Raw genomic sequence first — 57,671 nt, 5'->3', positions numbered from 1 at the left:
ATCTCCAGCCATAAACCTGCGGCCAGGCACCATTTTTCTTTGGAGTCAATGGACATGTGGAAATGGGCTTCGGTTTCCTCTATGTTGGTCATCAGCCATGTAAGCCCTCGGAGGTCTTTGGGCAGGCGTTTCATTTTGGGTGCTGAGACGGTCACAAAGACGAGAGGAACTGAAAAGCTGCGGCTCATACGAAGCAGGAGTTCCAATGTTTCTTTAGGACAGTTGAGGTCAGCAATCATACATTCGGACTGCCTCATCTTTGTTTCACTTTTCATCACAAGGGGCGGAAGGATCGCCTCGAAGACCTCCATGTCCGCCAGCGCTGTGAGTAACTCACCGTGAGGGTTCATCAATGCTGTGTATGTACCTGTAGTGGCGTGTGGGAGATGAAGAACGCCGTCCAGGTTCATAAAGGAACCGGAGGCTTTTTCAATGATATCCCAGTCAGCATCCATGCCGGCTGCTGTAATAAGAGAAGGATGGAAGCCCAGTCTTCCCAGGTTTTCCGCGATGTTTCTCGCTACACCTCCTGCACTGGAACGGGAGTAGACTGGATTGGATGTGTACATTTGAAGCGGTTCGTGGGTGTGGAGTTTCCGGTCTACATTGGCTCCTCCGATGCAGAGCACCTGCCTGGATTTGTTTAATACATAAGCACGACCGAGAAGGACATTTTTCTGAACGAGACCGGAAATGATATTTGCTACGGTGGATCGGGATAGTTGAAGAGCTTCTGAGAGGGTTTGCTGGGATACATAAGGGTTTTTGACAATCTGCTGATACACTTGACGCTCACGTGAGGTCAACTTTTCCATGAATCATACTTCCCCCTTTATAAACAAAAGTTTGAATATGTAAACATTTGTTTAACTTATTATAAAAGCGCTTTCATTAAAAAGTCAATTAAAAATGGAAGGGAAAGGTGACAGGAAATGGATCACTTCGTTATAGTAAAAGAAATCGGTCAGAGGAGGAATTGGATGCTTGTGAAACAAATTCATCATGCAGCGATTATTTGTTCAAACTATGAAATATCGAAACATTTCTACGTACATATTCTCGGATTTCCTGTTATTGCTGAAAACTATCGAGAGGACAGGTTATCTTATAAACTCGACCTTCAAGCAGGTGAAAGCCGAATCGAATTGTTTTCTTTTCCCTCACCACCTGATAGACCGGATGCCCCGGAAGCCCGGGGCCTCAGGCATCTGGCTTTTGCTGTAGAGGATGTCGACCACTGCAGGCAAAAGCTGGAGGAAAAAGGGGTGCATGTAGAAGAGGTGAGGGTCGATCCTTATACCGGCAGAAGGTTCACCTTCTTTAAAGATCCTGATCAGCTGCCTCTGGAACTGTATGAAACAGGAGAAGAAAGGACGGGGAAATAAACGCTTTGGAACCTTCTGTGGTGTTTTCGTTTATCGGCATTTCCCTTTTGTTGACCCTGAGTCCGGGGCCGGACATTCTTTTTGTACTTGCTCAAAGTATTGTCCAGCATGCGAAGGCGGGAATAGTTACTGCTCTCGGTCTGTGCACAGGTTTAATGGTTCATGTTTCCGCCGCTGTATTTGGAGTATCAGCTGTCATTTATCAATCAGCTGCCGCCTTTGAAATCGTGAAGTATGCAGGCGCCGCTTACCTGCTTTTCCTGGCTTTTCAATCTTTCACGGCTGGAGAATCAGCGGATGGACCGTCACAAGGGGAGGCGGAAAAATATCATAAACTTTACATGAAAGGGATTTTTATGAATCTGCTCAACCCGAAGGTTTCGTTATTCTTCCTTGCTCTGCTTCCCCCCTTCGTCGATCCCTCCCGCGGGAGTGTTTCTTTACAAATGCTTTTACTCGGATCGATCTTTATCATTCAGGCTTTTCTCGTCTTTTTCCTGGTCTCGGTGTTATCAGAAAAAATTCAACAGAACGTGCTTCACCGGATGTCGACCGGAAAGTTTCAAAAAGCACAGGGCCTCATCTTCAGTTTCATTGCCATGCAGATTGTTATCAGTGGAAAATAATCCCCCTCCTTAAGGAGGGGGATTTTTGGCTGTGGAAAAAGCCTGTGTTAACCAGTTCGGGTTGTCCATTTGTCGTGTAAAGGGTCACTTTCCGCTTATCGGTGGATGAATGCCGCGGGCACGCCCTCAGCTAACTTGGTCAGGAAGGCCGCCTGTCCAAGTGGATCTTCGGCCCGTGCTGTTCCCGCAGGCATCACCACCGAACGCTCCCCGTGCCCACGTTGGAATATATAGGAGAGATTCTGCACTAAGCAGGTTTGTAGATTCAAAAGAACGCCATGGGCTGCGCTGATGACGGCTGCCTGCCGGAATATAACAAAGACTGTCCTCCATCCAGCAAGGGGCTTTCGCTCCTGGCGGTAAGAAAAAAAGCTTGTAAAGAAACAGGGGTTTCTCTACAAGTTGAAATCCCCCTCTTTAAGGAGGGGGATTTCTATTTATGAGGATATCTGCTTGATTGGTGCGCCTGATTCAGCGGCGGCCTTCCTGATGTGAGCGGCGATCGTATCCCATGCCTCTGTGGCTGCTTCTGTGGGACCAAGATGCGTGAACAGGTGGTAACAGTCTTCAAATAGGCGGTGATGGACAGGGACACCTGCTTTTTTCAGCTTTTTCGCGTACCTCTCCGCTTCAGGATTGAAGGCATCATATTCCGCTGTGATCATGACAGTTTCGGCTGCACCGCTGACATTCTCTGCGTAAACAGGCGATGCGTAGGGATGGACGTCCTGTCCTTGTTCCGGGACATAGCAGAGGTTCAGAAAATGGGCGAACTGAGGGTATTTGGAACGCCATTTATCTGGTTCTGGTTTTTCAGAAAACGGGGTAGCAAAATCAAGCATGGCACACGATAAAACCTGGAGGAGGGGCTGAGGCTCCTCTTGATCCTTCAAGTATAAACACAAAGCAGCAGCGATGTTGGCACCTGAGCTCTGCCCTCCGACCATCCACTTGTCAGGGTCGATGTTCAGACCTTCGGGATTGCTTTTCACCCAGGCCAATACTTCATAGAGCTGGATGATTGGAGCAGGGAAGGGATGTTCCGGCGCTTTGCCGTATTCTACATTGATGACCACACAACCTGTCCTGTTGGCCAGGTACCGGCAGTACGGGTCATCCATTTCTTTGTTATACATAATGAAGGCCCCGCCGTGGAGGTTTATATAAACCGGTGGTTTATTATAGGTAGAGTGAAGCGGTTCGTAATAGGTGACCGCTACTGGAGCAATCGAAGTGTCGACTAAAACATCGACCCGCTTCTTTACTTTCTGTTTTTGAATGGTAGACGTGCGTGCTGCTTTATTAGGAAGCATACGCAGGAGACGAGCAATCCACTGGATAAACATAAAAGACCTCTCTTTTTTTAGGGTAGTGTTCCCTTAGATATCCTACATTAATCAAACCGGCTGAGGTGAATACACCTTTGGAAAAAGGGGAAAACGAAGCCCGAGAAGCACCAGCTGATAAGGATTTGATTATTATGTATATGGAAAAGGAGAAAAGAAGGTGAATCGATGGTCTTCAATGCAGTTATATGGCTGTTCATCCATTTAGCTGTCAGCGGCATCACAGCTATGGCACCTGCTTCCTTTATCCGGTTCCTGCATCCATTATTAAGGACGAAGAGCTGGGAAGGTCGTGGGCGTATTTACCGGTCTTTCGGAATTCATAGATGGAAAACAATGCTTCCGGAAGCGAGGAAATGGGTGAACAAAGGTAGAGGAAAGACAGCGGCATCGATTAGAAACGTGTATGCATATAGTGAGCTGGAAGAGCAGCTTACCAGATCGGAACTCTCACACTGGATGCAGATTTTCCCTGCGCCCTTGTTTTTTCTATTTAATCCAGCATGGGCGGGGTGGATCATGATTATGTATGCATTGTTGTTTAATCTGCCCTTCATCATGATTCAGCGCTACAACCGGGCAAGAGTCAGCCGTCTTTCGGACAGGTTGCTCCATGCATTTCCGCAAAAGTAGAAAAGAGTCAGAGTGGAGCACTCTGACCGGCGTTTCATTTTAGTATTTAACATAAGCAGCTCCAACAATAATAAGGAGAATAAACAAAACAACAATCAGCGCAAAGCCTGCTCCGTATCCGTAGCTCATGATCTCACCCCCTGTTCATAACTAGTTTATGCGGGGGATTTTGTTTGGGAAAGGCATCCATCATGCATTACGGTGAATTCCACGTTTTGCGGGGCGGATGATTTTTTTGCTTCAGACACATCCAAAACTTGTTTTTATCCGTATTCTATATAAAACGTGAAGGATTTGATAAAAACAGATATACTAGTATCATTATGGATTTAAAGGAGATTTCTGAATGGCCCAACCGACAGACTTGGATTTGTATGAACGAATCAGGCAGAAAGATAAAGAAGCCCTTGAAGTTCTTTACGACCGATATGAAAAATTGCTGTACTCCTTTGCCTTTCGAATGATGAAGGATTCGCAGGCAGCAGAGGAAGTCATGCAGGATGTATTTATGAAGTTGTGGAGAGGGAAAGGGGCCGGTCAGTATGTCAGCGGGCGGGGAAAGTTCTCCAGCTGGCTTTTGACGATTACCAGGAATGCTTCCATTGATTTAATAAGAAAGAAAAAAGTTCAGGAAGTAGAATGGGATCAGCGTGATTCTGTTCATGAAGACCTGCCGGGCGTTGAGCAGGAAATTGAAGATAAAGAGGAGCGGGATCAGCTTCGAAGAGCTGTTCATACGCTCCCGGACGAACAACAGAGAATGATTTGTCTCTTTTATTTTCAAGGGATGTCTCAAAGAGAGATTGCGGAAAAATGTGATATCCCCCTCGGTACCGTCAAAGGACGTGTCCGGCTGGCGCTGAAGAAATTGAGAGAGCACCTTGAGAAAGAAGGGGGGATCGTTTATGAACGATAAACCATGTGACCACATCCTGGATTATATAAATGATCAATTATCAGATATCGAGCGAAAACAGTTTGAAAAACACTTATCCGAATGCCCCCGGTGCCAGGAAGAACTGAAGGAATTGGAAGACTTGATGGGGGATCTGCCGTCGTATATGGAGCAGACGGAACCACCTTCAGGTATGAAGCAGAGGGTATTGGACGAAGTCTTCTCAAATGAGGAGGAAGACAACACACCTGTCCGTACGAAGAGACCTGTGAAGTGGAAAGCCTGGTCAGGTGTACTGGCTGCAGGACTGCTTCTTTCCATTGGTATGAACGTGTATACTGGACTGGAAGTATCCGATCTGGCCTCAGAAAATGAACAGTTGGAATCGAGCCTTACGGAAATCCAAACAGCTCTTTCCGAACTGGAGGACAGCGAATCCGGTACAGCTTCACCGCTGCAGCAGACAGAACTGGCTTCTGCTGAAGGGACCAATGCTGCTGGAACAGCTACGTTATTAAACCGGGAAACTAAACAGGAGCTTCTCGTACAAACGCAGAATCTGGAAAACCTGGAACCAGGCGAAGTGTATCAAGTATGGCTGATTGAAGGAGAGACACCCGAACCGGCTGGTGCTTTCACAACGAATGATACCGGCAGTGGTGGAGTAGCATTTACGATAAATGAAGAAAAATCGTGGGATGCTGTTGCCATTACGAAGGAACCACAGACGGGCAACCAAACGCCGCAGGGAGATATTATTCTTCAAGCCGGACTTTAATAGAAAAGAGCTTTCCGTGGATAAGCGGAAAGCTCTTTTTTGTTTTCGTTATGTTTCGCTGTCGACCAGTCTTCTGATTTCATTGAGGATCTGCTGTTGATCTTCAATCCGATTCACAAGTTCCCCTTCTCTTACAAGCCACTGCCCCCGCTCAAGCTCAAGCTCCTGAATCTGTTCCTGAAGAAGGGTGATCTCTCCTTGAAGAGTTTCCAATTCCTGACGCAGCTCTTCTAACTCCTTCTCCGAGCATGGGTCATCATAATACCAGTCATGAATGACCAGAGCAGTTTCAGGCTCAACTCTGTACGAATATTCCGGGTCGTTATTTCCGATGACCCATACGGAAAATCCGAGAAAATAGGAAAGGTCCTCCAGCGTTTCCTTGTAGGCAGTCCAGCCATTCGCTTGAACAGCCGGAGATTTAACAGGAGAAACAGCCTCGTTCCAAGGAAACTTCAGTCCATATTCAAGAGCTGGAATGTTAAATCCGCCAAAATAAATCTCTTTTCCGGTGACTTCATGGAATTGCTGGATTTCCTGCAGGACGTTCTGCTTCCTGTTGTAAACCTCTGTGGATGTCATGGAAGCTTTGATTTGTTCGACAGTTGGAACTGCCTGATTGTTCAGTTCAAACCAGGCATCAATAGATATGAAATCGACAAGCTTCCAATAAGAGCGGTTGATTTTTGCTGTAAAATCCTGCTGTGTCTGAGGACTCCAGGATGCAGTATACCACCAGTTCGTACGCAATACGACGATACCTTCAAACTGCCGCCTCGTTTCTGTGATCATCGCCTCCCAGTCGGATTCCATGGATTCAAAGTTGACGAGGTTGGAGGCAATATTCAATCCCCAGACTTGATAGGGGATGGCGATGGTGGTAATTAAAGGATTGAGCACCGTCGTCTGCCACAACATAAACCATCGTTTTTTATCTGCGGGGTTCCATTCGGTTTCCCCGTACTGTCCTCCTTGGATGAATGGGAACGGCTCCAGCATCACTTGAATCCCTTTACTGGTCAAAACCTCAATCAATTCGACCGCTTTTTGTTTTTGAGCTTCATTGATTGTCATGGTTAATGATGTACGGCTGGGAATGTCCACCCGGATCGGTACATTCACAGTGTTTAAGTTCAGGCGGAGGATATCATTCAAAATCAGCTCCGGATTAAAATTATCCAGCACCCACAAGTTTCCCGATTTAATTTTCCCAGGCTGCACAGGGTTGTTTATATTATCCATAGTTATCGTAACCTCCAGGTTATGATCTTGTCTTAGGAATAGTGTATGCGCGTGCCCCTGCTCCGGCAGGGTGACAGGCCAGATGAAATGAAATAAGTAGATAGAAAACATACCAGGTCCCCTGACATAGAGCGCTTGATAGACGTTATTTCTGGTGGGGGTGACTAGTTTCCAAAAAAAATCATAGAAATAGTGATCCACATATCATCTCCTCTCGTTAGCTGTATGAAACCAATTCAAAGAGGAGTGGATGAATCAATGACACACAGAGTAAATTGGAAGAAGACTTTTGCAGCGCTTCCGCTATCAGCAGCTCTATTAATACCTACAGCGAGCCCGGCCTTTGCCGACCATCATGGCGACCATGAACAAATGGACAAAGTAACGGTAACTACCCCGGCCGCCGATCTTCGTGCGACTCTGGATCATTATCTTTCTGAACATGCCTACCTGGCTGTCGTAACGATGCAGAAAGGATTGGAAGGCGGTGAAGACTTTGAACAGGCAGCCGCTGCCCTGCAGGCGAATACGAAGGACCTATCCGGTGCTGTCGGATCTGTCTACGGGGAAGAAGCTGGCAGCCAGTTTGAAGACCTATGGTCCGAACACATTGGTTATTTCGTTGACTACGTAAAAGCAACAGCGGAAGATGATGATGAGGGACGTCAGGCCGCCCTTGATAATCTTGACGACTACCGACAGGATTTCTCATCCTTTATGGAATCAGCAACAGGAGAGAGATTAGAAGCCTCTGCCTTGGCTGAAGGGCTTCAAATGCACGTAGATCAACTAGTTGGAGCTTTTGACAGCTACGAGGAAGGCGATTTTGACGAAGCTTACGAAAATCTCCGTATGAGCATCGAGCATATGTACGGTGTTGGTAAAGGATTATCAACAGCCATTACAGACCAGTTCCCGGAGAAGTTTGAAAATACAACGCCGGCCACACCAGCCGCTGATCTCCGTGCTGACTTGAACCATCTTCTCTCTGAACACGCAGCTCTTGCCGTTCTCGCTATGCAGAAAGGTGGCGACGGAGCGGAGGACTTTGAAGAAGCTGCCGAAGCTCTAAGTCATAACACAGAAGATTTATCAGCAGCTATTTCCTCTGTCTACGGGGAAGAAGCGGGTGCACAGTTTGAAGACATGTGGTCCGAGCACATCGGCTACTTTGTTGATTATGTAAAAGCAACAGGAAATGATGATGAGCAGGCGAAAGAAGAAGCATTGAAAGCTCTTGATGGGTACAGACAGGAATTCTCCAAATTCCTTGATACAGCAACAGAAGGTAAATTGATGGCTGAAAATACAGCAGAAGGTCTGCAGATGCACGTGCAGCAGTTGACTGGATCTTTTGATAACTATGTGAATGGTGACTACGAAATGGCCTATGAGCAGGTACGTGAAGCATACGGCCATATGTACGGCGTAGGAAAAGGATTATCCGGAGCCATTGTGGAGCAGAATCCTGACATGTTTGCCAGCGACATGCCATCTGAAATGCCGAAAACCGGCTTGGGCGGTACGAGTGATGATGGCGGGCTGAATGCTTGGATGATCGCTTTCGCTTCCATGGGTATGGCTGTTCTTGCTGCCTTCATCGGTTTCCGCCGTAAGCAGGATCAAGCGTAAAAAGAACAGATTCCAATGCGGGGTGTTCTCATCCCGACATTGTTTTCCATAAAGGTATTAAAAAAGAGTGGTGTCTTATCTGGACACCACTCTTTTTTATGGATGTATTTAGAATTTTTTGACAACCGAGTCGTTTTCTTTTCTTCTATATGAACTTTGTCTTATGATTTAAACCAGGTACCTTTCTCAGGAGCCAATGAATGATGGACACTCAGGAGGAGATGAAAGCATGAATGTAACAGAATGGTCCGTTCCATCGATACCATCCATGGAAGGGAAAATCGTAGTTGTGACAGGTGGGAATGGAGGCCTTGGTCTGGAAGCAGTCAAAGTCCTCGGTGAAAAGGGGGCCACAGTGATTATGGCTTCACGTTCTAAGAAACGTGGAGAACAAGCCGCCGATCTGCTAAAGAGACAACAGTCAGATATTCGAGTAGACGTAATGGAGCTGGATTTAGCAGATTTGGATTCTGTCGCTTCCTTTGCAGAACAATTCAAAGAGAAATATGACCGCCTTGATATCTTGATGAATAACGCCGGAGTGATGACAACGCCTTATGGTAAAACGAAGGATGGCTTCGAGCTTCAGTTCGGAACCAATCACCTGGGTCATTTTGCTTTAACGGCCCGCTTATTTGAACGGTTAGCCGCTACAGAAGGCTCCCGGGTTGTGACAATCAGCAGCAATGCCCACAAATCGGGCTCTGTCAACTTTGATAATCTTATGTTTGAACAGGGGAAAGGGTATACCCCTATGAAGTCGTACAGCCGCTCAAAGTTTGCTAATTTACTATTTGCCTTTGAACTGCAGCGCAGGATCGATCAGGCCGGACTATCCATCAAATCACTTGGTGCCCACCCCGGGGGAGCACAGACGGATCTCGCCCGTCATATTGAAGACCGTTTCTTATACAAAGCTCTGAGTGGTGTGTTGAAACGTGTCACCCAAAGTGCCTATGAAGGAGCACTTCCGGGGATACGCGCAGCCACTGATCCGGACCTTGAAGGCGGCCGTTATGTTGGACCTTCAGGATTTATGGAGATGAAAGGAGATCCTGTCCTCGTGAAGCCGAAAACTGAAACCCTTGATGTACTGGATGCGGAAGAACTTTGGGCAGAATCCGAGCGTCTTACCGGAGTTTCTTTCACGGTCACAAGCTGATAAAAAGGACACCTTCTCAAGGTGTCCTTTTTATAGTTACGTATGAACGGTTGTTTCTTTTACCTGCTTCACAAACTCTTTCATAATGTTCGGGAGATCCGGCCAGGCATGTCCGGATACGAGATTCCCATCAACGTAATCCATTTCATTCATATATTCGGCACCAATACTCTCCACCTCCGGCTGGCAGGCCGAATATGCGGTCATTTTCCTTCCGCGGGCCACATCAGGGACAGTCGTCAGGACAAGGCTGCCATGGCACATGACGGCAACCGGCTTATCGTTTTCAAAAAAGTGGCGGACCATACCGGGAACTTCTTCGTTCATGCGGATGTGTTCAGGCGCACGTCCTCCCGGGATGATCAGAGCATCATAATTTTCCGGTGCCACCTCAGCAAATGTGGTGCCGGCTTCAATTAAGTATCCCGGTTTTTCCGTATACGTTTCCCAATCCTCGAAATCGTGGATGACGGTGTTCAGTTTCTTTTGGTGAGGGGCGGCAATGTCCACGTCAAACCCTTCCTCCAGGCAGCGGAAGTAGGGGTAGTAAACCTCCAGGGCTTCAACAGCATCTCCGGTAATGATCAGCACTTTCTTTGCAGTCATTCCAAACCCTCCTTATTATCATTGAAATACACTACGTGCATTCCCTTATTTCACGAATGATAATCCATTTTCCAGAACAAGAAAAAAGACATCTCTGCAACGGGCAGAGGTGTCTTATAGAAGACGATTAATTTAGTAACCCTCCAAAAATAACAGGTACATAGAAATAGACGATGACAATAGAGAAGAGGATGCAGCTGATGTTCAGCCAGATTCCTGTTGAAGCCATCCGGCTCATTTTGATGTAACCGGTTGCAAAAACAATCGCATTCGGTGGAGCTGCTACAGGGAACATAAAAGCAAATGTTGCACCCATACAGGCGGCCACCATGAGGATGATCGGATCTGTGCCTAAGGCTGCAGCACCTGCAGCAACAATCGGATAAACCATCGTAGAGGTCGCTGTATTTGATGTGAACTCAGTCAACATAGTGATGACGGCGATGATTAATCCGACCATGAGAAAGAAGGGAATGCTGCTGTAATTGACGAGCTGGCTGCCGATCCATTTATCCAGACCGGAACTGACGATACCCGCAGCAAGAGCGAGACCTCCTCCGAAAAGCCAGAGGATTCCCCAGGGCAGTTTCAGGACTGTATCCCAATCGAGAATGCTTCCTTCTTTATTTTTGGCAGGAATTAAGAATAGCAGGACTGCTCCAAGCAGTGCGATAATCGTGTCATCAATACCGGGAATAAAGCGTTCAAGGACAAGACTCCGCGTAATCCAAGCCAGCGCTGTCAGGGAAAATACAGTCAGTACAATCTTCTCTTCGTAACTCATTTTTCCAAGTTCTTTTAATTCCTTCTTTATAATTTTTCTTCCGCCTGGAATGTTCTTGATTTTCATTGGATAGGCGACTTTAACAAGATAGAGCCAGACGAGAGGTACAAGAAGAACAACCATGGGAAGACCGAACATCATCCATCGGGCAAAGGAAATGTCAATGCCGTATAAATTATTCACCGTTGCAGCCAAAATCGTGTTGGCCGGAGCACCGATCAGTGTGCCGAATCCACCGATGGTTGCTGCATACGCGGTTCCGAGCATAATGGCGGTACCAAAAGGGAAGTTTCCGGGAGTTACATCTGTGTTGTTTTTCAAGGATTCGGCTACGTGTTTCGTAACAGCCAGGCTGATTGGAACCATCATCATTGTACTGGCTGTATTGGAAATCCACATCGATAAAAAACCGGTCGCTGTCATGAAACCAAGTATAATCATATTCGGACTGCTTCCTATAAAGGCAATGATAGCTAAAGCGATTCGTTTATGAAGGTTCCATTTTTCCATCGTTAAAGCAATCATAAAACTCCCAGCGAATAAAAAGATCAGAGGATCGCCATAAGAGGAGGAAACTTCACCGGTCTCCATCACTCCTGTTAACGGAAAAAGCAGCAGCGGAAGCAGGGACGTGACCGGAATCGGCAGCGCTTCGGTTACCCACCATGTAGCAATCCAGCTGATCAGACCAAGCATCTGGACCGCTTCTGCGCTCATTCCTTCCGGCTGAACCAGTGAGGTAATCAACACATATAAAAGGGGTCCCACAAACAATCCGATTTTCTGAGGGGTGGAATAATTCCCCGGTCGTGGAGGTTTGTCATCGACGAGTTCCTTTGATGGATCAATCTCTTCCTGTACAGCTGCATTCGAAGAAGATTTTGCAAATACAAAAGAAGTTACATGCTTTATATCCTTTCGAAGGCTGCGATCCCATTTCCATAATTGCTCCCAGACAGAATGTAAGTACATCCGTTTATCCCTTCCTTTCACCTTTTTGATAACGCTTTCATGTCTGAATGATACTTTACGTATACATTATTGTCAAACTATTTTCAAAAATTGGGATATTTATCTTTTACGTCAAATTTAATTTGACATTAACGTATACATTAATTAATATTTAGAATAGTTAAACAAAAAATCTTTCAGGAGGAATGTATCGATGGAAAACAAACAACATTTTAAACTAGCTGTAATCCCGGGGGATGGTATTGGAGAGGAAGTCATTCAAGAAGGGCTTCGTGTCGTCGATCATCTATCAAAGACTTCTAATAAGTTCACTTTTGAAAGCGATTACTTCCCTTGGGGATGTGAATATTACCTTGAACATGGAAAGATGATGGATGAGGATGGGCTGGAAAGAATTAAAAATCATGATGCTATTTACTTCGGAGCTGTTGGATATCCGACCGTTCCCGATCATATAAGCCTCTGGGGACTCCGTCTGGCAATTTGTCAAGGTTTTGATCAGTGGGCCAATATTCGTCCGGTTGAGTTCCTGCCAGGTGTAGAAGGGAAATTGAATCATCCGCATAAGGAAAAGTTGAACTGGGTGTTAGTCAGGGAAAACACAGAAGGTGAATACTCCGGCATCGGCGGTCGTAATTTTGCCGGGCGCGGACCTGGAAAAGAAGTGGCCGTCCAGTCTTCTGTATTTACAGAGGAAGGCTGTGAACGAGTGATTCGTCACGCCTTTGATCTGGCCATGAAGAGAGACCGGAAAAAAGTAACCAGTGTCACAAAAAGTAATGCCCAGCAGTACGGCATGGTATTGTGGGATGAAGTTTTCAAGCGCGTAAGCCGGGACTATCCTGAAGTCGAAACCGATCAATGGCTCGTGGATGCGATGGCTGCACGATTCGTACTTCATCCTGAGGAGCTGGAAGTAGTGGTGGCTTCCAATCTTCACGCTGATATTTTATCAGATCTCGGCAGTGCTCTTGCTGGAAGTCTTGGAATCGCCCCAAGTGCAAATATTCATCTGGACGGACGTTTCCCAAGTATGTTTGAATCAGTCCACGGATCTGCTCCTGATATTGCAGGACAAGGAATTGCCAACCCAATCGGAACCATCGGCAGTGCTGCCCTCATGCTTGAGCACCTTGGACTGAAGCAGGAAGCGGACTTAATTAATGAAGCCATCCGTGCTACAACGAAAGATGGTATCTTAACAGCAGACATTGGGGGAACCAGCTCGACAAGAGAAGTCACAGACGCGATTATCTCACACATTTCATCCAAATACGCAAATGTCTAAATTCCATACAGGGTAAAAAGGGAGTGCGCTCTCTTTTTACTCTCTTCTTGTTATAATGGAAGGAAGACAAAAGTCAGAGTGGTGAATTTATGAGAGAACAATCATCAGTGAGTACAGAACCGCATACAAGAGTAGAGGAAATGAAGGAACGGTTGGCGCCGATCATCCATCATGTGTCCGAACGAAAACTGCCGGCCAGAGCGTATCAGATTTTACGACTGGCAATCAGAAACCTGAAGCTTCTGCCGGGCCCGACCATCCTGGAACGGGAGATTGCAGAAGTGTTGGATATGAGCCGCACTCCTGTAAGGGAAGCATTAATCCGTCTGCAGACCGAAGGAGTCGTCCACCTGATCCCTAGAAAAGGGTTTGAAGTTGAACCGATATCTGCTAAAGATTTGAAAGAAATCTATGAAGTGGTGGAAATGTTGGAAGGATTAGCCGCCGGCCTTGCTGTATCAGTCATGGACGGTGATGATCTGGACCATCTGGAAGAACTTATTTCCCAGCAGGAACAGGCGTTGTCACACAATGATCTTGATGAATGGGCAAGGCTGGATAACTTGTTTCACTTTACAATTATAGAACATGCAGGGAATCAACGACTGGCTAATGTGATTGATGTTCATGCCGATCAATTGTACCGCGCCCGCCTGCTTACGATAAATAAACGTCCGCTCCCGCTGCAGTCGATTGTAGAGCACAGGGCCATAGCTGCGTGTATGAAGGCGGGTAACGCAGAAGCGGCTCAGGCCTCGATGCAGTCGCACCGGAAAAGAGCAAGGAATGAAATCCTTGAGGTGCTTGAAGAAGATCAAGACTCTATGTAAACGAAGTACGGGAGGACATTTGGAGAGGATACGTCTATGAAATGTATAGTAGCCCCTGACTCTTATAAAGGCAGTTTATCTGCTGTTGAAGTTGCCCGGAGTATGGAAGAAGGCATTAAACAGGTGTTTCCTTCCTGTGAGGTCCGTTCATTTCCGCTTGCTGATGGAGGAGAGGGTACCGTTGAGTCCCTTGTAAGAAGCACGGAGGGGGCGTTTCGAACAGACGAAGTGACAGGCCCCCTTGGTGAAAAAGTGAAAGCTGTTTGGGGGATTCTGGGAGACAGACGGACCGCTGTCATCGAAATGGCTGAAGCTTCCGGTATTACGCTCCTTGCTGAAAAAGATTTGAACCCTTATGCAACGACGACATTCGGTACAGGTGAACTGATTGGAAAAGCGTTGGACTATGGTGTAGATAAAGTGATCCTTGGCATAGGAGGTAGTGCTACCAATGACGGAGGGGCTGGAATGGCTGCCGCTTTGGGGGCAGAACTGCTGGATAAAGAAGGACGCCCTCTTCCTCATGGAGGAAAAACCTTATTAGATCTTCACGAGATCAGAACAGATCACATGGATAAAAGAATTTTCTCTACACAGTTCATAACAGCCTGTGATGTTGACAATCCATTGTGCGGACCCCGGGGGGCTTCAGCTGTTTTCGGCCCTCAAAAGGGAGCCACGCCGGAAATGGTAGAGGTTCTGGACCAGGCGTTAAGTCATTATGGAAAACAGATTCATAAATATCTCAAGAAGGATATCATGTTTGAAGAAGGGGCCGGTGCAGCAGGAGGGTTGGGTGCTGGTCTGATGGCATTTTTGAATGCCGAACTAAAGCAGGGCATTGATATCGTTCTGGACAGCATTGATTTCAATGCAGTACTGAAAGGTGCGGATTTCGTACTTACCGGAGAAGGGAAAACAGATCGCCAGACATTATTCGGCAAGGCTCCCATGGGAGTAGGGATGAGAGCAAAACAGTTTAACGTTCCTGTATTTTGTATATCCGGTAGTTTGAGTGATGGTTATACGCTGCTTGAGGAAAAAGGCATTCATGCCTTTTTCAGTATTTCCCATGAGCCTTCCACATTGGAATACTTAAGTAGTTATGCCGGGCCTCTTGTTGAGGAAACCGTGGAAAATATCATGAAGGTGTACGCAAGTGTCTATAAAAACACTCCTGTTTCACCGCTCACAAACGGTTGAAACTACAAAAAACTCTTCCTTCTAAAAAGGGAAGAGTTTTTTTATGCGTTCTCTGTTTTTGCGAAGCTGTTGCGAGGTATAGCAGAAGTGAAAAAGGTGGAATCCGTTGTGTATTATGCAGGTATTGATTTATCCGGCCTGGCAACCACCCTGATGCGGTCGTTATGATTTATAAGAGCATCAGCAATCGATCATCTTTATGGAAAAAGCGGCCTCTGCAGGCGCCGGGGTTCACCTCCCCCTTACCGCTGGGCTGACGCAGCTCTTGAAGAGGGAGTCTTCTGCCGATAATTGATAAAATAGACCCATCAGTCCGTGAAGAGGTTTTTGAATGGTTCAAAAACCCCGTGAGAATGCTTCATATTCCAGATGAATCCTGGGGACACGTCCACACGATAGATGCCTGCACAGCTTCCCTGGCTGCATGTGGGTGGTCTGCTCCATACATGAAATTCCGTGGTTATACAAAGCAGAGCCACCTCTTCACCCATATGATTTCTCCAGCTGAAAAGCCGTCCTGTCACAGGACGGCTTTTTCAGCGGATAGGAAGGTAAACATGGAACGTAGCGCCTTCATATCGTGTGCTGTTCACAGACACTTCCCCGTGATGGGCAAGTATAATCGATTTAGTAATCGATAAGCCGAGCCCGGCTCCGCCATAACGATGGGACCTGGAAATATCTGCTTTATAGAAGCGCTCAAAAATATGTGGAAGCTTGCTTTCTTCAATACCTGTTCCGTTATCTGTAACAGACAAATGAAGGCGGGAGGACTCTCTGCAAAGAGAGACAAGGATCTCTCCTTCATCAGGATGCGTATGCTGAACTGCATTTTGGAACAGGTTTAAAATGACCTGTTTAATCTTGTCCGGGTTGATGTATCCATATAAATCTTTTTCAATAGATAAACGGACGTTCCGGTTTCCTGCAAGGACAGACAGTTGAGTCTGCATACTCATAATCAGGCGGGAGAGGTCCACTCTTTCCAGAGGGAGTTCCGGTTGCCTGTCCAACTTCGCCAGTAGAAGAAGCTCTTCAACAAGTTTGATGATCCGATTCGTTTCTCCGTACATACTCTCCAGAGAAGTGGCCAGCTGATCCGGCTTCTTTGCAGCCCCTCGAAGCAGGATTTCCAAATAACCGTGTATGGACGTGATGGGCGTTCTCAGTTCATGGGAAGCATCTGCGACGAACTGCCTCATTTTTTCCTTCGCTTCCCGTTCTTGATCGAAGGAACGCTCAAGACGCTCCAGCATATCATTAAATGAAGCTGAAAGAGAATCGACTTCCACCTGTCCTTGTTCTTCAGGAATCCGTCCTTTCATATTGGATGCATCGATATTTTTCACCGATTGGACAATCGTTGACAAAGGTCTCAGCGTCCGATTGATAACGGAGAAGTAAATCAAAACCCCTGCTGCTACAGCAACCGCCGACAGACCCATGAATATCAGCCATTGACGCCACAGGATCCGGCTGAGGGGGGCGGTACTCAACCCCATCTGGATGACCCGGGGTTCTTCGCTCAATGCAGGGGTTCGATCTGCGGGACGGAAAACAAGGATCTGCTCCTGCCCGTTCATATCCTCTGTAATGAGAGGTTCGATCTGCCGGTTCTCACGAAGATCACTCCGCACATCCTCAAGCTCTTGTGTAGAAAGCTGCGGGGACGCAAGGCTTTCATCTTTCAAAAGGCTGTGGTAAGAGCCATCCGTTTCAATGATCGAGATCGATAGATTATCCAGTACTAAAAAATTCGGAGGGCCGTTTTCAGCCGGCTCCGATCCATCTTCAAAGGCCTCAACAGGAAAAGTCATAAGTTTCCCTCTTAATTTTTCAATTTCTGTTTGGTAAAGAAAATCCTTTAAAACCACAAACTGAATCGATCCGATAAGAAGAAGGATAAGAAAAAGAATGAGCAGCATTTTGGAAAGCAGCTGATATCTAAGGGAGCCCGGACGGGCGTTTTTTTTGACCATGCTGGTTATATTCATGAGATCTCCAACCGGTAGCCGGCCCCGCGTACTGTACGAATCACCTGATGCTGCTTATCTCCGAGCTTATCGCGTAAGGAGCGGATATAGACTTCGACGATGTTGTCCTCTCCTTGGAAGGTATACCCCCACACCTTATTTAAAATCATCAGTTTGCTCATCACCATCCCGTGGTTCAACACGAGGTATTTGAGCAGTTCATATTCTGTCGGGGACAGTGCTAATAACTTTTCGCCATAGTAAAACTCCCGCCTCTTATCATCTATCCGGAAAGGTCCATAAATGACTTCGCCAAACTGATCGGGAAATTGATTGCGCACTCTTGCTTGAATGCGTGCCAAGAGCTCTTCAAAGCTGAAAGGCTTCACGAGATAATCATCAGCCCCTAGGTTGAGCCCCTTCACACGGTGTTCCACTTCATCCCGGGCGGTCAGCATAATGACTGATGTCTGTATACCGCTTTTCTTAATCATCGTGCATACTTCAAACCCATCCATACCGGGCATCATCACGTCAAGAATAACTACATGAGGCTGATATTCATGAAGGATGGACATGGCCTGCATACCATTTTCAGCAGTTTTCACTTGAAATTGTTCGTTGGTAAGACCGAGGTTCAAAAATTGAAGAATTTGTGTTTCATCATCAACAAGAAGGACTTTTATGTTTTGATTGTTCATTACTTGAGCTCCTCACTTTAACAACTCTGTTTTCACTTTACCTTAAATGAGGGAAGGAATCGATTGTTCATACAAATTTTCAGCATATTTTCAGGGTGGAGAAGAGGAAGAGAGGGTTGTTCTTCATTTAAAGTCAGAAGAAGGATTGTTCCTCTGAAGAGAAGAAGAGGCCCTGTTACATATTGTACCAAGGGCCTCTTAAGATAGGAGAAGAAGGTGTCTTACTCTCCTGTGTCATTATACAATTCCGATATAGGACATCAAAATGCCTACGACAGTTGCTGCAAACGGAATGAGCAGAGCAACGATGAAGATATCCTTATAGGAATCTTTATGGGTTAAGCCGGTAATGGCAAAGACAGTCAATAGGGCACCGTTGTGCGGAAGAATGGAGGCACCGGAAGCAATAGCTGTGATACGGTGCAGAATCTCAGGGTTCATTCCCATTTCAAGAGCCTGTTGATAATAGTCAGAGCCGAGAGCATTCAAAGTAATGTTCATTCCACCTGATGCGGATCCGGTGATCATCGCCAGCACCTGGGTAGCTAACGCATCGGAAATGACAAGACCGCCTTTGATGTTCAATAACGCTTCTTTGATCGCTGGAAAGGCAGGAGAAGCCTGAACAACTGCTCCGAACCCTACCGCTGCGCCGGTGTTTACTACGGCAGTCACAGCGCCTTTAGCTCCATCGTTCAAAGCAGTGATAAACTCGTGAAATGCTTTCCAATTCAAGATAATCGTTAAAATAATTCCGACGAACAAGGCAATCAGCATTTCTACGTTGAAGATGTTAATTAATAAAACAACACAAAGCAGCGGAAGGAAGGATAAAAAGACACTGGGATCGTTCCCGGAACTCTCAGTTCCAACTTTATTCTGCGGCTCTGTGAAGCCCTCTCCTGCTTTGGTCAGTTTATTAGCCCGGTAGGAAAGATAAAAGTATCCGCCGACAGCCATGATCAACCCGGTTACAATACCGATGATCGGGGCGGCCATCATGGTTGTCTCGAAGTATTCAGTAGGAATGTAGTTCTGTACCTGAGCTGTACCCGGAAGCGCGGTCATTGTAAAGGTGAACGCACCGAGGACAATCGTTCCCGGAATGACTTTCCGGCTGATATCGGCCTCTCTAAACAAGTTAATCGCGAGTGGATACATAACGAATACGACAACAAAGAGACTTACACCCCCGTATGTGAGGATGGCTGCTCCTAATAGGACGCCTAAAATGGCACGCTCTTTCCCGACAATCCTTGATAAAAAGCTGGCTACTTTGCGGGCACTCCCTGTTACTTCCATAAGTTTTCCGAAGACCGCCCCAAACAGGAAAATCGGGAAGAAGTCTCTAGCAAATGAAGCAAAGCCGCTCATGAAGTCAGACGTGAACGCATCCAGGATATTCATCCCTGAAAGGACCGCCACAATCGAAGCTGCAATAGGAGCAATCCAAAGGATGGACCAGCCTAAGTACGCCATGATCATTAAAGAAACAAGTCCTATGATAATAGCAAACATGGTATTACCTCCTTTTGGTAATTATTATAAGTAGAATGGCGTTTGACAAAACTCGACATTATTTTGCAACAAGAAATATCTTACTCTCACCATTTACAGTAATCAATAGAAATAGAAAGATAGAGAATTGATGCATTTTTCGTTCTAAAGCTAATATTCCGCATAATTCGTAATGCATGAAATGGAAATTGTTTTTGGGTACAATCGAATTTGAGTTAAAAGCAGCAGCTCATCAAGAACATACATGAGAGAGGTTGATAGACATGGTTGAAAACAAAGTTGTATTTATTACAGGAGCAGCCCAGGGAATCGGGTACCAAATCGGAAAAGTCTTTGCAGAAAACGGTGCTAAAGTCGTGCTATCTGATATTAACGAAGACGGTGTACAGGAAGCAGCAAAAGCGCTGACGGATGAAAATTTAACAGCCATTGGTGTGAAAGCGGACGTAACAAGTGAAGAGGAAATCAATGCCGCCATTAACCAGACGGTAGATACCTATGGTCGTATTGACGTACTTATCAATAACGCGGGGCTGCAGCACGTATCCCCTCTTGAAGAATTCCCAACGGAAAAATTCAAGCTGATGCAGGACATTATGCTGACTGCGCCATTCATCGCAACGAAGGCCGTCTTCCCGATTATGAAAGAGCAGGGACAGGGACGTATCCTGAACATGGCTTCTATTAACGGAGTTATCGGTTTCTCCGGGAAAGCCGCTTACAATAGTGCTAAGCACGGAGTCATCGGTCTAACGAAAGTGAGCGCCCTTGAAGGAGCGGAGCACGGGATCACAGTCAACGCCGTAGCCCCTGGTTATGTGGATACACCACTGGTCCGTGGTCAGTTGAAAGACCTTGCTAAATCCCGCGGCGTAGAACTGGAAAAGGTATTGGAAGAAGTTATCTATCCACTTGTACCTCAAAAGCGTCTGCTGCAGGTAGAGGAGATTGCAGACTACTCAATGTTCCTTGCCAGTGACAAAGCGAAAAGTGTCACAGGCCAAACCGTCCTTATTGATGGTGGATATACAGCACAGTAAGTAAACGGAAATGTTTGATAACATATAAAAGGAACCGTTCATTGAATAAAATGAACGGTTCCTTTTTATGTAGAAATAGACGGTTGTGAAATGAAGGATCCATCAGCCCTGAAGCTGGTTGGCAGCTGATTTTTCCGTTTCCCGGTGGATGCCACTGCTGTTTTTCTTTGATTCCTGTACGACGATCACAGCCGTAATGACAAGGCCGACTCCTGCGTACTGCCAAAAGGTCAACTGTTCCTGAAAGACAAGAAAACCCATGAGTGTGGCGACCACTGGTTCAATGGTAGCGATTATAGAGGCCTTGCTGGATTCTACGAAACTCAGCCCCTTCGTGTACAAAATGAATGGCAGCATAGTAGATATGAGCCCCAGCCCCAGTACATAGATCCATGTGGATACCGATAAAAATGATGGGAGCTCATTCCAAAGACCGCTCACAGGTACGACGGCAATCGATGCGAATACAAACGTATAAAAGGTGACCGTCAGTGAATCGTAGTGCTGAAGCGCAAATTTACCGAAAATACTGTACAGTGCATAAAACAACCCTGATCCAAGTCCAAGAAGCAGTCCGTACATGGAAATGGACTGATCGGAATGAGGAATGATGCCGACGACAAGGGCACAGCCTGTAAAGGTGATCATAAGAGCGGATACTTTGCGCATCGTCAACGATTCCTTGAAAATCACTCTTGAAAGAATGGTAACAAAGGCCGGAGCTGTGTAAAGAAGGATGGATGCTACAGAAATAGACGTTTCCTCAATAGCACTGAACAAACACCAGTTAAATAGAACGATACTGATGATTCCGGTTCCGATAAAATAACGGCTGTCGCCGGCTTTTATTTTAAAGTATCGCCGGCCCTTTGATAGGAGATATCCTCCCAGAAGCAGGCTGGCTGATAAAACCCTCAGCGATACGACTTGTGCAGGCGTGAATCCGATGTTGTACAAGTAAGTGACGAAAAAACCGATAATTCCCCATAATGCGGCGCCTGAACCGATTGAAAATAGAGCAGATTTTTGACTCATTGGGCGTACCTCCATACCATTGGATACAAGACATGCTATCAGAATCTGGAAGGATTGGATACATTCTGTTCCTTCTTTTCTAAAATGGCCGGCACGGCTGTATAGGACAGGGGTTCCCATAGTCATTCTTATCATGCTTTCTATTCCACATCCAGCTTGACCGCTTGAGAAACACGGCCTTCAAACTCTCCATTTTCGTTTTCCCATTGTACCGTTAAAAGAATCGTGTACTTTCCCTTACCACCAATAACGAACGAACGACCATCGACAACCTCGTCCGAAATATAGGATCCATCATTACGTTGAGTCTCTGTTATAAAACTGATCTTCTCAGGTTGTGGTCCATCGATGTGAATTGTAATTTCTTCACCTTCTTTAACAGGAGAAACACTTGCATTTTCTGTCATTTTATTTAATTCAACATTTCTTAGTTCACGTTTTGCGGTTTCCTCAGAGCAGTTGTTTGATGGCAGACAATATAGAACTGATTTAGAGGAAATGGTCTCCCCATCCTGGGACAAGGACACGTCCACATCATCCAAAGGGGGCGAGTTCTTTTCATTTTCTGTTGTATTTTCGGCACTTGTTGAACTTTGATCATTAGAATGGCAGGCTCCAAGAAAAACGACGAGTAATAATAAAGCACCTGTTTTAATGAGGTGTGACATATAAAATCCTCCCTGAAGTGGAATTGAATAATCTTTTCTGATCTATAAAAGCCAAGAGAAGACTTTTCCATTCTATTCCATTCATTAAAAACAATAAAACATTAGATTTGCCATTTATGGGTGCGTTCATTTGGGTAAGAAAAATCAGCCCGGTGGGAAGGACGCAGCAGCCTCATCACCATACCCTGCAGGAGTATGAACACCATGAGGCAGATCAACTGCGCAGGGGAAAGCTTAAATGGCTGGGGGGGTATATACCAGCTTGTTAACTTATTAGTTGTTTCCTGCATCTATAGATGTTGTATTTCTTAAAGGTGTAGTGTTGTAATAAAGTTAATAGAAATAAAAGGACCATGATAGAGGTGATAATCAATAATGGAAGGGATATATGAATGTATAAGTGAAGCCCAGCTGAAAAATTATGCACAATTAGCTGTACAAGCTGGTGTGAATCTGCAGAAAAATCAACGGTTGATTATTCATAGTGATATACAAAATGCAACCTTTGCCCGTCTCATCCAAACGGCAGCATACGAGGGAGGAGCTTCCAGTGTATTTATCGATTGGACAGATGAACAGTCGACTAGAGAATTTTACTTAAATGCAGCAGATCGTGTTATCGATCATTTTCCCGATTGGCAGGCTGTCCGATTTAAAGAGTGGGACGATGCTGGTGCTGCATACATCCATATCATTTCTGAAAACACAGATATCTTCAAAGAGGTGGCACCAGAGCGGATCAGCCGCTATCAGAAGGCCTCCCGCACTAAGTTGGAGGATCATTATGCAAAGATTATGTCCCACAAGGTACGCTGGTGTCTTGTAGCTGTCCCGTCCTTTGCATGGGCCGCGAAAGTGTTTCCGAACGTTCATAAAGAAAAAGCCGTGCAATCGTTGTGGCAGGCCGTTTTACGTGGATCCCGGGCAGGAGGGATGGATCCTATCAAAAACTGGAAAAATCATGACTGCGCTTTTGAGTTAAGGAAAGCGTTTCTAAACGATTCACAGTTTGATGCCCTGCATTTTACCAATACGCGTGGAACGGACTTAGTCATCGGGTTGCCTGATAACCATATCTTTATTGGTGGTGGTGTCAGAGATGAAAATGGAATACCTTTCTTTCCGAACATACCTACGGAAGAAATATTTACTGCTCCTCATAAATATAGAGTGAATGGAAAGTTGGCAGGTTCTAAACCTCTTATATATGGGGGAAGGGTCATCGAAGAATTTCATCTGATTTTTAAAGATGGACGGATTACCGATTATTATGCCGCAAGGGGGCAGGAAGTGTTACAAAGTCTCATAGAAACAGATGAAGGGTCCCATTATTTAGGTGAAATTGCTTTGGTTTCTAATCAATCACCTCTTGCTCGGGAAAATACTCTTTTTTACAATACATTGTTTGATGAAAATACGTCCTGTCATATTGGAATCGGAAATGCATCTCCCTCCAATATTCAAAATGGTAGTGAAAAATCTAAGGAAGAGTTGAAGGAAGCGGCTCTGAATACGTCCATTCTATCGGTGAATGCAACCTTTGGTACCGATGATATGAAGGTAATGGGCAGAAAAAAGAATGGAGCTGCAGAACTGCTGATGAAAGATGGGGATTTCCAATTCTGAATCATGACATCGACACTAGGATAGGGGGTGAAGTTTATATCGAAAAAGAGAAAAGAACAGAAAGAATGAAACGATTATTCTAATGGAATATAAGTATTCCCATGTGCTTGCTTATAAGTTACAAGGCACTACGGAGCTTTCCTTAATCCATGATGATTGTCATGATCACTTATAGGTTGAAAAAAGCTTGATTTCAAGCCTTTCTGCAAACCATTTCGAACACAGTAAAAAACCGGACACCTTTAAAAGTGTCCGGTTTTTTTACCTAGTTTACCGATAGATCATGGATAGAGGCTTTCATGTGTTTGGATAGTTCCTGAAACATCTCCGTACTATATTCCTTCATAGGGAGGACTTTGAAATTCCGGTCATTTTCAAAGTCCACATACGTGAGTTTAAAACGTGGTTCCTTTATGTCAATGGATGTTCCTTCCATCCCCTTTACTTTTTGTACAGTTACTCCCGCAATACCACCAATCCGACGGTACTTTTCTTCCTGACCGGAGAGAAAATTTCCGAGAGAATAAAAAACGAGACTTTGAGATCCATCTGTATTTTGAATCCATTCCGGTGGCTGCAGGACATGCGGGTGATGCCCGAGTATAATATCTGCACCTTGTTCAGCTGCAAAAGCTGCCAGTTCCTTCTGATCAGCATTTGGGTTTCTTTCATATTCCGCCCCGAAGTGTAAACTTAGGACAACGACATCGGATTTGCCGGAGGCTCTTTTGATGTCAGAGGCAATGAGACCTTTATCAATCCTGTTCACCAGGTACGGTTTCCCATCAGGGGTTGGAATTCCGTTTGTTCCATAGGTGTAAGCCAGAAAGGAGAACGTGATATCCTTCTTTTTGATGGTTGTGACCATGTCTCTTTCCTCTGGTGACAAGTAGGCCCCTACCTTTTCAATGCCCAGGAAATCCCATTGGTTAATCGCATTTTCAATAGCGGGAACGCCACGGTCGAGGGTGTGATTGTTGCTCATAGAAACAATATCAACGCCGTTTGTTTTTAATGTATCCCCTAATTCAAAGGGCGTATTGAAGGAAGGGTAGGTGGATACACCGATGGCTGCACCACCCATGATGCTCTCTGAATTCGCGAATGTAATGTCAGCCTTTTTAAGGTGGGGAGAAATCTCCTGAAACATAGGATTAAAATCATAGCCTGAAGAAGTCTTCGCATCATTGTATACTTCTTTATGTATTAACAGATCCCCTATGGCTGCAAGAGAAACTTCTGTCACATCTGTCTTATTTGTTGGTTTATGCAGCGTTTTCATATTGGAGGAAACGCGTTTTTCTGTATCTGCTTCGTTCGATTGAGAGAAAATGGTGGAAACACCAATGAAACTCGTCACCAAAATGATCGCTAAAATAATAAGCGGACTTTTACTTTTCATCAGATCCTCCTGATTTGTAAATGTTTTCGTACTATTTTCCTATAACCATCCATCATAACCTTGAAAATCATACGTGCGGTTTTTCACGACATCAACGAAATTGTTTCGACATATGAATACTTTTATTATAAAAGAATCGTTAAATTGGGGCAAATAACATCATTTTTTTATTATTCCCTTGTATATAAAAAAATGTAAAAGGAACAGCTTCCAGTGATCTCTTTTTCAACAGAATGATGCATTAGGATGCGTTTATAACAACCTTCCTGGGAGGGGGAGGGGCGTGTTTCCAACTTAAAACAAGACGTAGGACGGCACTCGTTAAGTAAATCCAAGGATTTATGAACAAGTGCATGGCCATGAAAAGGTAGTAGCAATGAACCCGGTGTAAAGTCTCTTTTTGGTCATTTTCTCTTCATGTTATACTTTCCTCTTCATTGCTGTAGGAAAAAATTGGGCAGATTACTATTGGAATCCATTCCACATGAACGAGACGACCACGAGAGGAGACATGATCATGCAGACCATTTACTACGGAGGAAACATATTAACTATGGAAGAGGAACATACGATTGTCGAATCCATCTTGATAGAGGATGGGCGGATCAAACATAAGGGTTCTCTTCAAGAAGTAGAAAAGAAAGTACAAATGTCACAGGTGGAAAAAGTCAATTTGAAAGGGAAAACATTGATGCCCTCGTTTATTGATCCACATGGACACATTTCCTTTGTAGGGCCGGTTTCCCGGATGGCTGACTTAAGCGGCTGCGAAAATTTTGAAGATGTAAAACGCGTACTTAGTCAGTACATCGAGCAGCAGGGGGATGAACAAGGCGAAGTGATTATTGGTTTTGGGTATGACCACACCATCTTGGAGGAGGGGCAGCACCCTACCAAGGAGGTCCTGAACCAAGTGACAGAACAACCGGTATTCGTCTTTCACGCTTCCGCTCATATGGGTTGTGCCAACGATGCTCTACTACAGATGGCAGGTGTTGATTCTGAAACTGAGGAAGTGGAAGGCGGAACCATCGGCCGTATGGCAGACAGTATGGAACCAAACGGATATGTTGAGGAAACAAGTCTTTCGTTGATCCAGCCCTATCTACAAAAAGGAATGGAACTGGATTATTTGAAGCTGGTGGAAGAAGGACAGGACGTTTATATACAGAATGGAATAACGACTGTGCAGGATGGAGCTGCTACTCCGCAACTTGTCGAAGTGTGTAAGGCATTAGCTGAGCAGGACCGGCTGGTCATTGATGTCGTTTCCTATCCTCTGATGGACACAAATCCGAATGAGATCTTCAAATCCAGCCCCCTTCATGCGAAACAGTACCATAAACGCTTTAAACTGGGTGGGTACAAAATGTTCTTGGACGGGTCTCCCCAGGGAAAAACAGCCTGGCTTACGGAACCATATGAAGGAGAAGAAACCTATAGAGGGAGTGCCTGGTACAACGATGAGCAGGTGAAGCAGTTTACAAAACAGGCAGTGCAAGACAATGTCCAACTGCTGACCCACTGCAATGGTGACGCAGCCGCCGACCAGCTGCTGGGAAGCTACAAAGCTGCTCTGGCAGAAACAGAACAACCTGAAAAAGAAGCACTCAGACCAGTCATGATACACTGCCAGACGGTACGGGATGACCAGCTCGATGAAATGAACGAGATCGGAATGATTCCATCCATGTTCATTGACCACACATACTTCTGGGGAGATGTCCACTTGAGAAACCTCGGAGAAGAACGTGGTCATCGGATCAGTCCGGCTAAATCAGCTATAGAAAGAGGACTCCCTGTCAATTTCCATCAGGACGCTCCTGTTATCAAGCCGGATATGCTTCAAACCATCTGGAGTGCTGTGAACAGAAAGACAAGAACAGGAATAACCATTGGAGCAGAACAGCGCATCACGATATATGAGGCCCTTCAAGCGGTCACGATTCATGCAGCCTATCAGTATGGTGAGGAAGAGGTGAAAGGCAGCCTTAAACAAGGAAAGTTGGCAGATTTGGTTATTCTCGACAAAAATCCGCTCCAAGTGGATCCGATGGAGATTAAGGATATACAAATTGAGGAAACGATCAAAGAAGGCCGGACATTATATAGGAAGAAAGAGTTGTAATCGGTTATACCTTCACTCCGTTAATGATTATGATTTAAAGAAAAAGGTATCCTGAAGAGTACTCTGTAAAAAACCGCCTGTCCAGGTTCGAGGACAGGCGGTTTTACTTAGGCTTTTGTTTTGTACGAAGTAATATGATCCTGCAAAGTGTCGTCACTGCCGAATAGGAAGTGTTTTTCCATATCGGGGGAGTACGTAGAGTTTACAGCTGTACGTCCGACTGTTTCGGCTACTTCACGAAGCATGGCCGGAGAGGCTCCACAGCAAAGTCCCAGGTAGTTCACACCGATCCCGTGAGCTTCCTTAGCCCATTCAGCCAGTTCATAGCGGTTCGTATAGAGCGGATCCAGAGACGTTGGGAACGTTGTTTCCGTTGGTAGTGTGCAGGCACAGCCACCATCCGGCAGGTTGAAGAATGTAGGATGTTCCTCTGTTGTACGGTATGGGATTGGGAGAGCTCCTACATAACCGTCCACTGTGTTGCGGATTTTCTCTATGAACGGCTGCATCGTTGCCGGTCCACGGAAACAGTTCATCCCTACGACAAGCGCTCCTTTTTCTTTCAACAGGCGGCACGCTTCTTCAACTTCATAACCGTCCCGCAGAACATTTTCACCCATTAACCCGAATGTAATGACAGCAGGAAGATCCTGCTTTTGAATTTCTTCGAGAGCAATTAATGCTTCCTCGTAATAATAGAAGGTTTCGCCATTCACAAAGTCTACGCCTTCCTCCTTGCACCACTTGATCATTTCTGCAAACATGCTTCTTGTTTTTCTGATGGATTCAGGATCCTCCGGGTTGAACAGGTTGGTATTGGAAACGTTACCAGCCACAAGAGCTTCTTCCTCTGGATGCTCCTGAGCCACCTCTTTCGCAAGACGGATAGCCTGACGATTGAGAGGCTCCAGTAATTCTTCTTTTCCAATGATTCTCATTTTTTCACGGTGACCGTTATACGTGAAAGCTAACACAACGTCAGAACCTGCCAGCATATAGTCTCGGTAGGTCTGTTTCAGTGCCTGTGGATTATCCAGAGCTACTTCTGGTACAAAGGAACCCGCCTGTAAATAACCACGGCGCTCCAGTTCAAACAAATAACCTTCCCCGCAAATGACGGGTCCATCCTGCAGCCTCTGCTCTAATGAACGTTTCATTTTACAACAACCTTTCCATTTTGTATTGATCAATATATTAGAAAGCTCATCCTCAATGGAGGACGATGCTGACTCCCATTTCTTGAGTGAATTGTCTTTTACTGAAATTATGGAATTCTTTCCCATTAAAAAAGGACCTCCTTGGATAAGGGGTCCTTCATTTCGTCTGAGACTCCTTATCTTCCAGACAGTAAAACTGTCTTCTGGATTTAGCACCGTGCCAAAGGCTGGTTGCTGAGGTATCAATGGGCCAGTCCCTACACCTCTCTGGATAAGTTCATATGTAGTTTAAAGTAAGTTGATCCGGTAATTAAGCATTTATCATTCGCTTGCGTTTTACAATACAGGAAAATATAATGAGAATCAATAGAATTTTCGGAAAAAATATCCTGTTTTTCTTCTGAGTTCAGCATAAAGAGGTGTGAAAAATCCGAGTCAGGGTGGATAAAGTAGAGACCTGGAAAAATGGATGCCTTTCGCTTAATGGAGTTCCATTTCGAATGGATCCTTATATTTGGATGTTTTTTCTATTTTATGAAACTTAACACAGGGTCATGCGTACATGAAGTAAGGAGGTATGAAGATGAGGGGGAATACGTAAAGAACTCCATATCAGCGGGTTTGATTTCATTTGTCCTTTTCTTCCTGTTTTTCTTGGTTATTCATTCGCCTTCTCCGCATTTAGCAGCCTTTACAGCAGGCTTTATCACATTTGAGATCACCTTTTATCATTCAGCCGGTAAGGAGAAGGACAAAAATAAATTCCTCTGAAACAAAAGTTGAGAACATATACAGGGAGGTCTTCTTATGATGCTGTTTGGACCTTTATTTTTATCTCTGCTGCCTGGGAGCATTCTTTTATTAACCGCAGGGTGGTTCCGGAAAAGAGGTTTTTCTCTTTTTACCAGACTAGTACCTGGTTTTTTATTGATGCTGTCCGCTGTCATCCTTTTTTATATCGGCTTTATTCATATCAGAGGGTTTGAAGGTGGGGCTTATGCCCTGCTTAGTTTCTTTTTGGTGATGTTTGCCGTTCCTGCATGGATCATTGGAGGGAAGGGAAAATAAAAGAATAGGGGGTGTGGCATCGGGTGGACGTCTATGTTTATGCTTTAGATACATTAGCAGATTGGGAACTTGGCTTTGTAACCGCCGAGTTGAACTCAGGACAGTACTTCAAAAAAGGGGTGGAGAATGTATCGCTTCAAGTGGCAGGTGCCAGTGGGAAAGCCGTTACAACGAAAGGGGGGATGAGGGTAACCCCGGAAATAACAACGGAAGAAATCCTGACTTCTCCTAAAACCGTTCTGCTGCTGCCGGGAGCGGACACATGGAAGGATCCTATACATAAACCAGTGATGAAAAAGGCGGCTGAGCTTTTGGATAGCGGGGGGACCGTTGCGGCTGTCTGTGTTGCAACAATGAGGCTTGCCGATGAAGGGGTATTAAACAACCGTGTTCATACGAGTAACAGTCTTGATTATCTAAAGATGTTCAGTTCAAATTATAATGGCGAGGCTTATTACAAAGAAGAAAAAGCTGTAGCGGACAGCCATTTAATAACGGCAGGTTCTGCAGGAGCTCTCCTCTTCGCCAAACTGATTCTTGAGGAGTTACAGGTCTTTTCCGAAACCGCTCTTGCAGCATGGTATGAGTATTTTCATACAGGGGATCCACAGTACTTTTACAAGCTGATGGAAGCAGCCCTGGATTAAATCCGGGAAAGGTGACCGGCACTGTTCATGGCTCCTTGGTGCCTTGAGCCTGCTTGAAATCCAGGATAAAGTGGAATCCTCGTTTCTATTCTTTTGGACAGGGAGTGAGGACATCCTTAAAGTATTCCATATTCTGTTTATCATTCTTATTTTTGTTGTTTATCAGTTTATATCATTAGGAGATACTCAACCTCCTTTTGGTGTCGGCGTTAAAGAAACCTCTCACAAGGGGACGTTGATCGAGGAATATGGTTGGAAAGGTCAAACCGTTCACCAATCCTATATAAATGACAGGTCACTTGATGAAAAAACAGAAGTGCTCACTTCTGTTTGGATAAAAGAGAGACAAATAAAAAATACTTATGCGTCTGTCGTTTCCCTTCTCTTACTCCTGTCTTATTTTCCTCTATTTGCATTATTCAAGATGAAATTCAATATAAAAGAGGAGACGTCCACGTTCAGCCCCTTATGGAACTGGGTCTTTTTTATAGGGACTGCAGGTATGTACACAGCTGTGATTATCGGAGTCTTTGTCCAATATCAAGAATTGCTGCAGGAAACGCATCGTTTACTGGCCGAGCTGGATCCTCTGATGAAGAAACAATAAGCAGGACGGAAGAATGTGATTGTCATCTTAACGCAGAAAAGGGAGCACGATATTCGTGGCTCCCTTTTTCTGCGTTAAGATGAATGGTCTGAAAAGAGCTGCTGTTCCTTCAACAGGTTACGGCGTATTTCTGGTAACCTTGCTGATCTGCATAGGCTCTTCTTGCAGAGGAAGCCCTTTTTCAACACTTCCTATATCACAGAGAGGAATAAAACTGGTTGTCCCAGGCACAAGTAAATCATCGATTTCAAGAACATAGTCCTCCAACCCTCGATATCTACCTACAAAGATCCCTGCTCCTTCTTCGACGAAAAATGTGACCCCGATCGTATCTCCGCAGCGGAAGCGGTTTGTAATGATGTTGGCTAGTCCAGTAACACAGCAGCTGCAGGTAATGACATCAACATCGGAATGGTCGTCCTTTCTACAGGATTTATGGTGCATATTGTACACCTCCTTAACAATCAAGATATTTCATTCTATGAACAAATGTGTAAGGGGGTATGGATGGTTATCACAGCATCTGGAAATATGGGGAAGACGATGAACTTTCTTTTCTATTCATCGTTTTGTTTATGAAAAGCGTCTGTCAGCGGATCCAAGGTCACTTGATGATTTCCATGACAGGTGGGGATAAAATCTACCCTGGGAGATCGAAGGAAAAAAGACTTTTCAAAGAAATAATTGAAAAGTCTTTCTTTTTTTATTCGTGTTTAAAACTCTTTTTTTACCGGGAATCGGACGAAAAGGTTAGACATAAAAATTCAAGTTAACAGCGGGGTGATGGGATAATGAGTCCGGAACAAATAGGTTTTGCGCTATTATACATTGGTGTATTTCTTATCATCGGGAAAATTATCAGAGTAAAAGTAAAAATATTTCAGGACCTTTTTCTGCCGGCATCGATTATCGGAGGCTTTATTGCTTTATTATTAGGGCCGCAGGTGCTTGGTAAAATCGCTGCTCTATTCGTATCAGAGGGGCATTTCTTAACGAACGGTATTATGACAGATACGATCATCCAGGTTTGGTCAGCCCTTCCTGGGTTAATGATTAACGTGGTTTTCGCTTCTCTCTTTTTAGGAGCGGCGATGCCGAAGCTGAAAGATGTCTGGACTTACGGCGGCCCTCAGCTTGCCTTCGGATGGGCAGTCGGGTGGGGGCAGTATGTGATCGGCTTGTTAGTTGTCCTGCTCGTTCTAACACCGTTTTTCGATATACCTGCGATGGCCGGTGCTCTTATTGAAGTGGCTTTTGAAGGAGGACACGGTACAGCAGCAGGAATGGCGAGTACATTTGAAGAGCTCGGCTTTTCAGAAGCCTTTGATTTAGCTATCGGCCTGGCAACGGTGGGGGTTCTATCAGGGGTCATCTTCGGTATTATTTTGATTAACTGGGCAGTCCGGAATAACAAGACCGAAGTCATCAAGGATGTGGACGGTTTTTCTGAACTGCGTAAGAGTGGGATCATGGAATATCAGAATCGTGAACCTGCAGGTAAGATGACCCTCCGTCCTGAATCGATCGAGCCGCTGTCCTTTCATCTGTCCATCATTATGGTCGCTATTTTAATCGGCTGGGGCATTTTACAGGGATTGATCGGTCTTGAGAGCATCACAATTGCCAATTGGACGGGATCGAGCTTTATGAAATACATTCCATTGTTTCCAGTTGCGATGTTCGGCGGTATTATTATTCAGATCTTCTTTAATAAAAATGACAAGTACAACTTGATTGATCGGAGAATGGTGAACCGTATCCAAGGGCTCGCTCTGGACTTGTTAATTATCTCAGCCATCGCTACAGTATCCCTGGAAGTAATCGGCGACTATCTAGTGCCCTTCTTAATTTTGGCGGTGGCCGGCATTTCATGGAACCTCTTCAGCTTTATTTTCCTAGCCCCAAAAATTATACCAAATTATTGGTTTGAACGGGGGATCGGCGATTTTGGTCAATCCATGGGTGTAACAGCAACGGGGCTTCTATTAATGCGCATCGTCGATCCGGATAATGAATCCCCTGCCTTCGAGGCTTTCGGATACAAGCAGCTCGTTTATGAACCATTTCTAGGAGGCGGTCTTGTTACCGCACTTTCTGTCCCATTCATAGCAGGCGTCGGCCCATGGGCAGGACTTATACTCGCTTTATGTATGACTGCCCTTGGAATTTTAGTTGGAATTTTCCATTTCGGAAGAAAGAAGCAGCATGAATAGAAGGGGAAACAGGGAAGCGGATGGATCAATCCGCTTCCTTGTTTTTTTGTTGAACTTTTATTCAGATCGGTTTCATACCATCTTAAATAAGGAATAATTTACTAGAATTGAAACAAATAGCCTGCGAAAGTCGTAAAAATAGGAAAGAAAGCTATCTGGAGGTTGTTTCATGATCAAAAAATTAATATTTATCTTTGTCGTGGTGTTCGTAACTGCAGGCTGTGCGTCTTCCCAGTCATCCGGAGACCTTTCGGAAGAAAAAAGCACAACGAAGGATGATATTGATCAAGTACTGACCCACCTGTTCTCAGGGCCCGGGGAAGAAGTAAAGGAGCATTATGAAAACGGCCGTTATGACGAGATTAACACGTATTACACAGATAAGTTTAAACCCTACTTTACGGAGGACTATATGAATCGGGCGATGAAAACCAACCTGCTGACCAGCTATCATCAAAGAGCGTTTCGCAGTAATGTGAAGATGGAAGTGGAGAATAGGGATATTCAGCAGAGTGACGTTCAAACCGATTATATTTTTGATTACCAGGTGAATGTTAGTAATGGGGAAACGGCAGAGGTTCGGGGAAGGGTAAATACGAACGAAGACGGGGAAATTACAAGGATTTACTTTACTGAGGGACAAGCTCTTGTTCATGCATTCGATACAGTTAAAGAAACAGCTGACGGTTTCTATGAATATGATCACTCCACTTTGGAGGAACGGGCTTCTGATGAAGCTTATCAACCTCAATATCCTGAGGTTATGCCTTTTGAAGTGGACGGGGTCGAGATAAAGCCCGGAACAAAGGAGCAGAAAGACAAGCGGCTAACCTTTGTTTTTCATGGGGAAACGGGTGAATCCTTGACTTTGACCACTATGAAGGGCGGAGATCTCCTTCTTGAGGGAAAGAAAACGGAAGATCTGTCGGTTGGTGACCTTACCGCACAATATGCTGTTGATAAATACAGACAGTATTTGAAATGGACGGTAGCATCGATTACCTATAAACTTGAAGGTCACTTGGAAGGTTTATCTAAAGACGACCTTATACATGTGGCGGATTCCTTCAGGTAATTGAAGAGTTTTTCTGGGTTTCACTTTTTGAAAACTTGGTGTATGGGGCGGTCTTATATGACAAGGTCCCCATTATTTTTCATATAGCTGCAGCATCACGAGTGATGCTGCAGTTTTTTTATTGTGGATTGACAGAGTCTTTCGGCCCGGTTCATGATCGGACCCGTATTTTTCTGAGCCTTAGGAAAGAGGGCTAAATAACCGAATGTGCGTTCCCTTTCCCTGGATGGGTCAGGAATCGTTTCAATTCTGATAGAGCGTGTTAAAGAAGGGTTACCTGCTTCTATGTGGTATTTGTTGGGATATGAAGCAGGAATTGTATGTGCCTGAGGGGATGGAGTTTGTTATGCATGGTTTGGATGTAAGTATTGTGGTGATTTATCTTGCCGGGTTGGTTTGGCTTGGCTGGAAGCTTGGGAGAAACAATAAAAGCCAGAAAGATTATTTTATTGGAGGCAGGTCGGTGGCTACCCTTCCGATTGCGCTTTCGATCGCAGCTACAACTGTAAGTGCCAACGGTTTTATCGGAGGAACCGGCTGGGGATATGAGTCGGGATTAATTGCTTTTATGCTTAACTACAGCATCCCTCTTGTAATGATAGTTACTTTATCTGTCTTTCTTCCATTTTTTTATAATCTGGATGTAACGAGTATTTATGAATACATAGAGTTAAGACTTGGAGGATGGAGCCGTATGCTCGCCGTGATTGGATTTACAGCCTCAAACCTTATCCAGGTTGGGTCATTTCTGTTTATCCCGTCACTGATCATCACTACGTTTACAGGGTGGTCTTTGTTTGCAGTCGTACCCCTCGTCGTTTTGATTTCTATTGTTTATACGCTGTTAGGCGGTATCAAAGCGGTTATCTGGACAGATGCGGTTCAGATGGTTGTCCTGTGGGGTGGGCTTGCTGTTTCTTTCTTCATTATTTTGTCTGAACTTCAACTGGACTTTATGGAGTCTTATCATACGGCTGAAGCGGCTGGGAAACTGGATTCCCTGGATTTTTCATTGGATTTTAAGCTTGAGAACGGTGGGTGGGCAGCATTGATCGGGGGCGGTTTTTTATGGTTGAAGTATTATGCGGCCGATCAAACCCAGACACAGCGGATGTTTGCAGCGAAATCTATCCAGGAAGTCAAAAAGTCCCTGTGTTTCAGTGGTGTGATTATGAATGTGACGTATTTCGCCTTTATGATAATCGGCGTTTTGTTGTTTATATCTTTTGATGGACAATCATTTAGGAACTCGAATGAAGTAATGATTGAATTTATAGCTGGACAAATTCCCGTGGGTATTCTTGGATTGATCATTGCTGGTGTTTTTGCCGCAGCGATGTCCAGTATCGATTCGGTCCTGAATTCTGTCACCACGGTTTTTGTGAAGGATGTTTATGAAAAGTTTTTTACCAGGGAAGAAGCTGGATTGAAGGTATCGATGACATTCACTGTCGTATTCGGCCTCCTTCTTATTGGTTTTACTCTGCTGGCTTTTGCAGGTACGACCGCATCCATCCTTGAAGTGGTGGGCAGCTATCTATCCTATTTTTCCGGTCCGATGCTCGCCCTGTTTTTTCTTGGCATGTTCACCACACGTGGCCACGATTATGGAGCAGCCTCCGGGTTTATCGTAGGGATTGTGATCACGACCTGGAGTGCCTCTCTTGATATCGTCAACTGGCTTTGGAACTACCCGATCGGTTTCATCAGTAGTTTTGCTGTAGGATATGTAATCAGCTGTTTCCTCCCTCCTTCAAGTAAAACGAGGTATACGGTAGCCGGACAGATCAAAGCTTTGAAAAGGGAAAACCATGTAGAAGACGAAGAAGGGTATTCCATTCTTCCAGGCACCTTCGATCGGTACAGCTGGTTTCTGCTTGGGTTTTTCGTGCTTCAAAACGCTGTCCTGCTCTTCCTTCAATTTCTATAAATGAATCGTCATGCTTTGTCCCTTTTTCGACAACATGTTTTAATTTAGTTAACGTTGGAAAGAGGTGGAGAGCTGTGAAGATCTTAATTAGTGAAGTGATATGGACGGAAGGAATTGAGGTACTTGAACGTCAGGGACATACCGTAGCTTATGACCAAAAATGGTATGCGAATCGAAAGGAATTCCTTGCGCACCTCCCGGATGCAGAGGCTTTAATTGTCCGGAACCAGACACAGGTGGATGAGGAACTGCTGAATCACGCACCAAACCTTAAAGTCATCGGCCGCTTAGGCGTAGGGCTGGACAATATTGATCTGGATGAAACGGAAAAAAGAGGAGTGGCTGTCATCTCGGCCAGAAATGCCAATGCGGTTTCGGTAGCGGAGTATGTCATGCAGGCGGTTCTTAGTTTCCGCCGCCCCCTTCATGAAGCCCATAAAGGGGTGGCTGAAGGGAAATGGGAGCGCAGGGTCCATACCGGATATGAAATCAACGGAAAGACACTCGGTTTGATCGGTCTTGGAGAAATTTCGCACCGGACAGCAAAACGGGCAAAAGCTTTCGGCATGAACGTGATCGGATACGATCCATTTCGTACAGAATACGATTATATGATCGATGAAACAGGCATTGTGAAAAAAGAATGGTACGACGTGCTGGGAGAATCGGATTTCCTGTCTATTCATGTTCCATTAAACACGGCAACAAAGCATTTGATTGACCGGAAAGCCATCGGGTTGATGAAACCTTCTGCATGCCTCATCAATACCGCCCGCGGTGGTATCGTCAAAGAGACGGATCTGGCTGAAGCTTTGCAGGACAGGCGTTTGGCGGGCGCCTTTCTGGATGTGCTGGAAAATGAACCCATCCATCCTGAAAATCCTCTTCTGCAGGCTCCCCATGTGACGTTGACTCCTCACATCGCTGGTTTGACAGAAGAATCGCAGGAGAGGATTTCTATCATGATCGCCAAAGAAGTGAACAAGGAGCTTCATGGGAACGCCTCTTTATGCCGGGTATAGCTTTTCTACTGGATTGACCGCTTCTCTACCATTCTGCTATAGTTTTAGTAGTTATAAAGGGAAATGGGTTACATAGTAAAGTCGTCATTTCAAAGGTTGGAGATTGCGGCTTTACCGGCGGCATTCATGCTGCCGGCAGGACCTTTACCAATCGAGGTAAAGGTCTTTTTGTGCGCTTCTGTCATACATACAGGAGCGATCATCAGGAAGGGGAAAAAACATGGAATCAATCTGGATTGAATACGGGTGGACACTCTTAATCTTAATCGGCTTGGAGGGGCTTTTATCAGCGGATAACGCTCTGGTCCTTGCGGTCATTGCTAAACATCTGCCGGAGGATCAGAAGAAACGGGCGATCAATTATGGAATCATCGGTGCGTTTGTTTTTCGATTCAGTGCGTTATTTGCGATATCCTTCATCGCCACTGTCTGGCAGGTGCAGGCGCTTGGGGCAGCTTACTTGATCTACCTTGGCTTAAAAAACATTTTAACAAGGGAGAACGACGAGGAAGGATCTCAGGAAGGAAAAGGAAGGGGCTTCTGGCCGACAGTGATTAAAATCGGGTTTGCCGACCTTGTGTTTGCCATTGACTCCATCCTTGCAGCTGTAGCGCTGGCCCTCGCTCTTCCGGATTCACCACTTCCGTTGATCGGTGGTATGGATGGTGGAAAATTCATTGTGGTTATAACAGCAGGTATTGCCGGTTTGATCCTGATTAAATTTGCTGCAACGTGGTTCGTAAAGCTTTTAGAAACCCGTCCAAGTCTGGAAACGACGGCTTATCTTATTGTGGCATGGGTCGGGGTGAAGCTTGCGGTTATTACGTTATCTCACCAGGATGTCGGTGTATTAAATGAACATTTCGCACACGGTCTCGTATGGACGGTGATCTTCTGGACCGTTTTACTCGGGGTCGCTGTCGGGGGCTGGATCCTGTCCGGACGTGATCTGAACAAAACCTATGAAGAGGAAGCTTCTTAATGAAAATGGATCCCATTACAGGGGTCCATTTTTTTTGCATTATCGGACAATTCTTACTTGTTATAAACCTATTGCGGCACTTTTTTTCAACTGGTATCATTTATCCTTTAGTTCGAAACGGCAGTAAATGAACCAGTGGAAAAGGAAGAGGGGATTCAACATGACAAACATCTTATGGGGATTAGGCGGAGTGACTATCGTCTTCATTCTGGCTTTGTTATTTTCAACAAACCGGAAGGCGATCCGGTGGAGAACAGTGGCTGCGGGGCTTTTGCTCCAAGTATCTTTCGCCTTTTTAGTTTTTGCAACGAGCGGCGGGCAGAAGCTTCTTGGAGCCATGTCGGCCGGGGTTAGTAAATTAATCGGATATACAGAAGAAGGCATCGGTTTTCTTTATGGGCCTTTGATCAACCAGGAAGGGATGGGTATGTTATTTGCCTTTCAAGTTCTGCCGACCATTATCTTCTTCAGTTCCCTGATCGCGGTCCTGTATCACCTGGGCATTATGCAGGTTGTGATTAAGCTGATCGGGGGCTTCCTATCCAAAGTCCTCGGTACGACGAAGGTGGAAAGCATCAATGCGGCAGGAAACATATTCGTCGGGCAGACAGAGGCGCCATTATTGATCCGTCCATTCATATCTAAGATATCGAAGTCAGAGTTATTTGCTGTTATGACTGGTGGGTTTACTTCGATTGCCGGCTCAACACTTGTGGGGTATACACTTCTCGGCATTAACGTAGAGTATCTGCTTGCCGCATCCTTTATGGCTGCACCGGCAGCCCTTGTGATGGCTAAATTGTTTATGCCTGAGACCGAACCGCGCGTTGAGGAATTTGCTGATGTCAACCCCGATGACAGTGATACGTCCAACGTGTTTGATGCAGTGGCCAATGGAGCTGTGACCGGTCTGCGGCTCGCTTTGAACATAGGAGCTATCCTGCTGTCCTTTATCGCCCTTCTCGCCCTGATGAACGGAATGGTCAGCTGGTTCGGCAGTTTATTCGGCTTCTCCATCACCATCCAGCAGCTGCTTGGGTATGTATTGTCACCACTGGCTTTTGTCATTGGTGTTCCCTGGGAAGAAGCTGTACGATCTGCCGGCTTTATCGGAGAGAAGATTATGGCCAATGAGTTTGTAGCTTTCTCAAGCCTTGGTGAAGCGAAAGACGAATTAAGCGCAAAGGCAGAAATCGTGACGACCTTTGCCTTGACCGGTTTCGGAAGCTTGTCCGGGATCGGTGTACAGATTGGAGCTTTAGGAGGGCTTGCGCCTGACAGGCGGAAAGACGTGGCCAATCTTGGTCTTAAAGCTGTTCTTGCTGCTACGCTGGCCAACTTCCTGTCAGCCAGTATTGCCGGCATGTTTTTATTATAAGAGAAAAGCACCTGAGGAATCAGGTGCTCAGCTTGTAGAGAAACCCTCTGTTTCTTTACAAGCTTTTTTCTTACCGCCAGGAGCGAAAGCCCCTTCCCTTTCCGCGGACGAGCGCCCGAGCTTCCTCGCAAAACCCACGCTCGGCGATCCCGGGCCACTCGTTCTTCCGCAGCAGTGAAAGGGGCACCGCTCCTTGGGAATTTTTTAAAATCGAAAAGCCCCTCCTTTACCCAGCTCACCCTTGCTGGATGGAGGGCAGTCTTTTTCATATTCCGACAGGCAGCCGTCATCAGCGCCTGTGCTTTCCCTTTTTCTTTTCCACGCAAGCGGCAGCAGCGCCGCCCATGCTGTTCTTTTTAATCTGCGAACCTGCTTCGTGCACAAACTCTCTTCTATCTATTCTAACGTCGGCACGAGGAGCGTTCGGTGGTAATGCCTGCGGGAACAGCACGGGCCGAAGATCCACTTGGGCAGGTGACCTTCCTGACCAAGTCCGCTGAGGGCGTGCCCGCGGCATTCATCCATCGATAAGTGGAAAGTGACCCTACACACGACGAAAGGGCAGCTCTAATTGGTTATCTCACGTTTTCTACAGCCCAATCACCTGAGGAATCAGGTGATTGTCTTATGTGCTTCCGGCGAACATTCGTACGTTTATTCTCTTTATAAAAAGGCAAAGGATGAAGTACTACAGATGAAAATTGGAGGATTACTGATGAAGAGAGTTCTTTTAATTATTCTGGGTGCTATAGATATTCTATACATGCTTACCATCATATTCCGGTATGATTTCACATTTGAAGGATGGATCAGTCTGTTGTTCGGTGTTACTTTTACAGCGGGCATAGTAGTATCCGCCCTGTTTATTTTTCAGGCACAGTATAAAAAAGGCTTCCACCCCATCTTATCCATTTTTGTACTGGCTATGAGTGCTGCTTCATTAGCCTGGCTCGCCTTTTTCAACTTTCTGGCAGACTTTATAACATAAAGGGATAAAAAACCGGGGGCCCTCTCCCGGTTTTTTATATAACCAGACCTCACCTCATAATCTTAAGAATGATTTAAAAAGTTCGACAGTTTCCGTTATAATGGAACTATAGATGAGAGAGGGTGTTGGTATGAATCCATTGGAAACACGAATGAAAATCCGCCGGCAGGAGATGACGGGAACAACCTCGGGGTTGTGTGAACAATACATACAGACCAACATGGTCACACTCCCGAAAGCCTATGCGTTTGATTTTCTTTTATTCTGTATGAGAAACCCAAAACCGTGTCCCATCGTCGAAGTGATGGAAGCGGGTATGTCCAGGCCGGCTGCGGCTGATGCAGATATTCGAACCGATCTGCCACGCTACCGTATTTATAGAAACGGAAGCTTTTCAGAAGAAGTTCTGCATTTGAATGACGTCTGGCAGGACGATTTTGTGACGTTTTTAATCGGCTGTTCCTTTACCTTTGAAAAAGCGCTTTTGGACGGAGGAATTCCGCTGCTGCACCAGGAGCAGAACAAAGTGGTTCCCATGTTTGATACGAACATTCCGTTACAAGAAGCGGGTATTTTCAAAGGGAATATGGTGGTGAGCATGCGGGCTGTTCCCAATCATTTAGTCGATCAGGCTCTTGCGATCTCCCATGATTTCGAATCTTCCCATGGGGAACCCGTCCATGCCGGTGCTCCGGAGGAAATTGGCATCACTGATCTTCAAAAGCCGGACTACGGGGAGGCGGTCACCTTTGATACCGATGAAATGACACCTTTGTTCTGGGCATGTGGGGTGACGCCGCAGAATGCTGCCCTGCAGGCGCGTCCATCCATCATGATCACCCATGCTCCCGGGCATATGCTTATAACAGACAAGAAGGATCCGAATTATTCCATTGATTCATAACAACAGGCGTGGAGGTGGTTATCGTGAAAAGGAAAGTCATTTTAGACTGTGATCCCGGTCATGATGATGCGATATCAATAATTTTGGCAGCATCCAAAGAAAGTCCGCTGCAAATCGAAGCCATTACAACGGTAGCAGGAAATATCGATTTGGAAAAATGTACATATAATGCTTTGAATGTGTGTGAAATGATAGGGCTGGATGTACCGGTAGCGATGGGGGCGGAAAAGCCCCTGCTTGGAAAAAAGGTAACGGCTGGGGATTTCCACGGTGAATCTGGACTGGACGGGCCTGAACTTCCGTCTGTCCCGGTAAGAAAGCCTGTCGATCAACACGCCGTCGATCTGATTATTGAGAAGGTATTGGAATCTGAACAGAAAATAACATTAGTTCCGACAGGTCCTTTGACGAACATCGCTCTTGCTCTTATGAAGGAACCAAAGATAAAAGAAAACGTTGAAGAAATCGTTCTGATGGGGGGAGGAACGTTCGGCAACTGGACCCCGGCCGCTGAATTCAACATATGGGTGGATGCTGAAGCCGCTGAGGTTGTATTTGAGAGCGGTGTTCCAATTGCAATGTTCGGCCTTGATGTAACGCACCTGGCGCTTGCAGACAGAGAAGTCATGGACAGAGTGGCTGCTGTTGATCATCCTGTAGCCCATTTCGTTTTTGAGCTGCTGGAATTCTTTTCGAAAACCTATAAGGATGTATTCAATTTTGAAGCAGGGCCGATTCACGATGCTTGTACAGCTATGTATCTCATGAATCCAGACCTTTTTGAATTCAAACATGTCCATGTGGATATAGAGACCAAAGGAGAATATACGAAAGGCATGACGAGTGTCGATCTCCTTGGGGTTACGAAAAAACCTCCGAATGTTCATTTTGCTGTCCATCTTCATCAACATTCGTTTTGGGATCGATTTGAAGAAGCTTTGAAATCTTATGCTGAAGCTCCCGGCCATCTGTGAGAAGAAAGCATTGAATATTCTGATTAATAACCTTATCCTTATGATAAGGTTATTTTTTGGTTATCACATACTGACTGGTAGGTATAAAAAGGAGGAGAAGGTCATGCAGTACGTTGAAACTGTGACAGGACCGGTCAAGGCAGACGAGCTTGGGAAAACATTGATTCATGAACACTTTTTCTTTGGCTATCCAGGTTTTCAAGGGGATATGACCCTTGGTGGGTTTGATTTTGAAGAGAAGAAGCAGCAGGGATTAAAAGCAGCCGCATTGATTAAGAAACAGGGTGTTGAAACAGTTGTCGACCCAACACCAAATGAATGCGGACGTCATGTTGAACTCCTGCGTGCAGTTTCTGAAGCGAGCGGCTTGAACATCATTTGTGCCACTGGTTATTACTATGAAGGGGAAGGTGCAACGCCGTATTTTAAATTCCGTCAGCAGCTTGGAACAGCGGAAGAGGAAATCTATCAATTATTCAAAGCAGAAATAACTGAAGGTATAGAAGGGACCGGTATTAAACCGGGAATTATCAAGCTCGCTTCAAGTAAAGCAGACATTACTGATTATGAGCGGATGTTTTTCCGGGCTGCGGTGCGGGTGCAGAAAGAAACCGGCATTGTTCTTTTAACTCATACGCAGGAAGGAACAATGGGGCCGGAGCAGGCAGCTTTTCTCATTGAAGAAGGAGCTGACCCTGGAAAAGTTGTGATCGGTCATATGTGTGGAACGACAGATATTACGGAACACCTGCGGGTGCTGAAGCACGGAGTCTACCTTGCCATGGATCGCTGGGGTCTCCAGGGAATAGTCGGCGCCCCGACAGATGAGCAGCGTACGGCAGTGTTAAAGGCTCTGCTTGGGTCCGGGTATGAAGACCAGCTGTTTCTTTCCCATGATACAGTCAATGTCTGGTGGGGCAGGGAGCCGGTTATGCCTGATCCTCTTAAAGAGCTGCTGAAAAATTGGCAGCCGGACTATTTATTTCAACACATTATCCCGGGGCTTCTGGAAGAAGGCTCGGTAACCAGAGATCAATTGGATCGAATGTTTACGAAAAATCCTTCTCAGTTATTTGGGCGTTCCTATGAAACGCAGCCGGATCGGACCCATTCAGAAATGAAATCACTATAAGGAAAGAAGAAACCTGTGGAAAGCAGGTCCTCCAGCTGCCGTGAACGTTTTCGGCAGCTTTTTTACATGGATGCTTGTTCATTTGAGCACTCCGTCCGTGGTGGATAAAATCCTGCTGTCTTTCTTTTATTGGTTTGTGTGAGAACACAGGGAATCTATAGAAAAACATAGACTTTTTCTGCGAACAGGGATAAAATCGTAGTTTAACATCTTAAGGTTTGAGGGATATATAGCAGGGATTGTTTACAGATAGAGAGAAAAGAGGAAGGTGTTCGAACTATGTTACAAAACCCAACAGGAAAAGAAAGAATCGGACTGGCGTTTCTGCTTGGGATGCTCGGCATCCTTGGGCCGCTGAATATTGATATGTATCTGCCGAGCTTTCCGGCGATCGCGTCGGATTTAAATACGAGTGCATCTCTGGTCCAGCTCAGTCTGACGGCCTGTCTGATCGGCCTTGCCGTTGGACAGATTGTTGTCGGCCCGATCAGTGATGCCCAGGGCAGAAAGAAGCCATTAATTATATTTCTTTCATTGTTTTCTATCGCGTCGCTTTTATGTGCACTCGCTCCGAATATTATTGTACTTGTGATGGCTCGGTTCCTTCAGGGCTTTACAGCTTCTGCTGGTATCGTTCTCTCACGAGCGGTTGTACGCGATGTTTTTACAGGAAGAGAACTGACGAAGTTTTTTGCGCTGTTGATGGTGATTAATGCTACAGCTCCAATGATTGCGCCTATGACCGGGGGCGCTATTTTACTGCTTCCATTTTCTACTTGGGAAACGATTTTCTTTTTCCTGAGTATCGTGGGGGCGGCCATCGTGTTCACGGTTATTGGGAAAATGCCGGAAACCTTACCAGAGGAGAGAAGGATCCCAAGCTCTGTTAAGGAATCCATCCTGACGATTGGACGTTTGCTGAAGGATCGTTCGTTCATTGGCTATGCGTTAACGATCGGCTTCGTCCATGGGGGGAGCTTTGCTTATGTATCCGGGACACCGTTTGTGTATCAGGGCATATATCAGGTGTCGCCGCAAGTGTTCAGTGTGTTGTTTGGGATAAACGGCCTGGCCATCATCACCGGCAGCTTTTTAATCGGCCGGCTTGGCGGGATTATCCATGAGCGGAGCCTGCTTCGCACAGCTGTATTGACGGCGGTGACGGCTACAGGTTTTCTACTGGTTATGACTTTGATGGAAGGGCCGCTGTACTCCATTGTCATTCCGATCTTCATCTATATGACAGCGATGGGAATGGTTTTAACGAGTACCTTTACTCTTGCCATGGAGCATCAGGGACATCGGGCGGGAAGCGCCAGTGCGGTACTTGGTATGCTCCCGCTGTTGTTTGGAGCTGTTGTTTCGCCGCTGGTCGGACTGGATGAAACATCCGCCGTTCCGATGGGGTTGATTTTATTCAGCACATCCTTTATTGGGGCTGTTCTATTCTTCACCCTCACAAGTAAAAACCAGCACGCAGCCGATTGACTTCCTGCAGCCTCTCTTATAAGGAAAGCAGGCTGTAGAAAGCAGCGGAAATAAGGGGCGGAGCCTTTCTTCATACACCAATCCGAGTTCAGCAGGAAACTGCCTGATCCGGACCTGTTAATAACTTTTCTCCAAATGGTGCTTGGGGGAGTTGGCATCCCTTTTATTAAAGACAGCGGTAAATCTGGAATAGAAATGCCCGCTCCTGCGAAGAATAAAAGGCGGTGAGCGGATGGTTTCTCTCAAGGAAAGAAATTTTGTAAAATGAAATAGCGGAGAGAAAGACACCGGCCGGATCCGGCTGTCAAAAAAGGAGAATAGATATGATTACGATTAATGCATTTCTAACAGCGAAAGAAGGAAGCGAAGAGGAACTGTTTCATGAGTTGAAGAAAGTCATCGAGCCTTCCCGGAATGAAGCAGGTTGTATCGATTACGTCCTTCACCGCTCCCTTGATGATTCTTCTGTTTTCGTTTTTTATGAAACGTGGAAGGATCAGGAGGCGCTGCAGGCGCATATCGATTCTGATCATTATCAGGCTTATCGTGAAGCGACAAAGGATCTTACCTCCTCACGTGAAGTTCATAAATTGGAAAAGGTACAGTGAAACCGCCGACTTTCGGCGGTTTTTTTATGGCTGTTTGTTTACATAAGTGAAGAAGGTCCTGAGAGCGTTCATCGAAACCGTGGTCAAGGTTATAAGGAAGAGACAGGTGGAGGCTTGAATCCGTTCAGCAGGACCATGGAAGAGGGGATGACTTGTCTTAAGTTCTTCAAAGCATGATAGGGGTCGTGCTTTTGTTTTTCCGTCCCGCCCTCAGGGCACTTATCTGTTCATCGATGCCCGTACGCCGGACAGACCGGCATTTTTCCCTCTCAACCTTTTTAGGAGAAGGGATCGCAGGCAGACTTGAGTAATCTAATCGTTTCTACCTATCAATTCATCCAACCGCTTATGTTAAAATGTAGGAAGTTTTCCTTCAGGCAGGAAAGCGGAAATTACTACATAGGAAGTGACTGCATGAGAAAGTTCACATTAATTCTAGTTATGTTGCTGCTGGGAATATTCTCAGCCGCATGCTCGCAGGAAACGTCTTCGGATCAAAAGGAAAATACAAAAGATACGGAAGAAGAAACGAAGGATAATGAGGAAGCGGAATCTGCTGCTTCTGATTCCGGAAGTACTCAACAGCCATTCAAAGCGGTACAGCCGGATGATTCAGCTGCCCCTCTAAAAGAGGGATTATCTGAAGAAGCATTGAAAAAGATGCCGTCCGAAGAAGCGCATGGTGGTGATCGGACTCGGATGGTGCCGGTTGGGGAGACGCTCGTAAAAGGCGCTGAAGATGCAGCATCGGGTCCTTTAAAGGATCATAGAATTGTTGCTTATTATGGTCATCCGGATTCTGAAAATATGGGGATTCTTGGGGAAATGGAGCCTGAGGCCTTAATGGAGAAACTGAAAAAGCAGACACAGGCTTACTCCAACGCTGACCCTGAACGATCAGCTGTACCGATGATCGAGCTGATCAGTACGGTCGCGCAGCGCACCCCTGGTCCGGAAGGGGAATATTATCACCGCACTTCGCCGGAAGACATCGACCGATACGCCGAACTCGCCAAGGAGAATGATGCTTTACTGATGCTCGATGTTCAGCTGGGAACAGATTCTGTCATGGATCAAGTTAAGCTGTTGGAGAAATGGCTGAAGCTTCCATATGTCCATCTTGCCATCGATACAGAATTTCATGTCGCTGAAGGCGAAACGCCCGGAGTGAACCTTGGGCAGGTTGATGGCGCAGAAGTCCAGCAGGCGGTGGACTATTTATCCCGGATGGTGGAGGAAAACGATCTGCCGGATAAAATGATCCTTGTCCACCAGTTCATGGACGAAGCGTTGACAAATAAGGAAGCCATCACGCCGACGGATAACGTTGAAGTGGTCCTGAACTATGACGGCTGGGGAGCTTCCGCAACAAAAATGTCTCTATACCGGAAATTTGTGAGGAATGAAGCGGTTCAGTACGGTGGATTCAAAGTCTTTTATAAGAAAGATGAGCCGGTTATGAGTGCCGAAGAGGTGCTGCGTCTGGACCCTAACCCTGCAGTGATTAATTATCAATAATTGATATCGGATATCTGAAAAAAAAGGGACAGCATTCTTATAGTTGTCGGGGTTATTATTTTATCGCTGTGGTCCATCACGAATATGATAGAACAAAAATTGGAGCAGCAGACCTATTATTCAAAGCATATCCACGAATCCATAGAAAAGAAGGACAATAACGGGTCATTTGAAAGAGATGCAGAAGTGCATCTCTTTTTTTTAATGTGTATATCAGTCAGAGACCAGTGTATAGGTTAAAGGAACCTTCTTTCTGTAGATATATGGTACAAAAGGGGCGTTTTACCTTTTTGGGAAGGTGAATTCATGTGAAAAGAGAAATCCAGTAGGGAAAGGCTGTCTAAACAAAGGAGGTTTTTTATATGAAGAACAAAAAAGCGCTGTCGGCTGCTTGTGGGGCTGTCCTTCTCTCGGCGGGGCTCCTTACTCCAGTTCCGGCTGTATCAGCGGATACCAATCCGGGTACGCCGGTGAATCAGACGTATTCCGTAGAAGGGTTTATCAGTCATGAAGAACTGAGCCGGACCCTCGACCGGATAGAGAAAAGCAGTCAAGGACGAGTGGATGTGCATACTGCTGGTTATTCTAATTCGGGCAGGGAGATTTATACCGCTCGTGTAGGACATGGGGAAAAGGTTATCCTTGTTCAAAGTGAAATCCATGGAAATGAAAAGACAGGAACAACAGCTTTGTTGAATATGCTTCAGCAGCTGGGGTCTAATGGTTCCAAGGAAATTCAATCCATCCTCAATGAAGTAACCATTGTAGCTATGCCGATGGTGAACCCAGACGCTTCGGAGCTTAATCGACGGGGGAACGATCTTTCCTGGCATGAAGTAGTGGAAGATTTCCCTCAGCTTAATGGTGCATCCCCTTCATGGAATTACTATACATATACAAATCAATACTGGGATTACAAATCGAATCCGGGTTTTGACGTAAACCGGGACTTTAATCCTGATTTAAACTATGAGCCATCGCCTGAGGATTTTCCGGGGGCTTCTTCCAAACCGGGATGGTATATAACACCTGAAGCTCAAACGATACGAGATGTTTATCAAGAGTTGATGGATGAATTTGGTGAGGTGGATGTATTTATCGATCTTCATCACCAGGGGGAATACTTTGTGGAAGGTACTGAAGATAAAGTAACGTTATCACTCTCTGGAAATTTTGTGCCTGATCCGGCTTCAGAAGCAGGTCAAAAATACGCGGAATATGCCGATACGTACGACGGAGAATTCTCTAAACAGTTGAATGTAGCTGCTTACCGTGCTCTACAGACCCGAGGGAATTCCCCCTTTGATCATATATCGCTTTACCCTCAGGATCTGGATCTTCCTGGAACGGCGCTGGGTTCATTCGCACTAAATGGGAGTGGCACAGTATTGTTTGAGGTTACAGGACAGACACAGAGTTATGGTCAGAAAAAACGGGGGCAGTTCGTTAAGGCTGTGGAAATGGGTATGTATGGAATTCTAACAAGTGTCGCCTCCGGGGAAGTATATGAAATAAATGAAGAAGCCTATGGAGACATTCCAAAGACAGAACGATAACAGACGCCGATATTTCATGCCAACAATACCTGTCATCCCGGAGCATGGGATGGCAGGTATTTATGTTTGCATGTACTCAGATAAGGGGGAGACGCGCATCAAGGTTCAGGAAAGGGACCATGGAGGAAATCCAAGCAGTGAAGAATGGACAAAACAGGGGTATCATTAGGATCTTTATGGGATTGAATGGAAAAGGGAAGACTCGACTGCTGCAGCAGATGAGATTGAAACCTTAAGGTGGTCGGTCTCCACGGGGCCTGAAGGAAAGCCCTGCATGAACCATTACACTCTGAGATTTGAAAAGAATAATAGAAAAAACAAAGCCGTTTATTCCCGAATTGTGCTTTTTTCTGTTAGGAAAAGGATTTTTATGTCTGTAGAGAGAATTAAGAGATAAAAGAAAGAGTATGACCAATGGAAGGAGCAGGCGAATGAAAACAGCAATGAACTTCTTTATGAGGGAGATTACTTCAGAGGACTGGGAAGCGGTCCACAGTTATGCGTCTATTTCTGACGTCTGTCGTTTTCAGGCATGGGGACCGAATTCCGAGAGGGAAACGAAGCTTTACATAGAGCAGGTGCTGACGGATACAAATGCTGAGAATCGAACGAGATATGTGTGGGGTCTGGCGGATGTGGAGGAAGGGCATCTCATCGGTACTTCTGAAATCAATGTGTTGGATCAGGAAAATGAAATCGGCCGGATATCTTATGTCATCCACCCAGGGTATTGGGGGCGCGGCATCGCAACACAAGCTGCTGAGCAGATGATTTCCTACGGGTTTCAGCAATTGGCTCTTCATAGAGTTGAAGCTGTCTGTGACCCGCGCAATGCCGCAGCCATCCGTGTTTTGGAAAAGAACGGGATGGAAAAGGAAGGGCGGATGAGAGGACATTTGAAACTGAATCAAGGCTGGAGAGATTCCTATTTATACAGCATTCTTGCTACAGACGCACTTTATCGTTGAACATCCCGTGAGAAACAGAGGAGGAATGACTATGACCACTCCTGTGCGTAATGAAATTGGAACCGTTTTTATTCCTGTAAGTGATATAGAAAAAGCGAGAGATTGGTATTGTCACCTTCTTGGAGTTCCCGGCGATGGTGAAATCGTCCATGGACACTTATACATCCTGCCGATGAAGGGAACCGGAGCCGTTTTAGACAGTCGGATTTATAAACCGGGAAAAACATTTGATATGCCTGTTTTTCATTTGAATACCCCTGATATTGATGCGGCCTATGATTTTATGAAGTCTCACGATTTCAATGTAGTGACAGAAATCCAGCACAACCACTTTTTCCATTTCAAAGATCCGGATGGTAATCTGATGATGATCTGTCAATGTTGATACGCCTGACAAAGAAATATGCTGGGAGGACTGATAAATGGATAAACAAAATCGGTTGGTGAAAAAGCTTGCGATCAAATACCCGATTGTTCAAGCCGGCATGGCAGGAGGAGTGACATCCCCCTCCCTTGTAGCAGAAGTATCCACTCATGGAGGTCTTGGAACGCTTGGCGGCGGATATATGCTCCCTGAGGAAATGAGGTCTGTCATTAGGGATATCAAGGGAAGAACCAATGCTTCATTTGCTGTGAACCTGTTTGTGCCGGAATATCCGGAAGCAAGCGGGGAAGAGATAACAGCGGCTCATGAGGTTTTAGCCCCCTACTATGATAAATTGGCCATACATGAACGTCAGGATCCGTCCCTTGATGTGGAATTATTTGAACAGCAGATCCATGTTGTTTTAGAAGAGAAGGTTCCAGTGGTGAGTTTTACGTTCGGCCTGCCTTCGGGGCGGGTGATGAAGGCATTGAAACAATCGGGTGTCGTCACGATAGGTACAGCCACTACGGTCGAAGAAGCTGTGCTGAATGAAATGAAAGGGCTGGACATCGTTGTCGCTCAAGGAAGTGAAGCCGGCGGTCACCGCGGATCGTTCCTGCAGAGCTATGATAAAAGTATGATTGGACTCTTTTCCTTAATTCCCCAAGTTGTTGATGCCGTAAAAATCCCGGTCATCGGAGCGGGTGGAATTATGGATGGACGTGGATTTTCAGCTGCTCTTTCCCTTGGAGCGGAAGGGGTCCAGATGGGGACTGCCTTTGTTACCAGCCGGGAAAGTGGAGCGCATGATTTACATAAACAGATGATTCAAACAGCCAGGGAAGACGAAATGACACTAACGAATGCCTTCAGCGGAAAACCAGCACGCGGCATCCGGAACAATTTCACCAGATCATTGAGTAATCACAAGGATATCCTCCCTTACCCCTTACAAAATCAGATGACGAAAACGATCAGGCAGGCTTCAGCCGCAGACAGGAATCCGGAATACATGTCCCTCTGGGCCGGGCAGAGTCCAAGGTTAAGCAGAGGTGGATCAGCTGAAGATGTTATAAAAAGTCTGATCTCCTATGTGGAAGAACACCGCATCCTGCCTATCACCTGGTGATTCATACTTCCAGTTGAACGACAGCATGAGCAGGAGAACATACTTTATATACAAGGATGTGGGAATCAATGGCACCGAAGCATATTTTATCTGCAGCGACGGTCATCCTGAATGAAACAGGGAAATTTGTATTGATTCAGGGACCGAAGCGGGGCTGGGAAATCCCTGGCGGCCAGGTAGAGGAAGGCGAATCCTTAACGGCAGCTGCTGTCAGAGAGGCGGAAGAAGAATGTGGGTTGAAAATTGAAGTGATCCAATTTTGCGGGATTTACCAGAACGTGGAACGGTCCATCTGCAATGCTCTCTTCATTGGGAAAGTGACAGGGGGAGAATTGAAAAGGACGGAAGAAGCACTGGATGTTGGTTTTTTTACTTTGGAAGAGGCTGAAAGGCTTGTCACATGGACCAATTTTCTGGAAAGGATAAAAGCGTGTCTGGATGAGAAAAACCGCCCATTTTTACACGAATGGTAAAGAATCACCCCAGACGGTGATATCCCGGGTTTTCAAGTTTCATCCATGAACCAGAATCATCAAGTAATCGGCTTGTTTCTCAGGATTTTCCTGGTACCGGTATCCGAAAACGCACACGACTGGAATTCAAATGAACCGTCTTCCAGCAGGGTTCCCCCGCTCGGGACGTCATTCATTTCTTCGTGGAAGCCCTTCTCCACGGCAGGGATCGATTCCGGTTCCTGCTTGGCAAGTGCGCTGGACGACGGTTTATCTGCCCGGTCTTTCATAGGACAGTCACTGCCCTATGAGTAAAAGTTCTTCTTACATTCTTCGGCACGAAGGGAAGAACTTTCCATCAAACTCCTCAGGGATTCCTTGAACTTCTTTGAAGAGCTTATCAATGGTGCTTGTATGGAGGGCCGGGTTGTCATCTATGGGGTGACTTGAAATAATTGGTATATAACGGGGAGGGGGAGGAATTGTTTGGTATGACATTCGTTCTTATGATTGTGGCTGCTGCTGTCTTTCTTTTGTATTGGGGGAAATCAGGGTTTGATCATGGAAGTGAAGAAAAGGATGAATAAAGCCTGCAGGGAAACACATGGTTTCCCTGCAGGCTCGTGAATCTTTTTAATAAGGTGCTTCCTGATATGCTTTATCTGCTGATGCAGGCAGACGGTGATAAAGCGGATAAACTCTTGTATAGGCCAGTTGGATGATGGGCCCGAGAAACAGCATAGGGGCCAGTGTTCCAAGTCCTACAGGCCCTCCGATGAGGAAGGCCAGGGAGGTCATGATGACCGCTACAATCGTCTGGCCTGCCTGAAGACTTAATTGGAAACGTTCACTGACCGCAAGGAAAAGCTGATCGACAGGCGCTCTCGGAAATTCCGGCAGAATATAGATAGCTACACCAATACCGATAATAACGACACCGGCTAGAAGTGTAACGACTTTAACGAAGAAAGGAGCAGCTGTTAAATTGACCCCTGCGAAGACGATTTCGAGCCAGAAGTCCAAAATCAGGCTTTCCAGGAATACAGGAATGACTGCCCGGATTTCCGGCATCGATTTCATAAGCTTCGCATTTATAAAGATGATAAGCAGCTGAAAAGCTCCATACCAGAAACCGACTGTGAAGCCGAGGTGATCTGAGACCCCGATGAAAAATGACGTCCAGAATCCGGCTCCCAGCGTGGCATTAATGAGCAGAGCGACACCGAAAAAGTTAATAAGCATACCGGTCAGGTAGACGATTGAACGGTAAAGCATATATGTTCCTCCCTTCCTTTTCCAAATGAAAATGCATGGCATTCTCTAAAATTCTTACCACATTTTATTAGCGTGGAAGAGGGGGTGTCAATCATAAAATTCTGGAATATATAATGGAAGCGATTCCGGCTGTTGGACTGCCTTGCAGACATAAAAAGGCCGGGATTGAATCCCGGCTTTAAGTTAGTGCAATATCTGTATTTCTGCTGCCCTCATGGCTTTCAGCTTGAATGTTGTGAGCATCAGACCATGAAAGCTGCAGCGGTGCATGCAGCCATGGCTTTATTGATCAGCTGCATGGGGCCACTCCCGCCCTTAGAGGCAGCTGCATCTGATAACAAGGTTTTTCATTAAAAGACTTTTGTCGTCCAGTCTTCGCAGTTCCATACATCCGTCACAATGTCCTGGTAAAATTCAGGTTCGTGTGAAATAAGAAGAACACTGCCCTTATACTCTTGGAGGGCTCTTTTCAGCTCAGCTTTTGCGTCCACATCCAGGTGATTGGTCGGTTCGTCAAGAACAAGTAGGTTGGTTTCTTTATTGATCAGCTTGCAAAGGCGTACCTTCGCTTTTTCTCCACCGCTCAGTACCTGAACCTTACTTTCAATATGTTTTCTCGTCAGGCCGCATTTAGCGAGAGCCGCGCGAACTTCATACTGGGTGAAGTGGCGGAATTCCTCCCATACTTCCTCGATACAGGTACGGTTTCCTACATCTGTAAGCTCCTGTTCAAAGTACCCGATGTGCAGATGGTCCCCAAGTTCCACGGATCCAGACACGGGCTGAATTTCTCCAAGAATACTTTTCAACAGAGTGGTCTTTCCGATTCCGTTGGCACCGGAAAGAGCGATCTTCTGGCCGCGTTCCATTGATAAATTCAAAGGACGGGAAAGGGGTTCGTCATAGCCGATGACAAGATCTTTCGTTTCAAATAGATATTTTCCTGGTGTACGGGCCTGCTTGAACTGGAAACTCGGTTTTGGTTTCTCTTTGTCCAGCTCGATGACATCCATTTTATCAAGTTTTTTCTGACGGCTCATTGCCATTTTACTCGTAGCGGCGTTGGCTTTATTACGCGCGACGAAATCCTTCAGATTCGCAATTTCTTTCTGCTGCTTTTTATAAGCGGCCTCCAGCTGCTGTTTCTTCATTTCATATACTCTTTGGAATTCCTCATAATCTCCTGGGTACCTGGTTAATTCCTGATTTTCCATATGATAGATCAAATTGACGACACTATTCAAAAAGGGAATGTCGTGGGAAATAAGGATGAAGGCATTCTCATACTGCTGGAGGTAGGTTCGCAGCCATTCAATATGCTCGACATCCAGGTAGTTGGTCGGCTCATCCAGAAGCAGAATATCCGGTTTTTCCAGAAGGAGCTTGGCAAGCAGCACCTTCGTCCTCTGGCCTCCGCTCAAGTCATGAACATCCCGGTCAAGACCGATATCATTCAGACCGATTCCATTGGCGACTTCATCCACCTTTGCATCAATGGTGTAGAAATCATTATTCGTCAGCATATCCTGGATGCTTCCTGTTTCCTCTAACAGAGCTTCCAGTTCTTCCGGTGATGCGTCTCCCATTTTCGCAAAGAGGGTATTCATTTCCTGCTCCATATCAAATAAATACTGGAAAGCTGTTCTCAGTACGTCTCGGATGGTCATCCCCTTCGCAAGGTCGGCGTGCTGATCGAGGTAACCGATCCGGATCCGTTTGGACCATGTGATGGACCCTGCATCCGGTTCCAGCTTTCCTGTGATGATATTCATAAACGTTGATTTCCCTTCGCCGTTGGCCCCGATCAAACCGATGTGCTCTCCTTTTAATAAGCGGAAAGAAACATCCTCAAAAATCGCACGGTCACCAAAGCCGTGGCTCAGGTTCTTTACTGTTAGTAAGCTCATAGTCGTAAACACCTTTTTTCCTTATAGTAAAATTGCTCTTACTCATTATAAAGGGGATAGCCGCCCGATGACAGGGGGCGGAGAAAAAAAGAGTAAATCATCCGCACGTGGGAAAGGTAAGCGAAAAGGCTGAACGGGTGTGGAAATGATGAATTATGACTGCATTATTATAGGAGGAGGGCCGGCGGGTCTTCAGGCAGCTATCCAGCTGGGAAGGTACATGCGGAGTGTGCTTATCATAGATGCCGGTGAAGGAAGATCATCAGCATGCCGGAAATACAGCAACCTTCTCGGGTTTCCGGAAGGGGTCAGCGGGGAAACCTTGAGAAGGCGGGGGCTGAGACAGGTGGAGAATCTTGGAGTTAAGCGTGTGGAAGAGGTGGTAGGTCATGTTCATAAGTCTTTCACAGAATTTATCGTCCAGACGCAGACAGACCGCGTTTATACCGGAAAGAGTGTGCTGTTCGCTACGGGAATCCGGGATGCATTCCCGGATGTCCCCGGCTTGAAGGAATGTCTGGGGATTTCCGTATACCTGTGTCCGGATTGTGACGGGTATGAAGTGAAAAATAGACGGACAGCTGTATGGGGGCGCGGAGACTCGGGGGCCGCCATGGCAGAAATCATTCACTACTGGACGAGGGATATCCTATATGTAAACCATGAAGCGTTTCCTTTGTCTGCAGAGAAGAGAGCTGGATTGGAAAATAAGAAAATCCCTGTCTACGAGGCCGTCGTCACCCACCTGACCCATCACGGGGGACAGCTGCAGTCGCTGCACGGTTCAAATGGAGAGGCGTGGTCGGTGGAGAAGACCTTTCTCGCCTTTGGTGGAAGTCGTCCCCAAACCGGATTAGCCGATTCTCTGGGTGTCATCCAGGATGAAAAAGGGCATGTCCACGTTGACCCCCGCACAAAAATGACGAATATTGATGGGGTGTGGGCAGCGGGAGATATTTTGATGCATTCCCAGCTGGTCAGCACGGCTGCAGCGGATGGGGCACAGGCGGCGGTTTGGATTCACAAATATCTCCACAGGCAGTCTTTTTGATTTTGGCTCTGTCCTGTAGGATAATTAAATATAACTCATGTTAAATCCTCATCATCCCCATTACCACGAAGGAGCATAGACCTTCCATGTTTTTTGAAGCTTTTGGAACGGATTCATTTTTATTATTGACCGCTTTACTTCTTTTCAGCGGTGTTTTTGTAGCTAAGTTTTCAAGCCGCTGGGGCATCCCGGCGCTTATTTTATTCATTTTAATCGGTATGTTATTCGGAAGTGAAGGGCTCGGTATCGTTTATTTCAACGATGCATCGACAGCCCAGTTGATTGGTGTATTTGCTCTCGTCATTATTTTATTTGAAGGCGGACTGCATACGAAATGGGCTACAGTGAAGTCTGTGGCTCTGCCATCCTTATCACTGGCTACCATCGGTGTGCTCCTTACATCCATGATTGCAGGGCTTTCTGTGTATTTCCTGTTTGAACTGAGTCTGCTGGAAAGCCTTTTATTTGGTGCCATTGTCGGTTCTACCGATGCTGCCGCCGTTTTCGCTGCTTTAAAGGAGCGGAATATTAAAGCGAAAATGGGAGCGACGCTTGAAGCCGAGTCAGGGACGAACGATCCGATGGCTGTGTTTTTGACTTTGTCCTTTATTGAACTGATTACATCACCGGATACATCCCTCTGGATGCTGATTCCGCGCTTTTTCTTCCAAATGGGCGTCGGGCTTGTGTTTGGTTTCGTGTTAGGGAAGCTTGCGTCGGTTTCCATTAACAAAATTAAGCTGGACTCCAGTGCTCTTTATCCGATATTTTCTGTAGCATTTGCCCTGGCCACCTACAGCATAACGGCCTTCAGTGGAGGAAGTGGTTTTCTGGGTGTATATGTAGCGGCACTTGTGATTGGGAACAGTGAATTGACATATCGATACTCCATCTTCCAGTTTAACGAAGGTTTCGCATGGATGGCTCAGATTTTAATGTTTGTGATTCTCGGTCTTTTCGTATTTCCGAGTGAATTGTTTACAGCATCGATTATGCTGAACGGTCTGCTGCTTTCGGCGGTCCTTATTCTATTCGCCCGCCCTGCAGCTGTATTCTTATCCTTACTGGGTATGAATTATTCGAATAAAGAGAAGCTGTTCATCTCGTGGGCCGGTCTCCGGGGGGCTGTGCCGATCGTCCTTGCCACTTTTCCGATTGTGGAGGGCCTTGAAAACAGCCAGGGTTTATTCAATCTCGTTTTCTTTGTTGTCCTTACCTCAGCACTCGTGCAGGGATCAACGATATCCTATGTTGCTAAGAAAATGACCTTGGTCGGTCCGAAAAAGGATGTGCCTCACCATAGTATCGAACTCATTTCCATGGGGAAAGCGAAGGCTGAAATGATTCAGTATCAGACCAATGCCGAGTCAGCGGTTGTCGGCAAAAAGCTTCACGAGGTGAGCTTTCCGAACCGGGCGAATATCAGTGCGATCATACGGGATAATGAAGTGATTACACCGTATGGAGAGACGGAGATTCATGCTGGAGATTTCCTGTATATCCTCGTGGAGGAGAAGTATAAAGCTCAGTTGAAGCGGACACTGGAAGAACGGGTGAAAAAAAGTAAAGAGAAGCAAAGGGAAAAGCAGAAACAGGACGCGGCGAATTAACGCGTCTGTTTCTGTATTTTTTTGCATTCATGGCCGAAAAGGACATATGTCCTTTTCGGGCGCCGGTTCTTCCTTTTTAATATAGACAGAACAGGAGGTTGATGTATGAAAGGTGCACTATTTTCACTGCTTGGAGGTCTCTGTATTACTCTGCAGGGCATCTTTAACGCAAGAATGAGCGATACCATAGGA

The 57,671-nt window shown here is 45.8% G+C and carries 54 protein-coding genes and 1 riboswitch (2 of these 55 running past the window's edge); of the genes, 37 read left to right on the top strand and 17 right to left on the bottom strand.

Translation table 11 applies throughout. The annotated features are described in order from the left end of the window. Positions 1–815 carry the 5' portion of a PfkB family carbohydrate kinase gene (locus GLV97_RS04355; protein ID WP_160889126.1) on the bottom strand. Its footprint begins 292 nt before the window's first position, so 815 of the gene's 1,107 nt are visible here — the first part of the coding sequence; its start codon is at positions 813–815; the stop codon falls past the left edge of the window. A 165-nt stretch (positions 816–980) separates the two neighbouring features. Between GLV97_RS04355 and GLV97_RS04350 the strand changes: the two genes are divergently transcribed. Both GLV97_RS04350 and GLV97_RS04345 read left to right on the top strand, forming a co-directional pair. After that, positions 981–1,385, top strand: a complete 405-nt coding sequence (locus GLV97_RS04350; RefSeq protein ID WP_160836014.1) for a VOC family protein — start codon at positions 981–983, stop codon at positions 1,383–1,385. A 5-nt stretch (positions 1,386–1,390) separates the two neighbouring features. Then, positions 1,391–2,011 carry a LysE family translocator gene (locus GLV97_RS04345; RefSeq protein WP_160836013.1) on the top strand — a complete coding sequence of 207 codons (621 nt, stop codon included), beginning with the start codon at positions 1,391–1,393 and terminating at the stop codon, positions 2,009–2,011. A gap of 437 nt (positions 2,012–2,448) precedes the next feature. On the opposite strand, the gene GLV97_RS04340 is transcribed toward GLV97_RS04345, so the two are convergent. After that, a complete protein-coding gene (locus tag GLV97_RS04340; RefSeq protein ID WP_160836012.1) occupies positions 2,449–3,357 on the bottom strand; it encodes an alpha/beta hydrolase in 909 nt (302 codons plus the stop codon). A 168-nt stretch (positions 3,358–3,525) separates the two neighbouring features. Between GLV97_RS04340 and GLV97_RS04335 the strand changes: the two genes are divergently transcribed. Beyond that, positions 3,526–3,990: a glycosyl-4,4'-diaponeurosporenoate acyltransferase gene (locus GLV97_RS04335; protein WP_160836011.1), complete on the top strand. Its 465-nt coding sequence runs from the start codon at positions 3,526–3,528 to the stop codon at positions 3,988–3,990. Between the two features lie 39 nt (positions 3,991–4,029). On the opposite strand, the gene GLV97_RS04330 is transcribed toward GLV97_RS04335, so the two are convergent. Further along, complete coding sequence (locus tag GLV97_RS04330) at positions 4,030–4,119, bottom strand: YjcZ family sporulation protein (protein WP_035531392.1); 90 nt, start codon at positions 4,117–4,119, stop codon at positions 4,030–4,032. Between the two features lie 217 nt (positions 4,120–4,336). Here GLV97_RS04330 and GLV97_RS04325 point away from each other — a divergent pair, with 217 nt between their 5' ends. Beyond that, positions 4,337–4,906 (top strand): RNA polymerase sigma factor, encoded by a 570-nt coding sequence (locus GLV97_RS04325; RefSeq protein ID WP_160836010.1) that lies wholly within the window; start codon positions 4,337–4,339, stop codon positions 4,904–4,906. Then, positions 4,896–5,663, top strand: coding sequence for an anti-sigma factor (locus GLV97_RS04320; RefSeq protein WP_160836492.1), 768 nt, complete (start codon positions 4,896–4,898; stop codon positions 5,661–5,663). Before GLV97_RS04325 ends, GLV97_RS04320 begins: the two co-directional genes overlap by 11 nt. Positions 5,664–5,711: 48 nt before the next feature. On the opposite strand, the gene GLV97_RS04315 is transcribed toward GLV97_RS04320, so the two are convergent. Beyond that, entirely contained in the window at positions 5,712–7,016 is a 1,305-nt protein-coding gene (locus GLV97_RS04315) for a glycoside hydrolase family 113 (protein ID WP_202409587.1), read from the bottom strand. Between the two features lie 147 nt (positions 7,017–7,163). Between GLV97_RS04315 and GLV97_RS04310 the strand changes: the two genes are divergently transcribed. Both GLV97_RS04310 and GLV97_RS04305 read left to right on the top strand, forming a co-directional pair. After that, complete coding sequence (locus GLV97_RS04310) at positions 7,164–8,537, top strand: copper amine oxidase (protein WP_160836009.1); 1,374 nt, start codon at positions 7,164–7,166, stop codon at positions 8,535–8,537. Between the two features lie 229 nt (positions 8,538–8,766). Continuing rightward, a complete protein-coding gene (locus GLV97_RS04305; protein WP_160836008.1) occupies positions 8,767–9,699 on the top strand; it encodes an oxidoreductase in 933 nt (310 codons plus the stop codon). 36 nt (positions 9,700–9,735) lie between these two features. Here GLV97_RS04305 and GLV97_RS04300 read toward each other — a convergent pair whose 3' ends face one another. Next, a complete protein-coding gene (locus tag GLV97_RS04300; protein ID WP_160836007.1) occupies positions 9,736–10,305 on the bottom strand; it encodes a DJ-1/PfpI family protein in 570 nt (189 codons plus the stop codon). A gap of 127 nt (positions 10,306–10,432) precedes the next feature. Continuing rightward, on the bottom strand, positions 10,433–12,061 hold the full coding sequence (locus GLV97_RS04295; protein ID WP_160836006.1) for an SLC13 family permease: 1,629 nt from the start codon (positions 12,059–12,061) through the stop codon (positions 10,433–10,435). Positions 12,062–12,254: 193 nt separating this feature from the next. Here GLV97_RS04295 and GLV97_RS04290 point away from each other — a divergent pair, with 193 nt between their 5' ends. The 3 genes from GLV97_RS04290 to GLV97_RS04280 all read left to right on the top strand — a co-directional run bounded on the left by GLV97_RS04290 (position 12,255) and on the right by GLV97_RS04280 (position 15,382). Further along, positions 12,255–13,349, top strand: a complete 1,095-nt coding sequence (locus GLV97_RS04290) for a tartrate dehydrogenase (RefSeq protein WP_160836005.1) — start codon at positions 12,255–12,257, stop codon at positions 13,347–13,349. A 140-nt stretch (positions 13,350–13,489) separates the two neighbouring features. Further along, a complete protein-coding gene (locus GLV97_RS04285) occupies positions 13,490–14,179 on the top strand; it encodes a GntR family transcriptional regulator (RefSeq protein WP_237417222.1) in 690 nt (229 codons plus the stop codon). Between the two features lie 36 nt (positions 14,180–14,215). Further along, complete coding sequence (locus tag GLV97_RS04280) at positions 14,216–15,382, top strand: glycerate kinase (protein ID WP_160836003.1); 1,167 nt, start codon at positions 14,216–14,218, stop codon at positions 15,380–15,382. A 536-nt stretch (positions 15,383–15,918) separates the two neighbouring features. Here the strand turns inward: GLV97_RS04280 and GLV97_RS04275 are convergent. The 3 genes from GLV97_RS04275 to GLV97_RS04265 form a co-directional block, all read right to left on the bottom strand. Next, positions 15,919–17,199: a sensor histidine kinase gene (locus GLV97_RS04275; RefSeq protein WP_237418572.1), complete on the bottom strand. Its 1,281-nt coding sequence runs from the start codon at positions 17,197–17,199 to the stop codon at positions 15,919–15,921. Between the two features lie 173 nt (positions 17,200–17,372). Then, positions 17,373–18,056, bottom strand: a complete 684-nt coding sequence (locus tag GLV97_RS04270) for a response regulator transcription factor (RefSeq protein WP_160836001.1) — start codon at positions 18,054–18,056, stop codon at positions 17,373–17,375. A gap of 237 nt (positions 18,057–18,293) precedes the next feature. Further along, entirely contained in the window at positions 18,294–19,574 is a 1,281-nt protein-coding gene (locus GLV97_RS04265) for a GntP family permease (protein ID WP_160889125.1), read from the bottom strand. A gap of 263 nt (positions 19,575–19,837) precedes the next feature. On the opposite strand from GLV97_RS04265, the gene GLV97_RS04260 reads away from it, so the two are divergent. After that, positions 19,838–20,614, top strand: coding sequence for a 3-hydroxybutyrate dehydrogenase (locus tag GLV97_RS04260; protein WP_160835999.1), 777 nt, complete (start codon positions 19,838–19,840; stop codon positions 20,612–20,614). Between the two features lie 102 nt (positions 20,615–20,716). Here the strand turns inward: GLV97_RS04260 and GLV97_RS04255 are convergent, their stop codons facing one another. Both GLV97_RS04255 and GLV97_RS04250 read right to left on the bottom strand, forming a co-directional pair. Beyond that, positions 20,717–21,649 carry a DMT family transporter gene (locus tag GLV97_RS04255; protein WP_160840506.1) on the bottom strand — a complete coding sequence of 311 codons (933 nt, stop codon included), beginning with the start codon at positions 21,647–21,649 and terminating at the stop codon, positions 20,717–20,719. A gap of 140 nt (positions 21,650–21,789) precedes the next feature. Next, positions 21,790–22,317 (bottom strand): hypothetical protein, encoded by a 528-nt coding sequence (locus GLV97_RS04250; RefSeq protein ID WP_160889124.1) that lies wholly within the window; start codon positions 22,315–22,317, stop codon positions 21,790–21,792. A gap of 375 nt (positions 22,318–22,692) precedes the next feature. Between GLV97_RS04250 and GLV97_RS04245 the strand changes: the two genes are divergently transcribed. Beyond that, positions 22,693–23,943: an aminopeptidase gene (locus GLV97_RS04245; RefSeq protein ID WP_202410576.1), complete on the top strand. Its 1,251-nt coding sequence runs from the start codon at positions 22,693–22,695 to the stop codon at positions 23,941–23,943. Positions 23,944–24,208: 265 nt separating this feature from the next. Here the strand turns inward: GLV97_RS04245 and GLV97_RS04240 are convergent, their stop codons facing one another. Beyond that, complete coding sequence (locus GLV97_RS04240) at positions 24,209–25,345, bottom strand: CapA family protein (protein ID WP_160889123.1); 1,137 nt, start codon at positions 25,343–25,345, stop codon at positions 24,209–24,211. A gap of 517 nt (positions 25,346–25,862) precedes the next feature. Between GLV97_RS04240 and GLV97_RS04235 the strand changes: the two genes are divergently transcribed. Beyond that, entirely contained in the window at positions 25,863–27,473 is a 1,611-nt protein-coding gene (locus tag GLV97_RS04235; protein WP_160889122.1) for an amidohydrolase, read from the top strand. 107 nt (positions 27,474–27,580) lie between these two features. Here GLV97_RS04235 and GLV97_RS04230 read toward each other — a convergent pair whose 3' ends face one another. Continuing rightward, positions 27,581–28,630: a homocysteine S-methyltransferase family protein gene (locus GLV97_RS04230; protein WP_160889121.1), complete on the bottom strand. Its 1,050-nt coding sequence runs from the start codon at positions 28,628–28,630 to the stop codon at positions 27,581–27,583. 173 nt (positions 28,631–28,803) lie between these two features. Then, a riboswitch (SAM riboswitch) is annotated at positions 28,804–28,908 on the bottom strand. A 529-nt stretch (positions 28,909–29,437) separates the two neighbouring features. On the opposite strand from GLV97_RS04230, the gene GLV97_RS19755 reads away from it, so the two are divergent. From GLV97_RS19755 to GLV97_RS04220, 3 genes are read left to right on the top strand one after another with little or no spacing between them, the layout of a single operon-like run. Next, on the top strand, positions 29,438–29,698 hold the full coding sequence (locus GLV97_RS19755) for a hypothetical protein (RefSeq protein WP_202410575.1): 261 nt from the start codon (positions 29,438–29,440) through the stop codon (positions 29,696–29,698). Positions 29,699–29,721: 23 nt separating this feature from the next. Next, positions 29,722–30,345, top strand: a complete 624-nt coding sequence (locus GLV97_RS04225; protein WP_160889120.1) for a DJ-1/PfpI family protein — start codon at positions 29,722–29,724, stop codon at positions 30,343–30,345. Between the two features lie 43 nt (positions 30,346–30,388). Continuing rightward, the gene (locus GLV97_RS04220; protein WP_160889119.1) at positions 30,389–30,952 is read left to right on the top strand and encodes a hypothetical protein; all 564 of its coding nucleotides are present in this window, start codon (positions 30,389–30,391) and stop codon (positions 30,950–30,952) included. Positions 30,953–31,069: 117 nt separating this feature from the next. Here the strand turns inward: GLV97_RS04220 and GLV97_RS04215 are convergent, their stop codons facing one another. Continuing rightward, positions 31,070–31,396 (bottom strand): hypothetical protein, encoded by a 327-nt coding sequence (locus tag GLV97_RS04215; protein ID WP_160835992.1) that lies wholly within the window; start codon positions 31,394–31,396, stop codon positions 31,070–31,072. Between the two features lie 347 nt (positions 31,397–31,743). Between GLV97_RS04215 and GLV97_RS04210 the strand changes: the two genes are divergently transcribed. From GLV97_RS04210 to GLV97_RS04125, 18 genes are all read left to right on the top strand, one after another. Then, complete coding sequence (locus GLV97_RS04210) at positions 31,744–33,165, top strand: sodium/glutamate symporter (RefSeq protein ID WP_160889118.1); 1,422 nt, start codon at positions 31,744–31,746, stop codon at positions 33,163–33,165. Positions 33,166–33,334: 169 nt separating this feature from the next. Next, positions 33,335–34,240, top strand: a complete 906-nt coding sequence (locus GLV97_RS04205; protein ID WP_160889117.1) for a DUF4367 domain-containing protein — start codon at positions 33,335–33,337, stop codon at positions 34,238–34,240. A 346-nt stretch (positions 34,241–34,586) separates the two neighbouring features. Then, positions 34,587–36,170 (top strand): sodium:solute symporter family transporter, encoded by a 1,584-nt coding sequence (locus tag GLV97_RS04200; RefSeq protein WP_202410574.1) that lies wholly within the window; start codon positions 34,587–34,589, stop codon positions 36,168–36,170. Between the two features lie 74 nt (positions 36,171–36,244). Next, positions 36,245–37,192 (top strand): NAD(P)-dependent oxidoreductase, encoded by a 948-nt coding sequence (locus GLV97_RS04195; RefSeq protein ID WP_160840494.1) that lies wholly within the window; start codon positions 36,245–36,247, stop codon positions 37,190–37,192. A 220-nt stretch (positions 37,193–37,412) separates the two neighbouring features. Then, positions 37,413–38,174, top strand: coding sequence for a TerC family protein (locus GLV97_RS04190; protein WP_160835988.1), 762 nt, complete (start codon positions 37,413–37,415; stop codon positions 38,172–38,174). A 160-nt stretch (positions 38,175–38,334) separates the two neighbouring features. Beyond that, positions 38,335–39,552, top strand: a complete 1,218-nt coding sequence (locus tag GLV97_RS04185; RefSeq protein ID WP_160835987.1) for a NupC/NupG family nucleoside CNT transporter — start codon at positions 38,335–38,337, stop codon at positions 39,550–39,552. Positions 39,553–40,267: 715 nt separating this feature from the next. After that, the gene (locus tag GLV97_RS04180; protein ID WP_160835986.1) at positions 40,268–40,540 is read left to right on the top strand and encodes a hypothetical protein; all 273 of its coding nucleotides are present in this window, start codon (positions 40,268–40,270) and stop codon (positions 40,538–40,540) included. A 130-nt stretch (positions 40,541–40,670) separates the two neighbouring features. Then, the gene (locus GLV97_RS04175) at positions 40,671–41,444 is read left to right on the top strand and encodes a putative hydro-lyase (RefSeq protein WP_160889116.1); all 774 of its coding nucleotides are present in this window, start codon (positions 40,671–40,673) and stop codon (positions 41,442–41,444) included. A 23-nt stretch (positions 41,445–41,467) separates the two neighbouring features. Then, complete coding sequence (locus GLV97_RS04170; RefSeq protein ID WP_337194077.1) at positions 41,468–42,418, top strand: nucleoside hydrolase; 951 nt, start codon at positions 41,468–41,470, stop codon at positions 42,416–42,418. A gap of 103 nt (positions 42,419–42,521) precedes the next feature. Next, positions 42,522–43,550, top strand: a complete 1,029-nt coding sequence (locus GLV97_RS04165) for a phosphotriesterase family protein (RefSeq protein WP_160835984.1) — start codon at positions 42,522–42,524, stop codon at positions 43,548–43,550. 279 nt (positions 43,551–43,829) lie between these two features. After that, a complete protein-coding gene (locus GLV97_RS04160) occupies positions 43,830–45,038 on the top strand; it encodes a Bcr/CflA family efflux MFS transporter (protein WP_160835983.1) in 1,209 nt (402 codons plus the stop codon). A 323-nt stretch (positions 45,039–45,361) separates the two neighbouring features. Further along, on the top strand, positions 45,362–45,646 hold the full coding sequence (locus GLV97_RS04155; RefSeq protein ID WP_202410573.1) for a putative quinol monooxygenase: 285 nt from the start codon (positions 45,362–45,364) through the stop codon (positions 45,644–45,646). A gap of 414 nt (positions 45,647–46,060) precedes the next feature. After that, positions 46,061–47,164 carry a hypothetical protein gene (locus GLV97_RS04150; RefSeq protein WP_160889115.1) on the top strand — a complete coding sequence of 368 codons (1,104 nt, stop codon included), beginning with the start codon at positions 46,061–46,063 and terminating at the stop codon, positions 47,162–47,164. A gap of 362 nt (positions 47,165–47,526) precedes the next feature. Beyond that, positions 47,527–48,720: a M14 family zinc carboxypeptidase gene (locus GLV97_RS04145; protein WP_160889114.1), complete on the top strand. Its 1,194-nt coding sequence runs from the start codon at positions 47,527–47,529 to the stop codon at positions 48,718–48,720. Between the two features lie 431 nt (positions 48,721–49,151). Next, positions 49,152–49,688 carry a GNAT family N-acetyltransferase gene (locus tag GLV97_RS04140; RefSeq protein WP_160889113.1) on the top strand — a complete coding sequence of 179 codons (537 nt, stop codon included), beginning with the start codon at positions 49,152–49,154 and terminating at the stop codon, positions 49,686–49,688. 31 nt (positions 49,689–49,719) lie between these two features. Next, complete coding sequence (locus GLV97_RS04135) at positions 49,720–50,073, top strand: VOC family protein (protein ID WP_160889112.1); 354 nt, start codon at positions 49,720–49,722, stop codon at positions 50,071–50,073. 37 nt (positions 50,074–50,110) lie between these two features. Further along, positions 50,111–51,184 carry an NAD(P)H-dependent flavin oxidoreductase gene (locus GLV97_RS04130; protein WP_160835978.1) on the top strand — a complete coding sequence of 358 codons (1,074 nt, stop codon included), beginning with the start codon at positions 50,111–50,113 and terminating at the stop codon, positions 51,182–51,184. A gap of 68 nt (positions 51,185–51,252) precedes the next feature. Continuing rightward, entirely contained in the window at positions 51,253–51,657 is a 405-nt protein-coding gene (locus GLV97_RS04125; protein WP_160835977.1) for an NUDIX hydrolase, read from the top strand. A 59-nt stretch (positions 51,658–51,716) separates the two neighbouring features. Here GLV97_RS04125 and GLV97_RS04120 read toward each other — a convergent pair whose 3' ends face one another. The 3 genes from GLV97_RS04120 to GLV97_RS04110 all read right to left on the bottom strand — a co-directional run bounded on the left by GLV97_RS04120 (position 51,717) and on the right by GLV97_RS04110 (position 54,818). Next, positions 51,717–51,926, bottom strand: coding sequence for a hypothetical protein (locus tag GLV97_RS04120; RefSeq protein WP_160889111.1), 210 nt, complete (start codon positions 51,924–51,926; stop codon positions 51,717–51,719). Between the two features lie 343 nt (positions 51,927–52,269). Further along, the gene (locus GLV97_RS04115; protein ID WP_160835976.1) at positions 52,270–52,911 is read right to left on the bottom strand and encodes a YczE/YyaS/YitT family protein; all 642 of its coding nucleotides are present in this window, start codon (positions 52,909–52,911) and stop codon (positions 52,270–52,272) included. A 350-nt stretch (positions 52,912–53,261) separates the two neighbouring features. Further along, complete coding sequence (locus GLV97_RS04110) at positions 53,262–54,818, bottom strand: ABC-F family ATP-binding cassette domain-containing protein (protein WP_160840476.1); 1,557 nt, start codon at positions 54,816–54,818, stop codon at positions 53,262–53,264. A 148-nt stretch (positions 54,819–54,966) separates the two neighbouring features. Here GLV97_RS04110 and GLV97_RS04105 point away from each other — a divergent pair, with 148 nt between their 5' ends. The 3 genes from GLV97_RS04105 to GLV97_RS04095 all read left to right on the top strand — a co-directional run. Further along, positions 54,967–55,869: an NAD(P)/FAD-dependent oxidoreductase gene (locus GLV97_RS04105; RefSeq protein WP_160889110.1), complete on the top strand. Its 903-nt coding sequence runs from the start codon at positions 54,967–54,969 to the stop codon at positions 55,867–55,869. A gap of 86 nt (positions 55,870–55,955) precedes the next feature. Beyond that, on the top strand, positions 55,956–57,479 hold the full coding sequence (locus tag GLV97_RS04100) for a potassium/proton antiporter (RefSeq protein WP_160889109.1): 1,524 nt from the start codon (positions 55,956–55,958) through the stop codon (positions 57,477–57,479). A gap of 105 nt (positions 57,480–57,584) precedes the next feature. After that, positions 57,585–57,671, top strand: partial view of a DMT family transporter gene (locus GLV97_RS04095; RefSeq protein ID WP_160835973.1) — the 5' portion only. 339 nt of this gene lie beyond the right edge of the window; 87 of the gene's 426 nt are visible here — the first part of the coding sequence; it begins with the start codon at positions 57,585–57,587; its stop codon lies off the right edge, out of view.

The sequence above is a fragment of the Halobacillus litoralis genome, assembly GCF_009856355.1.
GTDB lineage: Bacteria > Bacillota > Bacilli > Bacillales > Halobacillaceae > Halobacillus > Halobacillus litoralis_B.
This window is presented reverse-complemented; position numbering and strand designations above follow the sequence as displayed.

Coding starts and splice junctions, on each gene's coding strand:
- GLV97_RS04340 (WP_160836012.1), bottom strand. CDS start 3,357: ATGTTTATCCAGTGGATTGCTCGTCTCCTGCGTATGCTTCCTAATAAA.
- GLV97_RS04190 (WP_160835988.1), top strand. CDS start 37,413: ATGGAATCAATCTGGATTGAATACGGGTGGACACTCTTAATCTTAATC.
- GLV97_RS04125 (WP_160835977.1), top strand. CDS start 51,253: ATGGCACCGAAGCATATTTTATCTGCAGCGACGGTCATCCTGAATGAA.
- GLV97_RS04250 (WP_160889124.1), bottom strand. CDS start 22,317: ATGTCACACCTCATTAAAACAGGTGCTTTATTATTACTCGTCGTTTTT.
- GLV97_RS04160 (WP_160835983.1), top strand. CDS start 43,830: ATGTTACAAAACCCAACAGGAAAAGAAAGAATCGGACTGGCGTTTCTG.
- GLV97_RS04315 (WP_202409587.1), bottom strand. CDS start 7,016: ATGTTTTCTATCTACTTATTTCATTTCATCTGGCCTGTCACCCTGCCG.
- GLV97_RS04200 (WP_202410574.1), top strand. CDS start 34,587: ATGCATGGTTTGGATGTAAGTATTGTGGTGATTTATCTTGCCGGGTTG.
- GLV97_RS19755 (WP_202410575.1), top strand. CDS start 29,438: ATGATGCTGTTTGGACCTTTATTTTTATCTCTGCTGCCTGGGAGCATT.
- GLV97_RS04215 (WP_160835992.1), bottom strand. CDS start 31,396: ATGCACCATAAATCCTGTAGAAAGGACGACCATTCCGATGTTGATGTC.
- GLV97_RS04260 (WP_160835999.1), top strand. CDS start 19,838: ATGGTTGAAAACAAAGTTGTATTTATTACAGGAGCAGCCCAGGGAATC.
- GLV97_RS04140 (WP_160889113.1), top strand. CDS start 49,152: ATGAAAACAGCAATGAACTTCTTTATGAGGGAGATTACTTCAGAGGAC.
- GLV97_RS04100 (WP_160889109.1), top strand. CDS start 55,956: ATGTTTTTTGAAGCTTTTGGAACGGATTCATTTTTATTATTGACCGCT.
- GLV97_RS04335 (WP_160836011.1), top strand. CDS start 3,526: ATGGTCTTCAATGCAGTTATATGGCTGTTCATCCATTTAGCTGTCAGC.
- GLV97_RS04305 (WP_160836008.1), top strand. CDS start 8,767: ATGAATGTAACAGAATGGTCCGTTCCATCGATACCATCCATGGAAGGG.
- GLV97_RS04270 (WP_160836001.1), bottom strand. CDS start 18,056: ATGAACAATCAAAACATAAAAGTCCTTCTTGTTGATGATGAAACACAA.
- GLV97_RS04110 (WP_160840476.1), bottom strand. CDS start 54,818: ATGAGCTTACTAACAGTAAAGAACCTGAGCCACGGCTTTGGTGACCGT.
- GLV97_RS04280 (WP_160836003.1), top strand. CDS start 14,216: ATGAAATGTATAGTAGCCCCTGACTCTTATAAAGGCAGTTTATCTGCT.
- GLV97_RS04255 (WP_160840506.1), bottom strand. CDS start 21,649: ATGAGTCAAAAATCTGCTCTATTTTCAATCGGTTCAGGCGCCGCATTA.
- GLV97_RS04295 (WP_160836006.1), bottom strand. CDS start 12,061: ATGTACTTACATTCTGTCTGGGAGCAATTATGGAAATGGGATCGCAGC.
- GLV97_RS04130 (WP_160835978.1), top strand. CDS start 50,111: ATGGATAAACAAAATCGGTTGGTGAAAAAGCTTGCGATCAAATACCCG.
- GLV97_RS04235 (WP_160889122.1), top strand. CDS start 25,863: ATGCAGACCATTTACTACGGAGGAAACATATTAACTATGGAAGAGGAA.
- GLV97_RS04300 (WP_160836007.1), bottom strand. CDS start 10,305: ATGACTGCAAAGAAAGTGCTGATCATTACCGGAGATGCTGTTGAAGCC.
- GLV97_RS04350 (WP_160836014.1), top strand. CDS start 981: ATGCTTGTGAAACAAATTCATCATGCAGCGATTATTTGTTCAAACTAT.
- GLV97_RS04240 (WP_160889123.1), bottom strand. CDS start 25,345: ATGAAAAGTAAAAGTCCGCTTATTATTTTAGCGATCATTTTGGTGACG.
- GLV97_RS04105 (WP_160889110.1), top strand. CDS start 54,967: ATGAATTATGACTGCATTATTATAGGAGGAGGGCCGGCGGGTCTTCAG.
- GLV97_RS04325 (WP_160836010.1), top strand. CDS start 4,337: ATGGCCCAACCGACAGACTTGGATTTGTATGAACGAATCAGGCAGAAA.
- GLV97_RS04290 (WP_160836005.1), top strand. CDS start 12,255: ATGGAAAACAAACAACATTTTAAACTAGCTGTAATCCCGGGGGATGGT.
- GLV97_RS04230 (WP_160889121.1), bottom strand. CDS start 28,630: ATGAAACGTTCATTAGAGCAGAGGCTGCAGGATGGACCCGTCATTTGC.
- GLV97_RS04120 (WP_160889111.1), bottom strand. CDS start 51,926: ATGAAAGACCGGGCAGATAAACCGTCGTCCAGCGCACTTGCCAAGCAG.
- GLV97_RS04175 (WP_160889116.1), top strand. CDS start 40,671: ATGAATCCATTGGAAACACGAATGAAAATCCGCCGGCAGGAGATGACG.
- GLV97_RS04165 (WP_160835984.1), top strand. CDS start 42,522: ATGCAGTACGTTGAAACTGTGACAGGACCGGTCAAGGCAGACGAGCTT.
- GLV97_RS04310 (WP_160836009.1), top strand. CDS start 7,164: ATGACACACAGAGTAAATTGGAAGAAGACTTTTGCAGCGCTTCCGCTA.
- GLV97_RS04210 (WP_160889118.1), top strand. CDS start 31,744: ATGAGTCCGGAACAAATAGGTTTTGCGCTATTATACATTGGTGTATTT.
- GLV97_RS04155 (WP_202410573.1), top strand. CDS start 45,362: ATGATTACGATTAATGCATTTCTAACAGCGAAAGAAGGAAGCGAAGAG.
- GLV97_RS04285 (WP_237417222.1), top strand. CDS start 13,490: ATGAAGGAACGGTTGGCGCCGATCATCCATCATGTGTCCGAACGAAAA.
- GLV97_RS04180 (WP_160835986.1), top strand. CDS start 40,268: ATGAAGAGAGTTCTTTTAATTATTCTGGGTGCTATAGATATTCTATAC.
- GLV97_RS04265 (WP_160889125.1), bottom strand. CDS start 19,574: ATGTTTGCTATTATCATAGGACTTGTTTCTTTAATGATCATGGCGTAC.
- GLV97_RS04205 (WP_160889117.1), top strand. CDS start 33,335: ATGATCAAAAAATTAATATTTATCTTTGTCGTGGTGTTCGTAACTGCA.
- GLV97_RS04185 (WP_160835987.1), top strand. CDS start 38,335: ATGACAAACATCTTATGGGGATTAGGCGGAGTGACTATCGTCTTCATT.
- GLV97_RS04330 (WP_035531392.1), bottom strand. CDS start 4,119: ATGAGCTACGGATACGGAGCAGGCTTTGCGCTGATTGTTGTTTTGTTT.
- GLV97_RS04320 (WP_160836492.1), top strand. CDS start 4,896: ATGAACGATAAACCATGTGACCACATCCTGGATTATATAAATGATCAA.
- GLV97_RS04275 (WP_237418572.1), bottom strand. CDS start 17,199: ATGACTTTTCCTGTTGAGGCCTTTGAAGATGGATCGGAGCCGGCTGAA.
- GLV97_RS04145 (WP_160889114.1), top strand. CDS start 47,527: ATGAAGAACAAAAAAGCGCTGTCGGCTGCTTGTGGGGCTGTCCTTCTC.
- GLV97_RS04245 (WP_202410576.1), top strand. CDS start 22,693: ATGGAAGGGATATATGAATGTATAAGTGAAGCCCAGCTGAAAAATTAT.
- GLV97_RS04150 (WP_160889115.1), top strand. CDS start 46,061: ATGAGAAAGTTCACATTAATTCTAGTTATGTTGCTGCTGGGAATATTC.
- GLV97_RS04135 (WP_160889112.1), top strand. CDS start 49,720: ATGACCACTCCTGTGCGTAATGAAATTGGAACCGTTTTTATTCCTGTA.
- GLV97_RS04115 (WP_160835976.1), bottom strand. CDS start 52,911: ATGCTTTACCGTTCAATCGTCTACCTGACCGGTATGCTTATTAACTTT.